Genomic DNA, 57,671 nt, shown 5'->3' with positions numbered 1-57,671 from the left:
TCCTTGTAATAGGCGATGGTTTGGTCCCGTTGTTCAAGCAGGACAAGCTGACTTGCCTCGAGTTGTTCAAGCTCGTGCACCCGGTCTTTCAGTTCGGCCACCACGCGGTTCAATTCGTCTGCCCTGCGCTGTTGCTCTGTCAGTGATCGTTTTACCTGTTCCAGGTGCTGGTTGTGCCATTCTTCCCGGTCCCGCAGTTCCTTCAGTTTTTTGCTGGCAAGCTGTAGTTCTTCGTAGTACTGGTTCGCTTTCGCTTCAAAAAACTGCGCTTGCCGCTTCAGCAGGAGAAGCTTTTCCTTCTCCGGCTTCGCTTTGCTGGAGGTCTTTTTTTTCAGCACCGTACGTTCCTCCTTTGCAGTGTGTGTTCCCCTATAGACATATGTAAGGGAGCGGGAAGTGTGAAAAAGCGGAGAAGAGTTAGGCTGTTACGGCCGAGTATATGTTTCACTTAAAACAGAAACGGGAGAAGAGCAACTCTTCTCCCGTCGTACTGAAGACAAACCGGTTGTACCGAGGAGAAGCACGTTTCCAGGCAGAGCGACTTGTGAGCCCTACCGAGCGGAGCTGCGATTTGCGGGTAAAAGGATCGCCACCGTTGAACAGGCTGCGTAGCTATGCGGCTTTGGCGATCCCCCGCAAATCGATGCGGAGCGAGCAGTTTGTGCTTCCTTGCTGGGCGAGCACGGAGCGGATGACGGAAACGTGTTCTCCTTGCAACGGCCACTTTGTCAACACACAAACGGGAGAAGAGCAACTCTTCTCCCGTTTTGTATCGATTCTGGCGAATTACGGAATGGACGGCGTCGGGATTACATCCGGGAACGTTACGCAGTCTTGGACCAGCAGCTGCTCGTCGGGGACAATCGTAAGTGCTGCGGAGAAGATGGGGAGTCCGGCTCCGTTGGTCAGCAGCAGGAGCACGACGTCCGGCAGCCCCAGACCGGTTTCGGCCAAGACGAGCGTGTAGTTCACCGTTTCTTGCGTGCCTGTTGCCGTGAACGTTCTCACGCCGGTACCGGTAACGACAAGACCGAGGAGGATGGTCGGCAGAACGATTCCCAGACCAAGGTCCGGCAGAACCGTGATGCACGTCGGCGAGCTGATCGTCGTTGGCGTGAGGCTGAAGCTTTGGTCGCCGGGGATGACGTCAGGCAGCGGTGTCGGACCAGGCGTATCGAAGAAGTTGAAAGTGAACGTGCTGGCCGACGGATTGCAGCTCGGGCAGATGTCGGCGATCAACTGTACGGTACCGATTTCTACCGGTGCCAGCGGCGGCAGGCCGAGGCTTACTGTTACGCCGGTAAGCAGCGTATTGACTGTAGCCTGGCAGTCGCAGTTCGCACGCGGGAAGATCGTCGGGCACTGCGGCGGGAAGACGATCGGCGGGCAGCGGAAACCAGGACCGGGGGACGGTGTCGGTACCGGGATGTCGTTCGGACGCGGTGCGCAGAACTTGGCCAGTACCTCCAGTTTTACTTCCGCTTCCACCTGGATTTCCTTGCAGATCGTGATCTCCAATTCTACCATGCCGCCGAGCAGAACGCTGCCGATCGGCGTGCACTCGATTGCGGTAATCCGGCAGAGAATGTTGTTTTCGTCCAGCGGCTCCGGCAGGCAGAGCACCACTTCGTCATCAAACTGGATGGTCGCCGGGAATTCGCACAGGAACGTACCATCAGCAAAAATGCGAAGCAACACAGTAGCACCGAACAGGAACCGGACAACGCCTACGCGGACGGTAGCACCGCCAACCGTGATCGTCTCACGGCGAATGCCGATGACACGGCAGGAAAATTCGGGCGAAATCGTGGGTTGCGGTTTCGGAATCAGCGGGAACGGCGGCGGTACGATCGGTTCCACGCACTGAATCGTAATGTCCTGTCCCGCACGGATGGCTTCGTCAACCAACGGCCGGCAGTCGTCTGGAATGGGAACCTTGTTGCGGTCCCTGTTGGCAAATACAACCCAGTCGTACACCTTTTGAACGCGGATGCACTCTTCCTGCAGATTGTTGGGAATCGGCGGAGGTGCGGTTGGCGTCGGTGTAGGTGTCGGCACTTGGTAACCCCTGATGGGCTTCACTTTATGCACCAGTACAACCCTTCCTTTCTATAGGGTATTTGATTTTGCATTACATACTATGGAGGCAGCGGGAGATTTGCTTGTCAACGAATGCCCATTTTTCGCGCAGCCTTCGCTTCGTGCCCTTCTGTTTAGAAAGGAATGGCGAACTGGCGCATGAACCAGTCGTCGTCGTATTTGCGACGGGCGAAATACCGCAGACGCTGGGCCACGGCCCCGCATTGCAGCACCTCGCGCTCAATCCGGTTGGGATCGGCGTGGATGATCAGTTTCTTGCAAGCTGCAATCCGCGATTCGTTAAAGTGGCTGTACGCCATTCGCAGCATGTTGTAGTACACATGCTCAAACTCCACTTTGTACGGATGGGCTTTTCGGAACAGGTGGAGGATTTTGACCGAGGGTTGTACATGGCAGCGGTAACCAAACAACCATAATTTTATGGAAATTTCGATGTCTTCAAAGCCCCAGACGCGAAACCCTCTGTCAAAACCGCCGATGTCCATAAAGACGTGTTTCGGCATGGCCAGACAGCCGCCGGGGAGGATGGCGGATGGTTCCGGTCGGTTTACATGCCGGGTCCAGACTACGCCCAATCGCTGGTCAAGCGTCTGGCCGTAGCCGACCTTGTGGGGCTCCTGCATCGACGCGATGGCGGGAGATACCGCATCGGTGCGCCCGGACTTGATCAGATCGACGAGACCGTCGATCCAGTAATTCGGAAACGTCAGATGGGCGTCACAGAAAATCAGATAGGTGCCTTTGGCGTGTTCCGCTCCCAGATTTCTCGCAGCAGCTGCGCCGATTCCAGGCGTGGTGATCAGCTTGACCCGGCCATTCTGTTCTTCTGTTTGCAAAAAGGCGCAGCAGTTGTCTGAAGAACCGTCATCCACCACGATGATCTCATACGGATAGCGCGTTTTCGCGGCGCGAAGCGATTCAAGCGTGGTGCGCACGTTGTTTCCCTCATTTTTGGCCGGAAAAATGACGGAAACCAACGGCAGGTGTTCGTCCGACATGGGATCACTCCTTTCTCCTGACATGGTATGGCAGAACGAAGAAGGGGGTACCCGTCTTCTCGGAAAATGACCGCTTCACGTCTCACGCATGGTGCCGGCTGTTCATACACTAGACAGCGGATGGGGAAATACCCATTGGAGGAGTGAATCGCATGGACGTCGAGGTATATTACGCGGGACAGCGCAGCGGGACCATACCGTACATGTCGGTTCCCGCCTTTCGCCTGTTCTGCAAACAGAATGGCTTTCAGCTCAGATGGGATGCCGAACAGAAGCGGATTGAGCTCGATTCCGGGCTAAAGGGGAGAGTCTGTGTCCTGGCGGTGGGAAAAGCCGGAAAAGACGCCTCCTACGAATGTGAGATTTTGAACAGGGTGCAGGCGTTTCTGTCCGAGTACGGGGCAGAGGTCGTGATCGGAGAACCGGCGAAGATTCTCAAAAAAGATGTGGCGATCCGCTTTAGCGTCAAGGAGATCCGCGCATCCGTCTCCCCCAAGTTGATCGTGTTTCGCAGCGAAAACGAGTCACGCAGGACGCTGGTTGACTGCCTCCACCATGAACTGAAGCAAACAGGGATCAACTGCGTGGTAAAACTGCTGCGGGAAGCCCGCTCTGCTTCCTCCGGTATCGCGGTTCAATTTCAACTCCCTCAGGGAACGGATGAACAGCAGCGCAAGGCGTACGCAGAATGCATCGCCTTTTTTCTCGCTTCCGGAATCCTTCATTACTTTCTCACCGGTCTGCGTATCTCACCGCTGTCATACCTGTCGCGCCATCTGCTGAAAGCGTTTGGGGGCAGCGCTGCTGCGGAAGAGGCGGATTCGGCAGATGCAGCAAAGAATGCGGGGGAGGAAACGGACGCATACAGCGCCGCCGGGGTGAACGAACAGCAGGAAGCGGCTCCAACGGAACCTCTGGAGACAGAGGCGGCCTTGGGCGCACAGACAATCGATGTGCAGCCTGATCCTGACACGGCTGAAGCCAGGACGGACGAGGCGGAGCCGCAAGTTACTGTGCAGGAAGCTGTCCCTTTGGCGGAAACGTTCCGGCAGGCGGAAGCAAGGCGGCTGGAAGCAGAGGTGTTTTTCGACTACACCGTGCTGCGGTCCGATGTCGAAAACCGGCCGTTTTTGCTCATCGGCAATATTTGCGTAAAAAATACGGGAACAGAAGCGCTGTACAATCCGGTTGTCTGCCTTCGCGCCGATCCGCCTGACAGCATCAAGATGGGGGGACAAATCCTGCCGCCCAATTTGGTGGAAACGCTCGCCGTGCAAAGTTCTGCAGGGATCAAAGGGTGGCGGTATCTGGAGAATGACTGGTTTACGCAGGCGAAAGAACGAGGGGAGTACTGGATGGCACCGATTCATCCCGTGAGGATTGAGCCGAACACAACCGAGATGTTTCAGAATTTCCAGTTCTCCGTCACCAAACCGGAAACCGGAAACACCGTGACGGTCGAGGGCTATGTATTCTTTCAGGAACAGGGGCTGCAGTTTGCGGCCAATAACCGGATCGCCCTTTCCTTGTAAGCGTAAGAGGTAAAGAACCAAGAACGTATCAGGAAAAGGAGTGGGATGTATGGAAGGCGTCTCGTGGCTGGATTTGGCGATTCTGGTGCTGGCCAGTTTTCGCCTGACCCACTTGATCGTGTTTGACGAAATCACTGCGTTTCTGAGAGCGCCTTTCTTTACGGAGAAGTATGAGACCGACGCTGTCGGTCAACTGATCCGGCATATCGAATTTCACGGGGAAGGCTTGCGCCGCTGGCTCGGCATGCTGCTCAGCTGCCATTGGTGCGTAGGCATTTGGGCGGCAGCGGCAGTCGTCGCGCTTTACGTCTATGTACCGGCCGCCTTTCCTCTGCTGCTGCTTCTCGCTGTCGCAGGTGCAGCGGCCGTAATCGAGACCAAGTTGTACACGGGGTGACGGTTGCGGCTATGGCGTGCGGGACGCATGCTGAATAGTTTGATAGAGCCGTGCTTCGTCCTGGGATAGAGGAAGCACATCCTCCGCGATGAAGCTGACCTGCCGCTTCATCGGGTACACCTGATTTTCAAGAGAGATAAACCGCGACGAAAAGATGGCCACGTCGTTTTTCAACCGGCTTTTGTCAAGCGGTATCTCCAATGAAAACGATGGTTTTGTGATCTGGTGCACAGCCATCAGCCGTCCGTTGACCACGACGGAACACTGGAAATGGACCCCCTGCTCGTATGGGGACGGGATGTGCTGGGATGATCTTCCCTTGACCAGCAAGAGGTGGGCCGGACTGCTCGGATCTGCTTCCACCGTTGCCGTGAACATGGGGGGGACCCACAAATCCTTGTACCGGTTCATGTGCGTGACCTTGGGAGTCTGTTTGCGGGCGGCGTTGGCCTTGATTTGGCGCAGCAGGGAGTAGGTGCCCATGCGCAGGTAGGGAGCCGCGTACCTCATCCACGTATTTGAGATCGAGCCGAAGTGCTTGACGACGGTTTGCAGGACTTCCGGAATCCCGACCGAGTGCCATTGGGTTGCAGTTTTGGAGCTTTCGTGAACGCGGGTATTTGCCAGATGCTCGGGGATGTAGCCGATGGTGTAGTGTTTGGCTATGCGAATCCACAAGTCGTAATCCATGCAAAAATGAAGGGATTCGTCCACACCCCCCAGCTGTTGAAACACGTGCTTGCGGAAAAACGCGGCAGGCTGGCAGACACAGCAGCTCTCATACAGGCGTTGGAGCGTGGCGGTGCTGACCGTGAGCGAAGAAGAGGCACGACTGTTTTTGTTGATGACGAAGCAATTGCCATGCACCATTGCCCATTCCGGATGCTGCCGCAATGCCTGCACGGCTTTCCTGACCGCTCCCGCCACGTACGTATCGTCGGAGTTCAACCAACCGATAATCTCCCCTTTTGCCATGGCTACTCCTTTGTTGACCGCGTGGGACTGGCCCCGGTCAGGCTCGGACACGAAGCGAAACCGCTCCCCCAGAGTGCTGCTGTACTGCTGCAGGAGGGCAACTGTGCCGTCCGTTGATCCTCCGTCCACCACGATGTGCTCGATGTTCGGGTAGTCCTGGGATAAAACGCTCTGGATCGTTTCCGCGATAAAGCCCGCCTGATTGTAGGAGGGGGTGATGATGCTGACGAGAGGAAGATCCTGTTGGGACATACGTCTCACTCCCTTCCAAAATGAAATGCGGCAAAAAGGGGGCCCGGGTCAATGCACTCGGCCTCCCTTTTTGCGCTATTTCCCATCGTCATGCGGTGCGGTTACAAATAATCCGGCACCAATCCGGGATTGCGGAAATTTGGCTTCCAGCGGGACGTTAAAGAGCATGAACGACTCGGTCCATGTTCCTCCCATGTAAGAAAGCCTCCTTTCACTTTCTCAGACAGATGTCGTAGAAGCCTTTGTACTGGGCGTAGTAGTCGTCGTAAATCGCCAACAGCTGCTGGACGGTAGCAGGCTGCTCCCGGCTCAGCGAGATCCGCGAAAAATGCTTGAGCACCCGCGCGGCGTCTTCCCTCGTGGTGCCGTACCGGTACAGGTGATACGGGGAGTACTCCGCGATGATCGTCGTGTCCTTGCTCACCAGCGGCAGGCACGCTTCGATAATGGCGAAGTCGGCCCCTTGCGTGTCAATCACGATCAGATCCATCAGCGGGGGAACGGTGAAGCCGTAACAATTGCTGAACATCTCCACGGGGTTCACCATCTGGATTTTGTAAGGCAGACTGCGGAAGATCGATACTTCCATGTCGCTGCTTTTCGGCATCGCACAGCGGTGATCGGACGAGTCCCAGGCGCTCTTGAAAAACGAGATGTACTGCCCGCTTTTTCCCAGCGCGTAGGGAAACGCATGAATGTTCTGAACCTGGTTGAGGTGAAGGTTCACCGTCAACAGAGCGAAATTGAGCGGGTCAGGCTCAAAGCAGTAGATGGTCGCCGACGGCTCAGCCTTTGCCAGATAGATGGCCGCCGAGCCAAGATGGCCCCCGGCATAGAGAACACGGCATTTCGGCTTTAACAGGCTCCGCGCATGCTCCAGCGAATCGCTCCAGAGGCGGTTTCCGCTGCGAAAACCGGCTCCCGCCACTTTGTCGTCGAGATGGGTGATCAGCTGCATGGTGAGATTGTTCAACGTCACGTGTGCGATCGAAAAAGGATACAAACCCGTTCCTCTCCTTTCATGACCCCGTCAGGTCATGCAGAGTTTGGTGGAAGAGACTCGTGTCACTGTGCCATTGAATATGATATGTGCAACACAGTCGTTTTGAAACGGGACAGCTTCATCATGCGGCCGTTCATCCCGGCGGAAGAGAGAATACCTATTTTTGTCCGTTTCAATATCACCCCTCTTTCCTTGTTCATAAAATAGTGCAGGCCAAGACAAAAATCGGACAGAGGTGCAGTGGATGAAACTCATATTGCTATCAGGAGGGTCCGGAAAGCGACTGTGGCCGTTATCAAACGATGTACGGTCCAAACAGTTTTTGAAAATGCTGCGCAATCCGAACGGCGAGTTGGAATCCATGGTGCAACGGCTGTGGAGGCAGTTGGCTGCCAACGGCTTGCTCGATTCTCTGTACATTTCCACCAGCAAAACGCAGGCGGACATGATCGTGAACCAGTTGGGGACGGCGGTGCCGCTCATCCTTGAACCCAAGCAGCGGGACACGTTTCCTGCGATCGCACTGGCCGCCAGCTTTTTGTATTCCAGAGAGGGCGTGGGCCTTCAGGAAACGGTTGCGGTCATGCCCGTCGATCCCTACGTCGGGGAAGATTTTTTCGCGCTGATCAAGCAGTTGGAGCACGTGCTCGACCAATCGGGAGCCGATCTTGCGCTGATCGGGGTTACGCCAACGTATCCGTCCAGCAAATACGGCTACATCGTCCCTGCTGAATCAAAAGCAGACAAGATACAGCCGCAGATGTACCGCGTCCTTTCGTTTACGGAAAAACCGTCTGAGGAGCAGGCAAAGTGGCTGCTGAAGCGGCGCGCGCTCTGGAACTGCGGCGTGTTTGCGTTTCGCCTGGAAACGATGATCAAGGAATTGGAGAAAAGAGGATACCCCGTTGAGTACGACGCGCTGATTCAGCAGTACGACCGGCTGCCCGCGATCAGTTTTGACTACGAAGTGGTGGAGAAAGCGGAACGAGTCGTCGTCGTTCCCTACGACGGAGAGTGGAAGGATCTGGGCACCTGGAACACGATCACGGAGGAAATGACCGTGAATCTCGTCGGAAAAGGGCACCTGGACAACGGATGTACCAATACCCACGTGATCAATGAATTGGACCTGCCGATTGTCGTCATTGGAACGTCCGACGTGGTGGTGGCGGCCAGTCCTGACGGCATCCTGGTATCGGATAAAGCGAAAAGTCACCGCATCAAAGATATTGCGAAAGAGTGGAACCACCGTCCGATGTTTGAAGAACGGCGCTGGGGGTGGTATCAAGCGATCGGTTACCAGACCACGGACAGCGGGGCCGAGGTATTGACAAAGCGGCTTCACATCCATGCTGAGCGGAATTTGAGCTACCAGTATCACCGTCATCGCTCAGAAGTGTGGGTAATTGTCGCCGGCGAGGGTGAATTTGTGTTGGACGATCGCCTGCGGCATGTTCAGGCCGGGGATGTGCTGGAAATTCCGGTCGGGGCCAAGCACGCGATCAAGGCCACTGCCGATCTGGATATCATCGAAGTGCAGATGGGAGACAGCCTGGTGGAAGACGACATCGTCCGCCTGTGTCTCTCGTGGGAAGAGATCATGGAGCGGGTAAACCGTGACCAGCTGGAGGGAGGAGCATGAAACGCTGGATTGACAAGACCATCATGGTGACCGGAGGCTCGGGCTTTCTCGGTTCCCATGTGGTGGAACGGCTGAGGGCGGCAGGCTGCAGCCGGATCATTGTACCGCGAAGCCGCGATTACGATTTGCGCAATCAGCAAACAGCCATGTCGCTTATTGAGCAGACAAAGCCTGATTTGATCATTCACCTGGCGGCTTCGGTTGGAGGAATAGAAGCAAACCGCAAAAATCCGGGGGCTTTTTTTTACGACAACTTGTCCATGGGCATTCATCTGATGGAAGCGGCCAGGCGCGGCGGTGTGGAAAAATTCGTGGCCTGCGGAACGATCTGTTCCTATCCCAAGCACGCTCCTGTACCGTTTCGGGAGGAAACATTGTGGGACGGCTATCCGGAAGAAACAAACGCTCCCTACGGGTTGGCCAAAAAGATGCTCCTGGTGCAAAGTCAAGCCTACCGGCAGCAATACGGGTTCAATTCGATTTTTTTGCTTCCCGTCAACCTGTACGGGCCGCGCGACAACTTTGATCTGGAGACGTCTCATGTGATTCCGGCGTTGATCCGCAAATGCGTGGAGGCCAAAGAGCGTAACGAGAATCACATCGTGGTCTGGGGGACAGGACAGGTCACGCGCGAATTTCTCTATGTCGAGGATGCTGCGGAAGCCATCGTGCTGGCAGCGGAGCATTACGACGGCGATCAGCCGGTCAACATCGGCACGGGGGAGGAAATCTCCATCAAAGATTTGGCGGAGCTGATCGCCAGGGAAACGGGTTTTACGGGCGAGATACGCTGGGATACCGGAAAGCCGGACGGACAGCCGCGCAGATGTCTCGATGTCCGGAAGGCCAGGGAGTACTTCGGATTTCAGGCCCGGGTGTCGCTGCGCGAGGGATTGCGCAGGACGATTGCGTGGTACGTCGCGCAGCGGGCGCAAAGAGGCTAGCAGCTCTGCACGTTTACGACTGATCGGAGGGGAACATATGGAACGATGGGATGAAGGTATCGGTCCTCCCCGTGATTTTTACAACTCCACGGAGGATTGGGCGGCCGCAGCGTATCCGGATCAGAAAAGTGCGGCGGGCGTGTATCGGAAATGTCCGGTCGAACCGTTTCGCTATGATCCCGGCCGTTTCCAGCAGCCGATTGACCCTTCGATGTGGACGATGTATGGCGAACAGCTGCCCTACTACATTGCCTTCATGCCGAACGGAAGAGTGTGGGGGGAGAACGGCGCGGTAATCAGTCCGGACAACAAACTGGTATGGGATGTCTCCCATGAGATGTACCGGCTGCCGCAGGAGCATTCCGTCTTTGAACAGGAATATCTGCCGCCCGTCACACGTCTGCCCGGGACCGCTGCGCTGTTGACATATGTGGGCAATTCCAACTATTTTTTTTGGATGTTCGACGTATTGGCGCGGATGGAACTTTTGCGGCGAGAAGGGATCGCCGTCGACAAATACCTGATCAATCAAAAGCGCCAGCCGTTTCAGGATGAGACGCTTGCGGCACTCGGGGTAACACCCGATCGGCTGATTGAATGCAAAAGCGATACCCACATCTGCGCATCCAATCTGGTCATTACTCCGCCGGTGGCATACTCCGGCCACGTGCAAAAATGGGTGTGCGACTTTCTGCGCGAACGGTTCGCCGGGTGGCGTGCAGCCGCGTCCGGCGGGAAAGGGGAACGCCTCTACATCAGCCGCTCAGGGGCCCGTTACCGACACGTGCGCAATGAAGAGGAAGTGGTTGCTCTACTGGAACGGCACGGATTTACCCGCATCCATTGTGAGGAGTATTCGGTCGCCGAGCAGGTGCGCCTGTTTGCGTCAGCACAGGTGATTGTCGCACCGCATGGGGCGGGCCTTGCCAATATTGTCTTCTGCCGGCCGGGAACAAAAGTAATCGAATTCTTCTCTCCTCACTGGGTTCGCCAAACATACTGGATGATCAGCTGCCACTGCGATCTGGATTACTATTACCTGATCGGCAGGAAGCGGAAGCTGGTCTACGATGTGTGGTCCATTCGCTACCACATCGAAGACGATATCGTCGTCGATCTGAAGAGACTGGCCGGACTGCTGAAACTGGCCGGCTGCGCATAGCAACAGGGGCGGAAAAGGAAAAAACGGGGTGCTTGCCATTGGGCCAAGCACCCCGTGTCTATTATTCCTTCCAAAACGGTTTGAATGACGCGGCATGCGCGAGTCGCGCCGCTTGCCGCATGCGGCCGACTGCAGCTTACAGCCGGGGAACCGGGCGGCGATGATCCCTGATCCACTGCGCGATGCCGGCGGGATTTGTCAGATATGCACGGTAAAACTGCAGCTCCTGATACGAGAGAGGAAGCACCTGATCGGCCAAAAAGCTGACGACGCGCGGCTGCGCCGGGGAGCCAAGCTTTATGTTCCACGATGCGAAAATGTCCAGTTCATGGTTCGTCCGATCCGGCGGGAGCGGAAATTCCACGGTAAATGACGTCCCGTTCACGGCGATTGTTCCCGTCATGCTGCCGTTTATGACGTAATGCAGGAAAGCTGATTGGGACGCGGACGGCCCGGCCGGTCTTGCGCCCCTGATCAGCAGCGTGTGTGCGGGAGATTGCGGATCGGATTGAATCGAGACGTGAAAATTGGGCGGGACCCACATGTCCGGGTGGCGGTTCATCGCTGTGATTCGCGGTGCGTTGCCAAAAACCGCGTGCGCCCGAAAAAAGTTCAGCAGCGGAAACACGCCTTTGTTGTGGTGGAAGTACAGGTATTCCATCACCCAGTCGTTTGACACGGTACCGTAGTGTTTAGCGCTCGTCCGGAACACTTCCTGAAGTCCTACCGTCGGCCACTGGGTGACCGATTTGGATGCGGAATGATACCTGGCTTTTGCCCAGAATTCGGGCACATAGCCGATGCGGTGGCGCTTTGCGATGCGGATCCACAAATCGTAGTCCATACAGAAGCTGAGGGTTTCATCCAACCCTCCCACATCGTACAAGACCTGTTTGCGGACGAAGGCGGCAGGCTGCAGGATGTTGCACCGTTCAAACAGTTTCAGCCGATCCTGCGGCTTGACGGGAAACGGCCTGACCGGCAGGTTTCGCTCGTTGGCAACGTAGCCGTTTCCGTGTACCATCCCCCAGTGAGGGTTTGCCATCAGGGCTTGAACCGCTCGGCGGATGGCGCCGGGCATATACGTGTCGTCCGAGTTCAACCATCCGATTATCTCTCCCCGCGCGACAGACAGGCCTTTGTTGATCGCGTGGGACTGACCGCGGTCCGGTTCGGATACGAAGGTGAATTTTTCGCTTAGCTGGTTGTATTGGGACAGGATCGCAAACGTGTTGTCCGTGGATCCGCCGTCAATCACGATGTGTTCCACATGCGGGTAATCCTGCTTCAGCACGCTTTCGATCGTTTCTTGGATGTACTTTCCGTGGTTATAGGAGGGGGTGATGACGCTCACAAGCGGAAGCGATTGGGTGTCCATGGGCCTCACTCTCCTATTTGTGTGTTGGGTCCTGGCGTGCAGTCAACCAGATGTCCACATAGCCTTTGTACTGTTCGCAGTGTTCGTCATAAAACGAAAGCAGTTGGTCAACGGTAACGGGGGCGGGCATGACATTTTCCACCCGCGAGTTTACGATTTCCGCCCGGGAAAAGAGGCGAAGCAGGCGTTCTACATCCTGCCTGGAAGTGCCGTGGCGGTACAGGTGATAGGGCGAATACTCCGCAATCACGCCGGTATGCGGGCCAATCATCGGCAAACACGCTTCCAAAATGTCAAAATCGGCCCCCTGGGTGTCGGTCACGATCAAGTCAAACGAGCGAGGAGCCTTGCTGCGATAGCACGCTTTGAGAAATTCCGGGGGCTGCACGATCGGGATGCGGTAGGGGAGGTCGTGAAAAATGGTAACGTCCGGATCGTCCATTCGGGGCATGGCGCAGCGGTGGTCGGATGAATCCCAATCGCTTTTGTAAAAAGGAATAAATCCTTGTGTTTTTCCTGCTGCAAACGGAAACGCATGGACGTTGCGCACCTGATTGATCTCCAGGTTCACCGTCAACAGCGCGAAATTGATCGGGTCAGGTTCAAAACAGTAGATCAGCGCGGTTGGCTCCACCTTGGCCAGAAAAATCACCGCTGAGCCGACATGGCCGCCGGCGTAGAGAATCCGGCCATGGGGTTTGAGATTTTTTCGCGCGTGATCCAGGGCGTCCGACCACAGCTTCTTCCCGCTCCGTAATTCGGCGCCGGAAATCAGATCTTCCAGGTTTGTCACAAGCGTCATGGTGACGTCATTCAATGATACTTCCGAATGCGTAAAAGGGTGCATGGCTGTCTACCTCCGTACAAAGATGCCATTAACCTGAAGCACTTCCCCTGTGGTGTAGTCTGCAAAATCCCTTTCCAGATAGAGCAGATCAAAACCCAGGCGATCCACGTAGTCAATCATGGCCGGATACAGCAATTGGTGCTGGTACAAAGGGACAAGCGACAGTTCCATTTCCAAGATGTCTACGTGGGGCAGCGTCCGTTGGGCCCCCTTGAGAACCTCCAATTCGTATCCCTGGACGTCCAGCTTGAGGTAGACGCGTTCGTGCGCGTGTATCAGTGACGGCAGCAGCGTATCCAAACGTGTGATGACGATGGTTTCCCTGCCGACGTAGCGCGAATCGGGAGCGCCGATCACGTGCCGGTCCAGCATCGGCAAAAGGGAACTGCTGTAGGAGTTGCCGGCGATGTTGATGATGGCCTGGCCTTCCGTACTGCCGAGCGCCACCTGCTTGCAGTCCCAGTGGGGATCGCTGGAGGCCAATTGCTGCAATTGGGCAAATTCCTTGGACAATGGTTCAAAGGAGACGATTCTGCCGCGATACCCTTGCTGTCTCAATTTGCTGGCGAATTGTCCGGTATTGGCACCGACATCCAGCACAAGGGCAATTCGTTTATGAGCAATCAATTGTGATCTGTTGGGAAACTGGCGGAAGACCCAGTCAAAATTGCGCGTATCCAAGGCAGTGCGGACGGCGTGTTTCAGGAATTGACGATTGTCCATTACAGGTTCTCCCCTCATCGTAAATGGCTGGCATCCGGATTTTGCCTTATAGAGTAGGATATGATCGCTTCACCCGAATGGTTTGGACAGCAGTGTCTTCGTGTTTCAGTTTTTTTTTCAAAACGCTGTGCGTTCTCCCGCGGTCGGTCAGCCGCAGATGAAGGCCGCCTCACGTCCTGCTTTCCGGAAACATCGCCCGGTCTCGCCGCGGATTCGCTTTGCATAAGTTATCGTATCGTGCCGGGAAACATAACTTCTTACAACGAAGGAGGGATATGTGGTGGCTGTGGAAGATCTACCCTTGGTGAGCATCATTACGCCGTCGTTCAATCAGGGGCATTTTATCCGCCAAACGATTGAGAGTGTGCTGCAGCAGGATTATCCCAATCTGGAGCACATCGTGATTGACGGCGGATCGACAGATGAAACGCTGGCGATATTGGAGCATTTCAGCCAGGTTGACACGCGCTTTCGTTTCGTGTCCGAGCCTGACCGGGGTCAGTCCCACGCGATCAACAAGGGACTGGCGTTGGCCAGGGGAGCGATCATCGGCTGGCTGAATTCGGACGATACGTATGAGGCGGGGGCGGTCATGAAAGCCGTGAAGGCGCTATTAGCGCATCCCGAATGGGGGATGGTTCACGGCAAAGCCTATGTCATCAACGAATACAATCAAAAAGTTACCGTCTTTCCGTTTCCCCCAAAACTGCCGGTCGACGCCCGCGAACTGTTTGAATGCTGTCACATCTGCCAGCCGTCCGCTTTCATCCGGAAAGAGGTGATAGAAGAGGTAGGCGGAGTGGATGAGAAGCTGAATTTCTGCATGGATTACGACCTGTGGATTCGGATTGCCAAAACGCATCGCATCGGCACCATTGATGACTTTTTGGCCAACGCCAGATATCACGGCTCCAGCAAATCGGGCACGCAGTGGGAATCCATCGGAATACCGGAGGTGCTAAAAACCAGTCTGAAACACTTCGGGGCCATTTCCAACACGTGGCTTGCCGACCATTACGTCCCCCATTACCGAAAATACGGAATCTACCGGATCCTGCGCGATGTGAAAGCATACCAGATGTTCGGCAATACTCCGAAGCTGGTGGACATGAACCGATACCCGGACAGGATGGTGCCGATTCAGCTCGTCCTGTCCATCGAGGTCAATCCCGAGCATCCGCTTGACACGCTCTTGATCAAGGGACAAATTCCCCATCATATTCCCGCCCAGCCGCAGAACATTCAGCAGTTGACCGTAATGCTCAACGGTCAGCATGCCGGCAGCGTTCGCATACCCGCAAACCTGTTTGAGCTGGAGATTCCGCTTCATTCCGATCAAGCGGAGAACCGGGTAGAAATCTATTCTTCGTGGCATGTCATTCTTCCTGACAGTCAGGCAAACAGGCGAGTGTGCAGTTTTATGGCCTACGAGATTATGCCCCTGTCCCGGGAAGAAGCGGCGTTTTACCGTGTGTTTACAAAAGAGCAGCACAGGCTGAGAGAGTGGATTCGCGAAAACAGGCAGCCTGTTCCCCGACTCTGATCCCGCTCACCTATTTTTCACGCCCGTCCGCCAACGAACACGCCGCATTGAACATGCATGCATATCATAGCAGCATCGGAAAACAAGGCAGCACGTGCCAAAACTTGCGTGAGGGGGTGGCGGGCAATGAGCGGACACTTCATGCAATCGCCCACACTGCATGCCCGGTTTCTGGAAATACAGGCAAAAGTGGCGCCCATCCAGGGATGGGTGTGCGATCAAGCGGGCATGGTGCTATACCAGCTCGTGCGGTTTTATGCGCCTACCGGCACGGTCGTGGAATTGGGATCGTGGAAAGGACGGTCTACCGTTTGGCTGGCCCATGCTGTCAAAGACCGGGGCGCAGGCCGCGTATTTGCGGTTGACACCTGGGAGGGCACGAAAAACGGGGGACCTGATGAACAGACGTGCAAGACGTTATTGAAAGGGTATAAGGAAAACCAGCTGTTCGAAGAGTTTTTGCAAAATCTCACCAACGCCGGCGTGGCCGATTGTGTGCAGCCGCTGCGAGGAGATACGGGGGCTACTTCCTGGCATTTTCCCAGGAATAATCCGATCGGTCTGTTGTTTATCGATGCTGACCACAATTACGAGGCGGTGAAGCGCGACTTTTGGTCGTGGAGTCCGATGGTGCCGGCCGGAGGCTATGTCGTGTTTGACGACGTTCCGTCCTGGCCGGGACCCACCCGCCTCGCTTCGGAACTGCCTGCCTCGTACAGGCGGATCTACATGGGATGGAACATTTGCGTCTTTCAGAAGATGCAAGGCTGAGCTGTTACTGGAGAAGGGAGGGAATCGTCCGCATGAACCCTGCCGATTTTTTGGCCGGAATCTCGTTTCGCAGGATTCGGCCGACCGACCAACTGCCGGAGAACATGTATTTTGCCGACGATTTCGCGCTGCAGTCAACCAATACCGTGCTGCCGGCAGACGGATTAAGGTTGACGGAAAACATCCGCAGCGTGTGGGACATTCCCAAAATGTCCACCTTTGCGATCGGAGCCATCCTGAACCGCCTCGTTTCGCAGATGGCTCCCGGACACGCATACGTGAATGTCGGCGTGTGGCACGGATACACGTTTTTGGCGGGACTGGTCAACCACCCCGACAAAATCTGCATCGGGATTGACAACTTTTCGGCATTCGGCGGACCGCGTGACCGTTTCCACTATTACTTTCAACGGCATAAAAGCGGGAACCACAAGTTTTACGAGATGGATTACGTCGAGTATTTCCAACGCGTGCACAAGGAGCAGATCGGCTGCTACATGTTTGACGGGCCGCACGACTACCACAATCAGCTGCTGGCGCTGCAGCTCGCCGAACCTTATTTCGCCGATGGCTGCGTCATCCTCGTCGACGATACAAACTGGGCCGATCCGCGCCGAGCCACCCTCGACTTCATCGCATCCAGGCCCGGTCGTTACCGAATCCTGATGGATGTCCAGACGGCCGGCAACGGTCACCCGACATACTGGAACGGCTTGATCGTGTTTCAAAAATGGCAGGAATCCTAGGTTGTGCCCCCGTTGCACAGACGGATAATGCAACGCCTCTAAAGGTGGGTTACCGCTTTAGAGGCGTTGTCGTTTTGATCCGCACAAAGCGGGCTATGGGGTCTGAAACAGGTGTCCGACCGCTTGCTTGAGCGTCGCCAGTTTGGTGTCTGCCTCTTTCAGAGAGTCACCCTTGACGCCGACATACAGCTTGATTTTTGGCTCTGTGCCCGACGGCCGGACGCAGAACCAGGATGCGTCATCCAGCACGTATTTGAGCGCGTCGGTTTTCGGCAGGGTCAAGAGATCGGTTATGCCCAGGGCGATATTGTGGCGTTCGCCCGTCAAGTAGTCTTCCACGACAGCCACCTTTTTTCCGGCGATCTCCGTCAGCGGCCGGCTGCGCAGGCGGGACAGAGTGGATACCATTGCGGCCATGGTGTCTTTGCCCCTGCAGGTGATCGCATGCAGGTCTTCCCTGTAGTAGCCGTACCTGTCGTACAACTGGAGCAATGCGTCGTACAAGCTTCGCCCTTCAGCCTTGTGGCAGGCGCAGGCGTCGGCGATGAACAAGGCCGCCTGCACGGCGTCTTTGTCACGGACGATGTCAGCCATCAGGTAGCCGCAGCTCTCCTCATAGCCAAACTGGAAGGTGTACGCGCCTGTTTTTTCAAACTCGCCCAGTTTCTCGCCGATGTATTTGAATCCGGTCAGCGTGTCGACGGTGGTCAGCCCGAAATCAGACGCGATCGCCCGTCCCATCTCTGACGTGACAATCGTTTTCAACACGACGCCGTTTGCCGGAAGAGCGCCGCTTCGCTGTTTTTGCGACAACAGGTAATGCAGCAGGAGCGCTCCGGTCTGGTTGCCGGTCAGCACGACGTAGTCTCCCTGGGGGTGCTTCACGGCCACCCCGAGGCGGTCACCGTCCGGGTCGGTTGCCAGAACCAGGTCGGCCCCGACTGTTTTCGCATACTGAATGGCCAGGTCAAACGCGTGATGTTCCTCCGGGTTGGGGGAGGAGACGGTGGAAAAGGAGGGGTCCGGATCGGCCTGCTCCCTCACGACTGTGACGTGGCGGTAGCCAAAGGCGTCAAGTCCTTTTGTGATCGCTTCGTACGTGGTGCCGTGGAGCGGCGTGAACACGATGCGGACGGGATCGCCTGCCGGTTGGACGGCGGGCGGGATGCGGCGGCGGTGCAATTGTTCCAGATACGCCTTAAGCAGCTCGTCGCCAAGCGAACGCAACAAGCCGCTCGCCCGAAGCGACGATTCTTCAGCCGTCTCAATCCGCAGCTCGTCGCCTGCCTCTTCCATGTGTCTAAGCAGCATGTCGGCAGTCGCCGGCGTAATCTGTCCGCCGTCCGCGCCGTATACCTTGAACCCGTTGTATTCCGGCGGATTGTGGCTCGCCGTGATGACAATGCCGGCAAACGCTCCCAGATGGCGAACGGCAAACGACAGCAGAGGCGTCGGGCACAAGCGGTCAAACAAATGGACGCGAATGCCGTACCATCCCAGCACGTTGGCCGACTCCACGGCAAACGTCCGGGATTTGTGCCGGCTGTCGTAGGCGATCGCCACGCCCGCTTCCATCGCTGCTTTCCCGTGTGCGGTCACATAGCGGGCCAGACCCGCCGCCGCTTTGCGCACGGTGTACAGATTGATCCGGTTGATCCCGGGACCGAGCTCCCCGCGCATGCCGCCGGTTCCGAATGCGATCGGTCTGGCAAAACAGTCTTCCAGGGTGTGGGGGTCATCCCGCAGGCTGTCCAACTGGGCGCGCAGTTCAGGATCAAGGTGGGCGAACGTCATCCAGCGCTGATAGTGGTCCTGCCAATGTTGGGTCATCGTTGTTTTCACTCCCGCTTGATAGTACCAGTTGTTGTTAGGGTATTACCGGGTGTCGGTCCTGGTGAACGATGCAGTCAAAGGAAAACCGGAACCGGCCTTGCCCCGGTGCCATATATTGAGGAAGAATGTCATTTTGGCAGTCCGGGGGTGAGCCGTTGAACGAGCGAATCAGGGTCAACTGGGTCGGGCCGCAATTTGCCGGCCACAGCATCGCTGTTGTCAACCGGAATCTCTGCAGGCAGCTGGAGCGAGATCCTCGCCTTCTCCTGAGAATGGAAGTGCCGCCGGACGAAATCGGACGGGTGCCGTCCAGCCGCGCCGCTTCGTTTGTACCATTTTCCGATGCAGACGCTGCGGTTGTCCACGAGTGGACGCCCAGGTGGGTGAAGCCGGCCGGGAAGCGCCGGATCTGCATGCAGGCCTGGGAGTACGGAGCCATTCCGCGCGACTGGTTCATCCCGTTACAGGAAGACGTCGATGAAATTTGGGTGTACAGCACCTACAACAAGGAATGCTACGTGCGCTGCGGCATTCCGGAAGAAAAAATCCAGGTGATTCCGCTGGGCGTCGACGAAACGGTCTTTCGCCCGGAGGCTGCGCCGCTACGCGTGGGGACGGCAAGTTTTTGCTTTTTGTTCGTCGGCGGCACCATCACTCGCAAGGGGATCGACCTCTTGCTAGAGGCATATGTGGACGAATTTACGGCGGATGACGATGTATGTCTGGTGATCAAGGACAACGGGGCAGGCAGCTTTTACAAAGGACAGACGTTTCACGAAGCAATCCGTCAAGCAGCTTCCCGGCCGCGCAGCCCGCGCATTGTCTATCTGGACCTGCATCTCTCCGATGAGGAAATGGCGGGTTTGTATGCGGGATGCGACTGCCTGGTTCACCCGTACAGGGGAGAGGGATTTGGACTGCCGCTTGCGGAGGCGATGGCATGCGGCCTTCCCGTCATCGCGCCGGACCAGGGCCCCAGCCGCGATCTTTGTGACGGGCGGACGGCTTTTTTGCTCCCGGCCAGGGAGGTTGAGCTCCCCGCGCAGGGTACAGGTCTTCCGGAGACGGTGGCGCCGCCCTGGTGGCTGTCCGTCGACAAGCACGTCCTGCAAAAAACCATGCGCGCGGCCAGCGAAAACCGCTTGCTCGTCAAGCAAATGGGGCGCGCGGCCAGCGAGCGGGTGCGATCCGCCTTTACGTGGAAACACAGCGCAAAGGCCGTCTTCCGCAGACTGCAATCACTTGTGGAAAAGGAGTAGCGAGACCGTGACGAAAACAGCCTTCATCACAGGCATCACCGGCCAGGATGGGGCTTATCTGGCCAAGTTTCTGCTGGAAAAAGGATATCGGGTGGCTGGATTGCTTCCGCGGCGAAGCACCAGCAACCTGTGGAGACTGGAATACCTGAACATCGCGGACGAGGTGGAATACAGGGACGGAGACGTGTTGGATCTCTCGTCGCTGATCCGGGCTGTCAAGGCGGTCAAACCGGATGAGGTATACCACCTGGCGGCACAGAGCTTTGTCGGCTCCTCTTGGGAGCAGCCCATTTTGACCGCCGAGGTGACCGGTATGGGCGTGCTGCACATGCTGGAAGCCATTCGCGAGGTGGACCCGGGGATCAAAATGTATCAGGCGTCGTCCAGCGAACTGTACGGGCTGATCCAGGAACCGATGCAGTCGGAGCAAACCCCGTTCTACCCGCGCAGCCCGTATGCGGTTTCGAAGCTGTTTGGGTACTGGATGACGAAAAACTACAGGGAGAGCTTTGGCATGTTTGCCAGCAACGGCATCCTGTTTAACCACGAGTCTCCGCTGAGAGGGCTTGAATTCGTGACGCGGAAGGTGACCTACACCGTTGCGCAAATCGTGGCCGGCCGGAAAAAGGAACTTCGGCTGGGAAACATTCACGCCAAGCGGGATTGGGGGTTTGCGGGTGATTACGTGGAAGCGATGTGGCTGATGCTGCAGCAGGAAAAACCGGACGATTATGTGATCGCCACGGGAACCACCACGACGGTAGAGGAAATGTGCAAGATCGCCTTTGACTACGTGGGGCTGAATTATCAGGATTACCTCGTGATCGATCCGCAGTTGTTCCGTCCGGCGGAGGTGGACGTTCTGCTGGGGAATCCCGCCAAAGCGAAACGGGAGCTGGGCTGGATGCCCAAGACGGGATTGCAGGAACTGATTCACATGATGGTGGAGGCCGATCTGCAGAGAGTCAAACAGGCGTAGGGGATTGATTGAGGGATAAAGGGAGCATCAAGCAGCAGGCAAAAAACGTGAATCAACGCATCGGCATGTGCCGGGAAACAGTCTTGCCAAAGGCTGTTTTTTTTCGTTCCGGTTTCAAAACAATGGGGTGTCCGACTCAGAGGTGTTCACCTGATTGTGCTTAACCATGACCTGTTTATTCTTTAGGACAACCTGTTAAGGTTAAGAGGACATCCTAAAAAACATCAAACAATGAGCACAGTCGCGCAAACAGCAATAATGTATGGAATTTTTCCAATCTTCTTTACGTATTCGTTATGTGGCATGAAAGTTGCTTCTATCTCATGTCGAAGAGTCATATTCTAACACTTCAACACAAAAGGAGACAAATCATGAACGTAGTAGCCAAGGTATACCGAGGGGAAATCGTGGAAAGTTCTCACCTCGGCCATGTAGCTGTCGTCGATGCACAAGGAACCCTGTTGTACTGGTACGGCGATCCTCACCGTCTCACGTTTGCCCGTTCCAGCATGAAGCCGATCCAGGCGATCCCGGTGGTGGAGACGGGAGCGGCGGACCGATTCGGGCTGGAGCCAGCCGATCTGTCGTTATGCTGCGCGTCGCACAGCGGGGAGCTCCGCCACCGCGAACGGGCGCTGGCAATGCTGGTCCGCTGCGGACATACGGAAGCAGCGCTCCAATGCGGAGCCCACGTGCCGCGGGACGAGGAGAGCTACAAGCAGCTGCTTCGGGAGGACAAGCCGCTGACGCCGGTTTACAGCAACTGCTCTGGCAAGCACGCCGGGATGATTGCCACCGCCGTTCATTTGGGCGAAGATGTGGCCACCTACCATCACCCGGATCATCCGGTCCAGCAGCGCATCCTCGATGCGGTCAGCGACCTGACCAGCTATCCGCGAGAGAAGATTGCGCTGGCTGTGGACGGCTGCGGCGTGCCGGTCCACTGTCTGCCGCTGTCCCATTGCGCCTGGGCGTACGCGAAGCTGGCCAAACCGGACGTAATTGCCGCCCCGCAGCGGCGACAGGCAGTCCGCCGCATCACTGATGCGATGACTGCCCATCCGGAGATGGTCGGCGGCAATCACCGCTACTGCACCGATCTGATGCGCGCGTTTCGCGGCCGCGTCATCGGCAAGGCGGGGGCGGAAGCGGTTTACTGCCTGGGGGACCGGCAGACCGGGCTGGGCATCGCAGTCAAGATCGAAGACGGAGGAGCACGCGCCCTTTACGCCGTCGTAAACGAAGTCCTGCGGCAGTTGGGGATCGGGACGGACGGCCCGTTGGAGGAATTGGCGGCGTACACGGAGCCGGCCGTGACCACCATGAGTGGGGTGGCTGTCGGGCGCATCGCAACCAGATTTGCGCTAAACCGAGACAGCATCGACTTGCGCGCGTAATAGCGGATGGCCGCCTGGCCGCACCTGCGGTTTGATCCATACAATTTACCGAGAAAAGGGGGAATGTTCCGATGAAGTTGCGCAAAGGATGGAAAGTCTTGAGCACGTCCGCCCTCTTGCTGGCACTGATGGTCACCGGCTGCAACCAATCGGCTGCACCGAATCAGCCAGGCAAAGGGCAGACGGCGGAAGCGGGTGGAGAGGCAGACACAACAGCCAAACTCCGTCTCAATCTGCGGACGGAGCCGCCGTCGCTCGATCCGCCAAAGGGCTTCGACAGCGTCTCCAATGAAGTGCTGAATGCAATCATGGAAGGGCTCGTCCGACTGGACAAGGATCACAAGCCGCAGCCGGCCATGGCGGAGCAGTGGACGATCAGCGATGATGGAAAAACGTACACGTTTACGCTGCGCGACAGTAAGTGGTCAAACGGGGACCCGGTGACAGCTCACGACTTCGAGTACGCATGGAAACGTATCGTCGATCCCCAAAACGCTTTCCCGTCCGCTTTCCTTGCCTATTTTATTGAGGGAGCCGAGAAGTTCAACAAGGGAGAGGGAAGCGCAGACGACGTAAAAGTGAAAGCGCTCGACGACAGGACGTTGGAAGTGAAGCTAACAGCGCCGACCGGCTTTTTCCTCAACATCATCACGCAGCCGACGTTCTTCCCGGTTCACAAAAAGTCGGTGGAAAGCAATCCGAACTTCGCTGCCGAAGCGTCCACACTCATTACCAACGGACCGTTCAAACTGACGGAGTGGGTGCATGACCAGACGGTGAAAGTGGAAAAGAACGAAGGCTACTGGGACAAGGATTCGGTCAAGATTGCCGGCATCGACTGGGTGATGGTAAACGACGAAAATACCCAGTACCAAATGTACAAAACCGGACAGCTTGACATGGTCCAATCTGTGCCCAACGACTTGAAAAAGCGGTTGATCGATTCAGGGGAAGCCAAAGTGATGTCGGAAGCATCCGTCTACTACTACCGGATGAACACGTCCATGCCGCCGTTTACGAACAAGAATATCCGCAAGGCGTTTGCTCTGGCGATTGACCGGAAGGCGTTAATCGAAAACGTCACGCAGGGCAACGAACTCCCTGCTTTGGCTCACGTGCCAACCGGCTTGCTGGAACCGGACGGACGCGACTTTCGTGAAGTGGGAGGGGACTATTTTAAGGACAATGATGTCGAACAGGCAAAAGCGCTGCTGAAAAAAGGCATGGAAGAGGAAGGCTGGACGACCCTGCCGCCCGTTACCATGACCTACAACACCAGTGACGCGCACAAGGCGATAGCCCAAGTGCTGCAGGAGATGTACAAGAAAAACCTCGGTGTTGACGTGAAACTGGAAAACAAGGAATGGAACGTGTTTTTGGCGGAGCAGCGCGCACGCAAGCTTCAGTTCTCCCGTTCCACCATTCCGGCTGACTATGCTGATCCCTACAACTTTCTGGAACTCTATACCACCGATCATCCCGGCAACCGCATCAACTACAGCAATAAGGAATACGACGCACTTGTGCAGAAGATCCGCAGCACGGCTGACGAAACCGAGCGCTTCAAGCTGATGCACGAAGCGGAGAAGATCTTCATGGAGGACATGCCGATTGTGCCCATCTATTTCAGAACGGTGGCGTACATGGAACAGCCGAACGTGAATGGGATCGTTCGCCATGCTGTTGGCACGATTGATTACAAGTGGGCGGTGATTTTAAAGAAATAATACAATGAAGACAAGGGCTGAAGCTGCGCGCCCTTGTCTTCACTTTACAGCATGGAGCGGGTTGTGATGAAGAAAAAAACGGTAACATTTGTCGCCAAAATGGACGAATTTTTGCAGTCTGTGGTCAGCCAATGCCGTGATTTGGGCATCTCCGAGGATTTTCACATCGAAGGCAGGCGCGTGGATCAACTGCCTTACTGGCCGATTGCAGATGGTTCGCTCGTTGTCCTGTCCTCCAAAAGCATCTATCCGCAGGTGGCGGCGTATCTGCCGCCGGGAGCGAAGGTGATCATTGCCAAGCGGATGCTGCCGTATCACAATTTGCGGGAAATGTTGGAAGTGCCCAAAGGGGTAAAGGTGCTGCTTGTGAGCGATACGGAGGAGACGGCGAAGGAGTCGGTCAGGCTGCTGATTGACTCCGGCATGGATTTTGAGCTCTACCCGTACTATCCGGGGGCCGATTATCCGCGCGACATTGAGATTGCCGTCACGCCGGGTGAGGCCGAACACGTGCCGGGCACCATCCGCAAAGTGGTGGACATCGGCTTCCGGCTTATCGACCTGTCCACTTGGCTGGAGATTTACGCCCATTTCGACAGCGATAATTTTCAGCGGGTGACCGCCCGCGCGATGCAGTCGCTGATCGATATCACGAAACAGTTGAGCAACGAGATTCATCACGCCCACCTGCTGCACAAATACCTGGAGGCAATCGTCAACCGAATCGAGGATGCTGTGATTGCCATGGACGAAAAGGATACCATCCGGTTTATCAACCAGAAGGCGGTGGACACCCTTCACCTGCAGGGTGTGCCGATTCAGGGGGAAAAAGCGGTCCATTGTCTGCCGCCAGACTTTTACGAAATGATTCGGCAGTGCGACGAGAACGACGACGTACTGGTGGATTGGGGCGGCCGGACGTATTTTTTCCGCAAAATGCACATCGTCATGGAGGGGCGGTTTTTCGGCAGCCTGCTCTTGTTCCGCAAGGCTGCGGAAATCGAACAGATGGAACACGACTACCGTATGCGCCTGTACAGCAAAGGGCTGGTGGCCAAGTATCACTTTGACGACATCTGTGGAAAAAGCCTCTCTTTTCAACAGGTGCTGCGAATCGCCCGCAAGATTGCCCGCAGCAACTCAACAGTGCTCTTGCTGGGTGAAACGGGAACGGGTAAAGAACTGTTCGCGCAGGCCATTCACAACGCCTCTCCCCGCAGGCGGGAGCCGTTCGTCGGTGTGAATTTTGCCGCCATCTCCGAATCACTGTTGGAGAGTGAGCTGTTCGGCTACGAGGAGGGGGCGTTCACCGGTGCGCGCAAGGGAGGACACATCGGCTGGTTTGAATTGGCCCACAAGGGAACGATTTTTCTCGACGAGATCGGCGATGCCAGCGGTGCGATCCAAAACCGGCTGCTGCGGGTGCTGCAGGAGCGGCAAATCATGCGGGTGGGAGGCAACAAAGTCATCCCGATCGACATTCGCGTCATCGCCGCGACCAACCAGGATTTGCAGCGCATGGTGCGTGAAGGACGCTTCCGCGCTGATTTGTACTATCGGTTAAACATCCTGCCCATCCACCTGCCGCCCCTCAGACAGCGGCCGGAAGACATCCCCTTGTTGGCGGAGGAATTTATTCGCAAATACTGCCAAGAGATGCGCCGCCCACCGTTTACACTTACGCAGGAGGCACTGAAGGCGATGCAGGAGTACGATTGGCCCGGTAACATCCGGGAATTGGAAAACGTGATGGAATACCTGGCCCACGTAGTAGAGGAGGAAGTGTATGCCATCCACCTGCCGTTTATGCAGGAGTCTTTTGCCGTTCCGGCCGATGATGTGCTTGCGGACGAATGCCGGACGCTGTGCGAGGCATACGAACAGCGCGGCTTTTTGGACGATGTCGTCGCGATCCTGCATGTTTTGAAACAGCAGGGGAGCGGGAGGTACGCGTTGGGCGAGCAGCTCAGCCGGCAGGGAATCGAGCTGAGCGGCCAACAAGTGCGGTACCGTTTAAAGCTGCTGCAGCAGGACGGGCTGATACACGTCGGCAAAGGACGGCAGGGCAGCCGCCTGTCCACTAAAGGGGCGGTGTTTCTCGCCTGCTGTGAGAAAAGCCGGGGATAAACGGAGGAGGGAGTAAGATGAGCGGTCACTTCGAATATTGGAAGCAGAAGGCTTTGGCACAGCGCGAAGCCTATTTGGAAACGCTGCAGTCTTTTCTGAGGATTAACAGCATCGAGGATATGTCGACCGCCGGTCCGGGCAAACCGTTCGGCGACGGAGTGGCGCAGGCCCTGAACTTCATGCTGGAGTTGGGGCGATCAGACGGCTTTGCGGTGAAAAACCTGGAGGGTTACGCCGGATACGTGGAACACGGAGAGGGCGAAGAGGAAGTGGGAGTGCTCGTCCACGTCGACGTAGTCACTGTTGGTGAAGGATGGACGACACCGCCGTTCGAGCCGCACATCCGCGACGGTAAAATCTACGCCCGCGGCGCCATCGACAACAAGGGGCCGGCGCTGGCCGCCTTTTTCGCGCTGAGGCTGCTCAAGCAGTCGGGTCTGCCGCTCACCAAACGCGTGCGCCTGATTATCGGCACTGACGAGGAGAGCGGCTGGTTGTGCATGAAGCACTACGCCGAACGGGAGGTGCTTCCGGAGATCGGCTTTTCACCGGACGCATCGTTTCCGATCATCCACGCCGAAAAGGGGCAGATCAATCCGACACTGATGCTGGCTGCACAGCCAGGGGCCGCGGCGGACGAAGGTTGGCAGCTGCTGTCGTTTGCCTCCGGTGATCAAGGCAACAGCGTGCCGGATAAAGCGACTGCCTCGGTGATGGTACCGGCGGGAGCGGAGGCGAAATCAGCCGCGGCTGCTGTGACCGAACGCTGGAACGCGTTTCTCCTTGCCAGTGGTGTGACGGGACGGCTGGAGCCAAGAGCGCCTGACGTGTTGGCGTTTCAACTCGACGGCAAGCCGGCTCACGGCATGGAGCCATTCAATGGAGTCAACGCCGGAACGCTGCTGGCACGTTTTTTGTACGACTACCCGTTTGCCGGTACCGATCGCCTGTTTCTCCGCTTCCTCGCAGAGGTTTTGCACGAAGACCACTACGGTGAACGGCTGAACGTAGCATGTCAGGACGAGGTGAGCGGAGCGCTGACCGTCAACGCAGGCATCCTTCGCTACACCAGGAGCGAGGGAGGGCTTGTCCGGCTGAACATCCGCTATCCCGCCACCTTGGCACCGGAGCCGTACGTGGAGCGGCTGATGGCGCGCATCCAGGAGCTAGGCTGGATGTTGTCAAGCGTGCGCACCTCCAAGTCCCACTACGTGCCAGCGGACCATCCCGTCATCCGGACGCTTTCCCGCGTGTATGAGCAGCATACCGGCGCCCCCGCTCGCCTGCTCGCTTCCGGCGGCGCCACTTATGCCAAGACGCTGAAAGCCGGCGTGGCATTTGGCCCAGTGTTCCCCGGGAAAGAGTCGACGGCCCACCTCGCGGACGAGTATGCGGAGATTGACGATCTGCTTCAGGCGATGGCGATCTACGCCCAGGCGATGTACGAGTTGGCCAAATAGAGAAGGAGGAGCACGCATGTTCCATTACTTGGCAAAGCGCGTCCTGATGATGCTCTTGACGCTGTGGATCATCGTGACGCTGACCTTTTTGCTGATGCATGCGATTCCCGGCGATCCGTTCGCTTCCGATTCGGATCAACTGCCGGAGCAGATCCGCGCTAATCTGCGAGCCAAATACCATTTGGACGAGCCGCTGCCGATTCAATACGTTATTTATCTGAAAAATCTGATGATGTTGGATTTGGGGCCTTCCATCAAATCTGATACACGTGGTGTCAACGATATGATCGCGGACGGATTTGGCGCATCGGCCTTGCTGGGCATGCAGGCGGTCGCGATTGCGCTGGTGTTCGGCATTTTCTTCGGCATTGTTGCCGCACTCAACCGCGGCAATTGGATCGATTACGGGGCGATGGCCCTGGCTGTCCTCGGCGTGGCAATCCCCAGCTTCATCATGGCCCCGCTGCTGATCAACTATTTTGCAATCAAGTGGCCAATCTTTCCCGTCGCCACCTGGGGGACCTGGCTGCATACGGTGCTGCCGTCGCTGGCGCTGGCGTTCGGTCCGTTGGCGATCATTACCCGCTACATGCGCGCCAGCATGATTGAAGTGATGAACCAAAACTACATCCGCACCGCAGAGGCGAAAGGGATTCCCACCTGGGCAGTCGTGGTCAAACACGGAATCCGCAATGCGATCCTGCCGGTAGTTACGTTCCTGGGGCCGCTGATTGCATCGCTGATCACCGGTACGTTCGTCGTGGAAAAAATCTTTGCCATTCCCGGGATTGGCAAATACTTTGTCGACGGCATCTTCAACCGCGATTATCCAGTCATTTTGGGAACGACTGTTTTTTACAGCTCCATTCTGATAGTGACCATCTTTCTGATCGACGTGGCGTACACCCTGATCGACCCGCGGATCAAATTGAGCAACAAGGAGGGATAGGAAGTGGCGATGGAACAAAAAGTCGATCCCCTGTTTCGCCCGCTGGTCAAACGTAAGCAGGCTGACGCAGCATCTGCCCGCCCGAGCCTGAGCAACGCCCAACTGGTGATTCGCAAGCTCGTGAAAAACAAGCTGGCGATGCTGGGCTTCGTCATCATCGTCGCGCTGGTCGCGATGTCGATCATCGGGCCGCATCTCGTCCCGTACAGCTATTCCGACCAAAATCTGTTAATGAAAAACAAGCCGATTTCCGATGAGCACTGGTTCGGGACAGACGATTTGGGCCGGGACATGTTTGCCCGCACCTGGTACGGCGCCCGAATCTCACTGACGATCGGGGTGGTGGCGGCGCTGATCGACCTGATCATTGGCGTGACCGTCGGCGGCATCGCCGGGTACATGGCAGGCAGGGGCAAGCGGGGGGATCGGATTGACAACGTGATCATGCGGTTGATCGAAGTACTGTACGGACTCCCTTACCTTTTGGTCGTCATCCTGCTGATGGTCGTGATGGAGCCGGGCATGTTGACGATCATCATCGCATTGTCTGCGACGGGGTGGGTGGGAATGGCCCGTCTGGTGCGGGGGCAAATCCTGCAGTTGAAAAACCAGGAGTTCATCCTCGCCGCTCAGGTGCTCGGGGCAAATTTTCCCCGCATTTTGTTCAAACATCTGATCCCCAACACGTTTGGCGTGATCATTGTCAACCTGACGTTTACCATCCCGTCGGCGATCTTTGCCGAGTCATTCCTCAGCTTTCTCGGCCTGGGCGTACAGGCACCGGTAGCCAGTTGGGGAACGATGACCAACGACGCGCTTGGGGTCATCCTCACCGGCGACTGGTGGCGGCTCTTTTTCCCGGCACTGATGATCTCGCTGACGATGTTTGCCTTCAACGTGTTTGGCGATGGTCTGCAGGATGCGCTTGATCCGCGTCTGCGCGAGTAAGAAAAAGGGGGGAACTGCGATGGCCGAACAACATTTGCTGACCATCGACAATTTGAAAGTACACTTCAAGACGTATGAAGGGGAAGTACAGGCGGTACGCGGTGTCTCCTTCCATGTGGACAAGGGAGAGACAGTGGCGGTCGTCGGTGAGAGCGGCTGCGGCAAAAGCGTCACGGCCCAGGCGATCATGGGCCTGGTCCCCGCCCCGCACGGCCGGATTGTCGATGGCCGGATCGTCTTTGAAGGAAAAGAGATTACGGCGATGAGCAAAAAAGAGCAGTTGGAGATTCGCGGCGCGCAGATCAGCATGGTCTTTCAGGACCCGATGACGGCGCTCAATCCGACAATGAAAGTGGGAAGACAGATCGCGGAGGGAATCGTCCGGCATCATCGGGTCTCGCGGGAAGAGGCGCATAAGCGGGCGATTGAGCTGCTGCGCATGGTGGGGATCCCCGACCCGGAGAAGCGGGTCGACCACTTTCCACACCAATTCAGCGGCGGGATGCGGCAGCGTGTGGTCATCGCCATCGCCCTGGCATGCCAGCCGAAGCTGGTGATCGCCGACGAACCGACCACCGCATTGGACGTGACGATTCAGGCCCAGATTCTCGATCTGCTAAAGCGGCTGCAGAAGGAACAAAGGTTGTCCGTGCTGATTATCACCCACGACCTGGGTGTGGTGGCGGCAATCGCCCACCGGATGGTGGTCATGTATGCTGGCGTGGTCGTGGAGACCGGCAGCGTGCAGGACGTCTTCTCCCATCCCCGCCATCCCTATACCTGGGGACTAATGCGCTCCCTGCCCCGGCTGGACGGGGAAAAGCAGCGGCTGGTGCCGATCGAGGGGGCGCCGCCTGATCTGCTGCATCCGCCCAAAGGCTGCCCGTTTGCGCCCCGCTGCGAATTTGCCATGGAAATCTGCGACCGGCAGATGCCGGAGCCTGCCGTGTTTGGTGGAAGTCATCAGGCTGCCTGCTGGCTGCATGACCCGCGCGCCCCGCGCATCGAGGAACTGGTCGCGGCCGGGAGGCAGACAGAATGACAGGGCGCTTTCCGGGAGCAAAGATGCTCGGCGGCGCTTTCCATCGAGGAGACTGCGCGGAGGCAAGTGCGGACAGGCCATGGGGCGACCTGCCATCTGTGCGCGGACTAGCGGTAGTGCCAAACGAGCATCGCGACGGAAAAGACAATCAGGGCGGCTCCGCTCCAAAGCAGAAGAGACGTTCCGATTCGGAAGAACGTCTCTTTTTTTTGGGCAAAAACGGTGTCAACCATGTTGTACCAGTCGCTCTCCAGCACGCGAGGACGGCGGAAGAAAAACGTTTTCAACCGTTTAAAGCCGGCGCCAAACACGGTAAAGAATCCAGAGCGGACAACCAAGGAGATACAGCCGAGGACAAGCAGGGAGAGTCCGGCCAGGAAACTCCGGTTAATGATCGTCAGAAGCGCTTCGCCGGCTGGGGACAGACCTGCTGCCAGAGCGGCTGCTGACACAATGATCAGGAAAAGGATGACGACTGCGAGCATTACATTCACGTCCTTTTGCCGGAAGATGAGCAACTCATTTACGATTGAGTTAATTCGCTCATAAAACACGCCGCCCCTTCCGGCAGAGGAGGGATGGATTGTTGTGTCTCGGTACGGTTTGTGCCTCAATACGGTTGCCAGCGCAGACGTCTCGCCTGCTGAAAGCGCTCCTCGACAGCCCGCCAGTTGACGACATTCCACCAGTTGTTGACATACTTGTCCCGTTGATTTTGGTATTGCAGGAAGTAGCTGTGTTCCCAGACGTCCAGCACCAGCAGGGGTACGACGTCCCACTGAGAGAGGTTCTGGTGCTTTTCCGCCTGGAGGATTTCCAGGTGCTGTGCTCGCGGCGACCAGACGAGGATTGCCCAGCCTGGCCCCTCCACTTGTATGGCGGCTTGCGTGAACTGGGCCTTGAAGGCGTCAAACGAGCCGAAGTAGCGCTGGATGTACTCGGCCAGATCGCCTTGCGGTTCACCGCCGCCATCCGGGTGCATGACCTGCCAGAAGATCGTGTGCAGGTAGTGGCCGGCGCCGTTAAAGGCCAGTTCCCGCTCCCAGTGGCGGATCAGGGCAAAGTCGTTTTTAGCTCGCGCCTCCGCCAGCTTCAGTTCGGCCTTGTTCAGGTCTTCCACGTATTTGCGGTGCAGTTTGTCATGGTGGATGCGCATGGTCGTCTCGTCAATGTACGGCTCCAGGGCGTCGTAGGCGTACGGCAGGGGAGGCAGCGTATGGCGTCCGACGGGTACGGGGCGGGCGACGGGAACCGGTTGACGGGATGAGGAAAAGGCTGCTTTCATGGTCTCCGGCTGTTCCTGTTCGTTGTATTGGATCAGGCGGAGGAACTGGTGAAACTGCTTTTGCACCTCTTCCGCCTTGGCAACGAGCGCGGGAACGGCCTCGTGGTGAGAGGATTTCTTTATCTGTGCCGCTTTGCGGCCGATCAGCGTAAACGCTTCGTCAAACTTGTGCAGGTGGCGCTCAAGCTCCCGGCCGAGCTGCATTGATTTTCGCAGGTGCTCAATCCACTGAGTGCCCCACTGGCTCCAGTGGACGAGGTGTTTGATCTGTTCTTCCAACGCGATTCCTCCTTTTCTCGCTTATCTATTTCAGCGTATGAAAAGCGCCCAGGGATGGTGCGGCATGTGCGGAGTACGTGGCACCGGCGGATCGCATATGGTTATACCACGAACGCAAAAAGTGGTATGCTGGGAGATGGACATTACAACAGGGGAGACACACAGATGAGCGACCAACGAGCAATTGCCATTATCGACTCAGGAGTGGGAGGCCTGACGGTAGCGAAAGAAGTAATGCGGCAGCTGCCCGACGAACGGATTCTGTACTTCGGCGACAATGCCCGATGCCCGTACGGCTCCAAGTCGCCGGAAGAGATACGCGCCTGCAGTTTTCAACTGATTGAGTTTGTCACCCGATATCCCGTAAAGGCTCTGGTTGTGGCCTGCAACACCGCGACAGCAGTCGTCCTCAAGGAGGCGCAGCAGCTCCTGCCGCTGCCGGTCATCGGTGTGATTGAGCCGGGAGCGCGAGCGGCGGTGCGGGCCACGAAAAACGGCCGGATTGGTGTGATTGGGACAGAGACGACGATCCGCACCCGCGCGTACGAGCAAGTCCTGCTGCGGCTGCGGCCGGAGACGTATGTGGCTGGGCTCGCCTGTCCAGCGTTTGTTCCGCTGGTGGAACACCATCAGCAGCATACAGCGGAAGCGCGCCAGGTAGTGGCCCGTACGCTGGAGCCATTGATCCGGGAAGAATTGGACACACTGATTCTGGGCTGCACCCATTACCCGCTGCTGGCCCCTGTCATTCAGGACGTGATGGGCCCGTCCGTCACCTTGATCAGTTCTGCGGAAGAAACCGCGCGGGAATTGACCTGGCATGCCTCGATTGCGAGAGCGGACAAAACGTCTGCGGCTCCCGACCATCTGTTCTTCACCAGCGGCGGCGCCGACAATTTCCGCTCCATCGCGGAGGAGTGGCTGGGCCGTCGGGTGAAGGTGGAGCATAGATCGTTGGAGGAGTCGTATCAACCATAAGAAAGAGGCAAGAAAGCGGCGCCAATCATGGCGCCGCTTCAGACTGAAGACAAACGGTTCATTGAGTTAGCGTCCACAAAAAATGATTTCCAGGCCGGAAGGCCTGCCCATTCATCAACCGAAGCGGAAGACAATGGGCATCGCATGGAGGGATGGGCCAAGCGAGCTCCTTTGACGACCGGCTCAGCGGAAAAACGAAGACGCGGGGACCAACAGGGGACACAAGTCTCACTTCCTCGAAATACCCAGATGTTTGTCCCCTGCCCGCGTCTCGTTTTGGAGCGGACTTCATCCGCTTCTTTGCTGGGCGTCAAGCGAGCGAGCGGGGCCGATCTCCCATGCGCCGCGGACTTTGTCTACACGCTGAAGCGGCGCCAATCATGGCGCCGCTTTTCGCTTTGGTTCTGTTTCGGACAATTCAACGCATAAACACAAGCCCTGCTCGTATACATGATAGTACAAAGTGTCTGGAGGAGGCTGGGTAATGATGAAGATACATCGCATCGGCACAATCACCGCCGTGCTTGGGGTCAGCGCACTGCTGCTGTCGGGGTGCGGACTGTTCGGACCGGAAAAGAAAGCCACCAGCATTGATGCACCTCCGCCGCAGTCGGAAGCCGCCCAGAATACACCCAACGGTCTGCCGGCGGCGGAAGGCTCAGCCGATGGGACGGAGGCCGCGGTCACAGAGTCAGTCGACCGCACCGTCTACTTGCTGGATGCCAACGGGTATGTAGTGCCGTTTACGCTGACCCTGCCAAAAACAGAAGGGGTGGCGAAACAGGTGCTGACCTACATGGTCAAAGGCGGGCCGGTGGAAAACATGCTCCCCAACGGCTTTTCCGCGGTGCTTCCTGAAGGGACGGAGGTAAAAGGACTGGTTATCAAGGACGGTTTGGCGACAGTGGACTTTTCCCCGGAGTTCCAAAAGTACGACAGCAAGAACGAAAAGCAGATTCTGGACGCAGTGACCCGGGCACTAACCGAGTTTCCCAACGTCAAAAGGGTGCAGATCTGGGTAAACGGCACGCCGCTTACCGAAATGCCGGTGGGCAGCACACCGATCTCGTCCACCCTGGACCGCAACCTCGGGATCAACCTGGAGCTGGCGGAAGGGGCCGTTCCCGGTCGAACCACGGCGGTTACGGTCTATTTCCAGGGACAATTGGATGACAAGCGCTCCTATTTCGTACCGGTCACCCGGCTGATACCGGAGACGCAGAACGTGGCCAAAGCGGCGGTAGAGGAGCTGATCAAAGGACCGAGTGACAATTCGCCGCTGTTCAGTTCGCTCCTGCGCACCACCCGGGTGCTGGATGTAAAGCAGGAGAATGACCTCGTTACCGTCGATCTGAGCAGCGACATCCTCAGATACGACAGCGGCAGGGAAGCCAATCCGGATGCGCTGGAGTCGCTGGTTCTCTCGCTGACCGAGAGCACAGGGGCCAAACAGGTTCAACTGCTGGTGGAAGGCAAGCCGCTCACCAGCGGAACGTACGATTTCACCAAGCCGGTCGCCCGCCCCGTCCACATCAACACGATGCAGTTTTGACAGCGCGCACGAATCCACGCCCGAATCGGCAGGCGTGGTTTTTTGCTTGCGGCAGTTCTGTCAGTCCGGTTGAGCCGGGGCGGCGCTATCGGCTGCCCGGGAGGCCTGCAAGATCAAGACGCCGAGGATCAGCGAGCAGAGGGTGATCAGCAGCCCGGCGGCAAAACCGAGCAGCCGCGGTTCAAAGACGGTGAGCAGCCATCCGCCGACGAGCATCGAGAGGCCGATGAGCACGCTGGAGATGGTCGATTCGAGAGCGAACACACGGCCGTGGTACGCTTTGTCGAGATGCCGCATCAGGAGCGTGCGCAGACTGGCGTTGCCCATCCCCCCGGCGACGGTGGAGAGGGCGTAGCAGGCAGCCGCCAGGTAAATGGTGGGAGCGAAGCTGGTCAGCACGTGGGCGAAGCCTTCGACGGCGAAACTGCAGGAAGCCATGTGGTAAGGCCGCCGTTTCAGCAGATCGGCCGCAACCCCGCCGACGATGAAACCGAGTCCGATCGCGCCGTAGAGGAGACCGACTCCGCTTTTGCCGGCCGCAAACACCTGGTAGGCGTAGACGCTGATCAGCACGTTGAGAATGCCTCCCCCGACCAGCCACAAGGTCGTCATCAGCAGGGTGTACAGGACCAGGGGAGTTTGGCGGATCAGCGAAAACAGGTCACGGTAGGACGGTTCGTTCGCTTTGCGCTCCTCCTTGTCCGCTTCGCGTCGGACACCGCTTGATCGCGGGGGGAGGGAAATCCGCAGAATCAGCGCCGCGGACAGCACAAAGGAAAGCGAGTTGCAGACGAACGCTGCATCCGTCCCCCAATAGGCGGCAAAGACGCCGCCGACCAGCGATCCGGCCGCCATCACGATCCCGAACACGCTTTCCTCCAGCGCATTGGCCGAGAGGAGCTGATCGCGTTCGACGACGTCCGGGATCAGGGAGATCCTCGCCGGGTTGTACAGCGCGGAGAAGGCGACGAGGGCAAACGTTCCGGCGTAGACGATCCAGACGTCGTCAGCAGAGGAGACGAACAGGAAGCAGAGGGCGATCACCGCCCGCACCAGGTCGCAGGCGATCATGACGGCTTTGCGGTTGAAGCGGTCGGCCAGCAACCCGCCGAGCGGCCCGAACACCAGGTAGGGCAAGGTGCGGAGCGCCAGTGTAATGCCTACGGCCATGGCCGTGCCGGTGATCTCCAACAGCAGGCTCAGGACGGCGACGCTGTTGAACCAATCCCCGACTCCGCTGAGAAAGTTGGCAAGCAGCAGCCTGCGAAAATTGGCTTGACGCAAAAGCAGGGAGGACGTCATAAGAATCACCATTAATTAGTTAATTATCTAATTAGATGTTAGTCAAATTTGTGTGTGTGCGCAAGACCCCTCTTTGCCGGAGTTTCGTTCCCGCCGAACGGATGGATTTTTCTTTGGGCTTTCGGCAGCGGATTTTTCCGCAGCTTCGGAAATGCGTTGCAGGGGGTTGCGGAGTGGCAGAGGGTTTCTTCAGTCTGGTATAATGAGCGGAGTTGACGATAGCAAGCTAGGAGGAAACATGGAATGAGACTTGATGGCCGTGACCGTGACCAATTGCGCCCAGTCAAGATTACGCGCAATTACATCAAACACGCGGAAGGTTCTTGTCTAATCGAAGTAGGAGACACCAAGGTAATTTGTACGGCGACATTGGAGGATCGCGTGCCGCCGTTCATGCGCGGAGGCGGAAAAGGGTGGATTACAGCCGAATACTCCATGCTTCCTCGGGCCACGGAGTCACGCAATCCACGGGAATCGTCCAAAGGCAAAGTGGGCGGACGAACCATGGAAATTCAGCGGCTGATCGGACGTGCGCTGCGCTCGGTCGTTCAGTTGGAAGCGATGGGGGAGCGCACCATCTGGCTGGATTGCGACGTGATCCAGGCCGACGGCGGTACCCGGACGGCAGCAATCACTGGCGCGTTTGTGGCGATGGTGGATGCGATGCAGAAGCTGGTGGAAGCCGGCACCTTGAAGCAGCTGCCGCTGCGCGATTTTCTGGCGGCGACCTCGGTCGGTATCATCGACGGCGAACCGATGCTCGACCTCAATTACAAGGAAGATTCGACGGCGACGGTGGACATGAACATCGTCATGACCGGTCAGGGCAAATTTGTCGAACTGCAGGGCACGGGCGAAGAAGCGCCGTTTACCGGCGAACAGCTTCATGAACTGCTTGACCTGGCAAAAAAAGGCATCGACGGCCTGATTGCCGCGCAGAAGGAAGCGTTGGCCGACGTACCGCTGAGGTTTGCAGACGACAACGAAAACGATCAGGAAACGGTGGCGGAGAAGAGTCATGTCTGAGCGAAAAAAAGTGGTGCTGGCAACGCGAAACAAGGGAAAGGTAAAGGAATTCAACAGCCTGTTTGCCGAATTGGGCTGGGAAGGCATCAGCCTGGACGCGTTTGAAGGCGTGCCGGAAGTGGTGGAGGACGGCGATACGTTTGAAGCCAACGCCTTGAAAAAAGCGACGACCATTGCTACATACCTGAACATGCCGGCTGTGGGCGACGACTCCGGCCTGGAGGTGGACGCTCTGGGGGGACGTCCCGGCGTCTATTCCGCCCGCTACGCCGGTGAACACGCCAGCGATGAGCAAAATTGGCGAAAGCTGCTGGATGAACTGCGCGGCGTGCCGGCACAGCAGCGGACGGCACGTTTCCGCTGCGTGCTCGTCCTGGCGGAACCGGGCAAAGAGCCTGTGGTGGCCCAAGGCACATGTGAGGGCGTCATCGCCGAAGCCCCAGAGGGCACCAACGGGTTCGGATACGACCCGGTTTTTTACCTGCCGGACAAGGGCGTGACCATGGCGCAGTTGCCGCCGGAAGAGAAAAACCGCATCAGCCACCGGGCCATGGCGATGGGCAATCTGCTGGCGGCAATCAAGCGGCAGGGTTAGCGGCTTGCGGCAGACTACAGGCAGAAGGGAGTGCGGTACAGTGGGCATCCTGATCCTCAGCGACACGCACGGCTTGGTACGCGAAGTGAAAGAGACGGTGGAACGCCACGCGGCGGAGAAGGTCTTTCACTGCGGCGATTTTTGCGTCGACCGGAAGCGGGACCCCTTCGCCGACATGATTTTGGTCAGGGGCAACTGCGATGTGGACAGGGACGTTCCCGAGGAACAGCTTACCGAGTGGAAGGACCTGAAAATCCTGCAGACACACGGCCACCTGTTCGGGGTGAAAAGCTCGCTGATGCGGCTGCACTACCGGGCGGAGGAGACGGGGGCCAACGTCGTGCTGTTCGGCCATTCCCACGTTCCGGTCTGCGGCGTCGAACGGGGCATCCTGTTTCTCAACCCGGGTAGTCTGCAGCTCCCCCGCAGCTTTGACGTTCCCACCTACGCATACCTGGAACAGCTTGAGACGAGAAAGCGGGAAGTGCGCGTCCAGGTTACCTATTTCGACCACCACGGCAATCCGGTGGAGCGGCTGGGGGGGAAGTTTTCCCTGCGCCGCTGACTTCTTGAAAAATGGTGAATATGTGCTATACTTAAATGGTTATAATGGCTAGAATTGCATCGCTCGTACCGACTGCATGCTGCGGGCGGTGTTCTGTGGATTCAATCTAGGAGGGGAAGTTTACGTGGCAGCAAAATGGGAAAAGTTAGAGAATAACCAGGGGGTCCTGACGGTTGAAGTAGATGCTGCGCAAGTAGATGCGGCATTGGACCAAGCGTTTAAAAAGGTCGTAAAGAAAGTAAGCGTTCCGGGCTTCCGCAAAGGAAAAGTGCCGCGCAAGCTGTTCGAAGCGCGTTTTGGCGTGGAAGCGCTCTACCAGGATGCTCTGGACATCCTGCTCCCTGCCGCTTACGGACAAGCTGTGCGCGAAACCGGCATCGAACCGGTTGATCGCCCCGAAGTGGATGTTGAGCAGATGGAAAAGGGCAAGCCGCTCATCTTCAAGGCGACCGTAACGGTGAAGCCGGAAGTGAAACTGGGCGACTACAAAAACCTGACGATCGAGTCGAAAGAGTTCAACGTTACTGACGAGGACGTGGAAGCCGAACTGAAGCGCATGCAAGAGCGCCACGCCGAGCTGGTTGTCGTGGAAGAAGGCCCGGCACAAAACGGCGATCTGGCTGTGATTGACTTCGAAGGCTTCCAGGACGGCGTTGCCTTTGAGGGCGGAAAAGCGGAAAACTACACGCTCGAGCTGGGTTCCGGCACGTTCATCGCCGGCTTTGAAGAGCAGATCGTGGGCATGAAGGTAGGCGAGGAGAAGGAGATCAACGTCACCTTCCCGGAACAGTACCACTCTCCGAGCCTGGCAGGCAAAGACGCAGTCTTCAAGGTGAAACTGAACGGCCTCAAGCGCAAAAACCTCCCGGCGCTGGACGACGAATTTGCCAAAGACGTGAGCGAGTTCGACACACTGGAAGAGCTGAAGGCTGACACCAAGAAAAAGCTGGAAGAAAAAGCGGCTCAGGAGAAAGAGCAGTACACCCGCGAGCAGCTCGTGCTGAAGGCGGCTGAAAACGCCGAAATCGACATTCCGGACGTCATGATCGAACACGAACTGGACCAAATGGTGAACGAATTTGCTCAGCGCCTGCAGTTCCAAGGCATGAACCTGGACCTGTACTACCAGTTCTCCGGCACCGATGAAAGCCAGCTGCGCGAACAGCTTCGTCCTGACGCGACCACCCGCGTGCGCACCGCGCTGACCCTGGAAGCGATCGCTAAAGCCGAGAACATCACTGCGACCGAAGAAGATGTAAACGAAGAGCTGAACAGACTGGCGGGCGTATACGGTCGTCCTGCCGACGAACTGCGCAAAATCTTCACCGCTCAAGACGGTATGGCTGCCCTGTACCGCGACGTGCAAACGCGGAAAACGGTCGATTTCCTGGTTGCAGAAAACAAAGTCAGTGCATAAGCTTAGGAAGAACGCATGAAACGACCGGCAGACAGGTTCCCGATTGACCCGACTGCCAAGCGATACAAGGCACGATAATGTTCGTGCCTTGTTTTTCACCATCTTGCGTTTTTTCCGACACAGCCGTCGGACCGGCGGCTGCACGCTACCTCTTTGACGGCAGAGGAGGAGATACATATGCTAATCCCCATGGTCATTGAACAGACGAACCGCGGCGAGCGCGCGTATGACATTTATTCGCGCCTGTTGAAGGACCGGATTGTCTTTCTCGGCAGCGAGATCGACGATGAAGTGGCCAACCTGGTGGTCGCCCAACTGCTGTTCCTGCAAGCGGAAGACCCGGACAAGGACATTCAACTCTACATAAACTCTCCGGGCGGTTCCGTAACGGCTGGCATGGCCATCTTCGACACGATGCAGCACATCAAGCCGGACGTGTCTACCATCTGCATCGGCATGGCGGCCAGCATGGCAGCCGTTCTGCTGGCTGCGGGAGCAAAAGGGAAGCGGTTTGCCCTGCCGAACAGTGAAGTGATGATTCACCAGCCGCTCGGCGGCGTACGCGGCCAGGCAGAGGATATCCGCATCCACGCGGACTGGATTTTGAAAACGAAGCGCCAGCTCAACCAAATCCTGGCGGAACGGACGGGTCAGCCATACGAACGTGTGGAAAAGGACACCGATCGTGATCACTTCATGAGCGCAGAAGAAGCCAAAGCGTACGGTTTGATTGACGCCATTATTGAACGGAAAAACTGACCCGTTGTGAGGTGAAGCGCATGTTTAAGTTTAACGACGATAAAGGCCAGCTGAAATGCTCCTTCTGCGGCAAGTCGCAGGAGCAGGTGCGCAAGCTGGTGGCCGGGCCCGGCGTGTACATCTGCGACGAGTGCATCGAACTGTGCAACGAAATCGTCCAGGAAGAGCTGGGAACGGAAGAAGAAATCGACATGAAGGAAATTCCCAAACCGATGGAGATTCGCAAAATCCTGGACGATTACGTGATCGGCCAGGATCTGGCGAAAAAATCCCTCTCGGTGGCGGTGTACAACCACTACAAGCGGATCAACTCCGGCGCCAAGATCGAGGATGTGGAACTGCAAAAGTCAAACATCCTGCTGATCGGTCCGACCGGAAGCGGGAAGACGCTCTTGGCCCAGACGTTGGCACGGATTCTCAACGTGCCGTTTGCCATCGCCGACGCCACTTCCCTCACGGAAGCGGGGTACGTGGGCGAAGACGTGGAAAACATCCTGCTCAAGCTGATCCAGGCAGCCGATTACGACGTGGAAAAGGCGGAGAAGGGCATCATCTACATCGACGAGATCGACAAGGTGGCCCGCAAGTCGGAAAATCCGTCGATCACCCGCGACGTATCCGGCGAAGGCGTACAGCAGGCGCTGCTGAAAATTCTCGAGGGGACGGTTGCCAGCGTGCCGCCGCAGGGCGGCCGGAAGCATCCGCACCAGGAGTTCATCCAGATCGACACGTCCAACATTCTGTTCATCTGCGGCGGTGCGTTTGACGGCATCGAGCAGATCATCAAGCGTCGTCTGGGCAAAAAGGTGATCGGCTTCGGCACCGACCTGAGCGACGGTATCAAAGGCGACCTGAAGCCGGGCGAGTACCTGAAGTACGTGCTGCCGGAAGACCTGCTGAAATTCGGCCTGATTCCGGAATTTGTCGGCCGTCTCCCCGTACTGGCCACGCTGGAACCGCTGGATGAGGAGACGCTGGTCCGCATCCTTACCGAACCGAAAAACTCGCTGGTGAAGCAGTACCAAAAACTGCTGAGCTTAGACGGCGTAGAACTGGAGTTCGAACCGGGAGCGCTGACGCAGATCGCCAAGGAAGCGATCAAGCGGAACACCGGCGCCCGGGGACTGCGTGCCATCATCGAGCAGATCATGCTCGACATGATGTACGAACTGCCGTCCCGCGAAGACATCAGCAAGTGCGTGATCACCGAGGAAGCTGTGCGTGACAAGGTGAAGCCGCAGCTGCTGACCAAGGAAGGCCGCGAACTGAAAAACGAAAGCGCGTAACCGGCACCGCCGGAAACGCCATCCCAACCACCCCGATTGTCGGGGTGGTTTTTCCATGGCTCTCCCGTTTGTTCGCCCGGCCGGCAGTGCCCGCCAAAGTGCAAGGGAATGCCGGAGCGGTTTGTTTACGCCCGTGATTGCGAGGCAATACTACTCAATATAGTTCACGAGACGCTTTTTGATTGGATCACGACTGTATCAGGAAGGACTTCTCGCGATCGCGGGCTGATACACGGGCTGATACAAAAAACAAGCATCCCCGAGAGGAAGAACCGGCTTTTGCGCATGTGTCCGCAACAGACGCGTTTTCTTCTCGATGTGGTGCGAAGTGAGCGTGGGAGGGTTAACGGATGGACTATACGACATTGGTGATTGCCTGTATCGAAGTAGTCGTCGGGATCATCATAGGAACCTATTTCTGGAATCTGCTCCGCACCCAGCGGTCAGCGAAAACATCGAGTGACCGGGAGTCGCGCAAAGATCTGGACCAACTGCGGCGGATGCGGATGATCGCCTTGACGGAACCGCTCTCGGAGAAGACCAGGCCGACCAAACTGGAAGAGATCGTCGGACAGGAGGATGGGCTGCGCGCGCTGCGTGCCGCCTTGTGCGGGCCAAACCCACAGCATGTCATCATCTACGGTCCGCCGGGCGTCGGCAAGACGGCAGCCGCCCGCGTCGTGCTGGAAGAAGCGAAGCAGAATCCGCTGTCTCCGTTTTCCAGCGACGCCAAGTTTGTGGAGGTAGACGCGACCATTGCCCGCTTTGACGAAAGGGGCATCGCCGATCCGCTGATCGGTTCCGTACACGATCCGATTTACCAGGGTGCTGGCGCCTTGGGCCAGTCGGGCGTTCCGCAGCCGAAGCCGGGGGCGGTGACCAAGGCCCACGGCGGAATCCTGTTTCTGGATGAAATCGGCGAGCTGCATCCGATCCAGATGAACAAGCTCCTGAAAGTGCTGGAAGACCGCAAAGTGATGCTGGAGAGCGCCTACTACAGCGAAGAGAACACGCAAATACCGTCACACATCCACGAGATATTCAAGTACGGACTGCCGGCCGATTTTCGCCTCGTGGGTGCGACGACGAGGATGCCGGAAGAACTGCCGGCAGCGCTCCGCTCCCGGTGCCTGGAGATTTTTTTCCGGCCGCTCAAGCCGGCGGAGATCGGGAGCATCGTCCGCACCGCCGTCTCCAAAATGGACATGTCGATGGAGGACGACGCGGTCGGCGTCATCGAACGGTACGCCACCAACGGCCGGGAGGCGATCAACACGCTGCAGATCGCGGCAGGGATCGCAATGACCGAGGGGCGCTCGACGATCCGCGCCGCCGATGTGGAATGGGTCGTGCACAGCAGCCAAAAATCGCCGCGCCAGGAAAAGCAGGTGCATGACACGCCGCAGGTGGGGCTGGTCAACGGCCTGGCTGTGTACGGCCCCAACATGGGCAGCGTGATGGAGCTGGAGGTGACCGCCAGCCGGGCGTCGACACCCGGAGCCGGCCGCGTCACCATGACCGGCCTGGTCGAAGAAGAGGAAATAGGCGGCCGCAGCCGCACGGTCCGGCGCAAGTCGATGGCCAAAGGCTCGATCGAAAACGTGTTGACCGTGCTGAATCGGCTGGGGGTCCAGCCGTACGATTACGACCTGCACATCAACTTTCCCGGCGGTGTGCCGGTAGACGGTCCCTCGGCAGGCATCACGATTGCCGTCGCCATTTATTCGGCGATCAAGGAGAGGCCGGTAGACAACCTGGTTGCCATGACAGGGGAAGTGAGCATCCACGGCAAGGTAAAACCGGTCGGCGGCGTAGTGGCCAAGGTGGAAGCCGCCCGACAGGCAGGGGCAAAACGCGTGCTGATTCCCGAGGAGAACTGGCAGTCGCTGTTTGCCGACATGCAGGACATCGAAGTGATACCCGTCTCCACCGTGCAGCAGGCAATCGATCTGGCCCTTCTGGCAGAACCGGAGACGGAGAGCGCCGGTTTCACCCTGCAGCTTCCGGCGGAAGATCTCGCCTCTTCGTCTCTGTCGTTGTAATGGCGCGCTGTAACGGCGGTGCGCCCGGAAATTAGACATCGGATTCCGTTTGCGCTACAATGATAAAAAGCTTCACTGCGAAGCTTACGCGATGTTCAAAAACGGCTGTCTGAGCCGTTTTTGCATGTTAAGCAGGCAATTCGTACAGATCAAGGAGAGGTGCATAAGCTTGGGCGAACGTTCCGGTAAACGAGAGATACCGCTTCTCCCGTTGCGCGGACTGCTTGTGTATCCATCCATGGTACTCCATTTGGATGTGGGACGGGAAAAATCAGTCCGCGCCCTGGAGCAGGCCATGGTGGATGACAACCAGATCCTGTTGGCGACGCAGGAAGAAGTCCACATAGAAGAACCCAGCGCCGAGCAAATCTTCAGCGTCGGCACTGTCGCACGGGTCAAACAGATGCTGAAGCTGCCGAACGGCACGATTCGCGTCCTCGTGGAAGGCCTGCAGCGGGCCCGAATCGATGAATATATACGGCAGGATGATTTCTTCCAGGTCTCGATCACGTACCTGGAAGAGGAAAAGGCTGACGAGAACGAAGTGGAAGCGCTGATGCGCGCCGTGCTTAGCCATTTTGAACAGTACATCAAGCTGTCCAAAAAGATTTCACCGGAGGCGCTTACATCCGTAAGCGACATCGAGGAACCGGGTCGGCTGGCCGACGTGATCGCCTCCCATCTGCCGCTGAAAATGAAGGACAAACAGGAGATTTTGGAGACGACCAACATCAAGGAGCGGCTCAACATTCTCCTCGACATCCTCAACAACGAGCGCGAGGTGCTGGAACTGGAGCGCAAGATCAGCAACCGCGTCAAGAAGCAGATGGAGCGGACGCAGAAGGAATACTACCTGCGTGAGCAAATGAAAGCGATCCAAAAAGAGCTGGGCGAAAAAGACGGGCGGCAGAGTGAAGTGGATGAACTGCGCGCCCAGCTGGAGAAATCCGACGCTCCCGAGCGGATCAAGAACAAGATCGAGAAAGAACTGGAGCGCCTGGAGAAAATGCCGACCACGTCCGCCGAAGGAGCGGTGATCCGGACCTACATCGACACGCTGCTGTCCCTGCCGTGGACGCGCAGGACCGTCGACAATCTGGACATCCATCACGCGGAACAGGTGCTGAACGAAGACCACTACGGGCTGGAAAAACCGAAGGAACGGGTATTGGAGTATCTGGCGGTGCAAAAGCTGGTCAATTCCATGCGCGGTCCCATCCTCTGCCTGGTCGGGCCTCCCGGCGTGGGGAAAACGTCGCTCGCCCGTTCCATTGCGCGTGCCCTGGAGCGGGAGTTTGTCCGCATCTCGCTGGGCGGGGTGCGTGACGAGGCGGAGATTCGCGGCCACCGCCGCACCTATGTGGGTGCGCTGCCGGGCCGGATCATCCAGGGGATGAAACAGGCAGGCACGATCAACCCCGTCTTTCTCCTGGATGAAATCGACAAGCTGGCCTCCGACTTTCGCGGCGATCCCGCTTCCGCGCTGCTGGAAGTGCTGGACCCCAACCAGAATGACAAGTTCAGCGACCATTACATCGAGGAGACCTACGATTTGACCAACGTGATGTTTATCACGACGGCCAACAGCACGCATACGATTCCCCGCCCGCTGTTGGACCGGATGGAGGTCATCTCCATCGCCGGCTACACCGAGCTGGAAAAGCTGCACATCATGCGCGACTACCTGCTGCCCAAGCAGATGGAAGAGCACGGGCTGGGCAGGGATAAGCTGCAGATGAACGAAGAGGCGATGCTGAAGGTAATTCGTCAGTACACCAGAGAAGCGGGCGTGCGCAACCTGAATCGGGAAGCGGCCAACATCTGCCGAAAAGCAGCCAGGCTGATCGTCAGCGGCGAGAAAAAGCGGGTCGTGGTGACGCCCAAAACGGTGGAGAGCCTGCTGGGCAAACCGCGCTATCGCTACGGCCTGGCTGAGCGGGAAGACCAGGTGGGTGCCGTAACCGGCCTGGCCTGGACGCAGGCGGGCGGCGACACGCTGAACGTAGAAGTGAGCATTCTGCCTGGCAAGGGCAAACTGACGCTGACCGGTCAGCTCGGTGACGTCATGAAGGAGTCGGCTCAGGCGGCATTCAGCTACATCCGTTCCCGCGCCGCCGCGTGGAACATCGACCCCGAGTTCCACGAGAAAAACGACATCCACATTCACGTGCCGGAAGGAGCGATCCCCAAAGACGGTCCGTCTGCCGGCATCACCATCGCCACGGCGCTCGTCTCTGCCCTGACCGGCATCCCGGTGCGCAAAGAGGTGGGCATGACCGGTGAGATCACCCTGCGCGGCCGTGTGCTGCCGATCGGCGGACTGAAAGAAAAGGCGCTGTCCGCTCATCGGGCCGGACTGACGACGGTGATCCTGCCCAAGGAAAACGAAAAAGACATCGAAGACATCCCGGAAAGCGTGCGCAAGGAATTGAAACTGATCACGGTGGAACACATGGACGAGGTCCTGCGCAACGCGCTTACCCGGCAAGCGGTTGGTGAAACGCGATGAAGATCACATCGGCTGAGTTTGTCATCAGCGCCGTCGGACCCAAACAGTACCCGACAGATGGCTTGCCGGAGATCGCCCTGGTGGGCCGCTCCAACGTAGGCAAGTCCTCGCTGTTAAACAAAATGATGAATCGCAAGGGGCTGGCCCGTACCAGTTCCAAGCCGGGAAAAACACAGACGCTGAACTACTTTCGTGTCAACAACATGCTCTATTTTGTCGACTTCCCCGGTTACGGCTACGCCAAAGTGGCAAAATCGCTGAAACAGCAATGGGGCAAAATGATTGAAAATTATCTGAAGCAGCGCAAGGAGCTGCGGTTTGTGATTCAGTTGGTGGACATCCGCCACGCGCCCAGCAAGGATGATGTGGCGATGTACGACTGGTGCAAGGAAATCGGCATTCCCACCGTGGTCGTGGCCACCAAGGGGGACAAGATCGCTCGCGGCCGCTGGCTTCAGCATACGAAAGTAATCCGCGAACAACTCAAGATGCGCGGTGACGATGCACTCATTATCTTTTCTTCGGAAACGGGCCAGGGACGGGACGAACTGTGGGGTGAAATCGTTCGCCGCTTGCAGCGTCAGGAAGAAACTGCCCCTGAAGTTGAGCAGGATCTCGCAGGCGGGACGCCGGAAACGGTGGAATCGGGCAACGCCCCGTCGTAACACCTGCGGGAAAAGAGGGGTGTCCATGCACAACCGTGAGTTTTTTCCCGTACGCGGTGTAATCGAAGGTTACTACGGCACTCCGTGGACGAATGCGGAGCGGCTGGACATGATTCGCTTTTTGGGGCGGCATGGGTTTAATACGTACTATTACTCGCCCAAGGACGATCCCTATTTGCGGGAACGCTGGCAGGAGCCGCATCCGCCCGAGGCTTTGGAGCAGATGGAGGGCTGGATGGCGTGCGCTCGGGAGTCCGGGGTGCGGTTTGTCTACTGCTTGAGCCCCGGCTTGAATATGGAGTACTCCGATGACAGCCATGTTTCCCGCCTGTTGGCAAAGTACCGGTCCATGTACGAACGGGGCGTGCGTCACTTCGCCCTGCTGTTTGACGACATCCCGCTGGCCTTGATGCATCCGGCGGACGTAAGCCGCTACCGCACGCTGGCGCAAGCGCACGCGGAAGTAGTGCTGAAGCTGCACGAGGTGATCGATGGCTGGGAGGAGCGAGTGGAGCTGACCGTTTGTCCCACCCAGTATCACGGCATGGGCGACGAACCGTACATCACGGAACTGGGACAGCGCCTGCCGGAGTCAATCGACCTGTTTTGGACCGGCCGCTTTGTCTGCTCGCCGTTTTTGCCCGAGGCGGACGCCCGCTTTTTTGCAGAACGGACGGGGCACAAACCGCTGATTTGGGACAATTATCCGGTAAACGACCTGGCGATGGCCGATGAGCTGCACATTGGCCCGCTGCGCCACCGCGATCCCGGTCTGTGGCGGCACGTAGCCGGATACGTGGCCAATCCGATGGCGCGGGCGGAGAGCTCAAAGATACCGCTCCTGACGGCAGCGGCTTACCTGCGCGATCCGGAAGGGTACGATCCAGCCTTGGCATGGGCCAAGGCCGTGGAAGAAGTGGCCGGTCCGGAAGACGCCGCCGCCGTACTCCGCTTCGCAGACAATGTGCAGGGTTCGTTTCTCAACGAGACCGAGTCGCCGGCGCTGCTGGAGGCGTTTCTGCAGTTTCGCTTTCAGTTTTTGTACGGGGACAGGCAGGCGGGACTGCGCATGCTCGGACGTCTGTTTGCCGATATGGAAGAGACGGCGCTGCACTTAATGGAGCGGATGCGCAACCGCAAACTGGCCGCCGAAATTGGCGGCTGGGTGGAAAAGTACCGGCATTGGGCCAAGGTCGGGCAGTCGGTTACCGCCATGATCGAGGCGGGCACAAGCGGCCGGACGCTCACGGCGGCGTATCACCTGTTTCGGCTGAAGCGCTGGATGAAGCGGACCGAACGGTTGCCGCAAAAGGTGTGCGGCAACGTGATGAAAATGTTTGTGGAAGCGGTGCTGCTGGAGTTGAAACAGACGAGGTAACCAAGCGCGTATCTGCGTGGGGCAAGCGGGCAAACCGCACCCGTCTGTGTGCTGTGAAAATGTGAAAATGTGAAAAAACGGGACTGGCACAAAAGCCAGCCCCGTTTTTTTATCTGTCACTGTTCATTACGCCGACTCTCGGCTGCCATCATCCTGATTGAGCCTGATGCGCCGATTTTTCCACCATTCCTGGATCGGCAGCTCCGCCAGGATCATTCCGGTAAAGATCAGGGCGCATCCCGCCAATTGCCGCGCTGTCAGCACTTCGTGAATCCACAGGTACGAAGTGAGCGCGGCAAACACCGGCTCCAGGGAGAAGATCAGCGCCACACGGGTGGAACTCGTCTTCTTTTGCAGCGCCGTCTGGGCCAAAAAGGCGAGCGCGGTGGCAAAGATCGAGGTCACGATCAGACCGCGCGCCACTTCCGGCGCCAGCAGCACCGCCGGGTCGAAGGCAAGGCGCCAGTCCTCGAACAACAGCGCATACCCCCAGCTCAGCGCGGCCACCGTCCCCAACTGGACGATCGCCAGCGGGAGGGCAGGAAATCGAGGAGCGTATTTGCCGGTGGCGACGATCTGCAGCGCAAAGCAGATGGCGCAGCCGAAGACCAGCACGTCGCCGAGGTTGAACGCAAGCGACGAGGTTTTCGTCAGCAGGTAGAGCCCGCAGGCGGCGATCAGCGTGCCGGTGATGGCGGCAGGTTTGATCTTCTCGCGCAGGATCAGAAAGGAAAACAGCGGGACCAGCACTACCGACAGACCGGTAATAAAGCCCGCTTTGGACGGTGTGGTGTACATCAATCCAACCGTCTGCAGGGCGTAGCCCAGACAGAGCCAAAATCCGATCAGACATCCGGCCTTGATCAGCGGGAAGTTCCAGCTCCTCAGCTGCTCGCGATCGATCAGACAATGGATGGCGAGCAGAAAGAGAGTGGCGATGGAAAAGCGCACCGCATTGAAGGCGTTGGGCGGCAGAGCGGCGATGGCCTGCTGGACGACGAGGAACGTGGCTCCCCAGACAAACGCGATCAGAAACAGGGTCACGTCAGCCATCCATTGTTTTTTCAACGGTTGTTTCTCTCCTTCCGAATGATTCAGACGATTGCAAACGTTTCGGTTCCATGCCTGCATGATACGGCATGCCAGAGGGGAAATCAAGCACAGGTGGAGTTCAGCTTGGCAATTGCATGTAAATATCGGAAAATAAAGAAAAGTCAAAAGGGGGATTCACATGAATCAGTCCGTACTTCGGTCGCGGCGGGCCCGCCGGGCGGAAACCAAAGTGACCCGCACCGCCCAGCGGTTGGCCGAGCTGTTGGCAGGCAGCAGCGGGTTGGAGGAGAAACGGGAAGCTGTCCGAAGGATTCTGGACGAGCAGTTGGGGAATCGCGAATACTTCGTCATTGTCGACGAGACGGGATACGGACACATCCATACCAACCGGCTGCGGGAGGGCATCGTGTTTGACGACGAGGTGGGACGGCGTGCAGCCGCGGCGCGCGAAGTCCTCTCCCAGCTTTACCTGCGCAACACGGGCGAGCGGCTGATCGACACCGCCGCTCCGATCGGCACATTTGGCGGCAGACGGTACGTCCTCCGGATGGGCACGATTCTGCACCGGCCGTTTTTGGGACCGGCGCTGATCGGTCTCGGCTGTATCCCGCCGCTGTGCGGATGGGCGGCCTTGCTTGGGAGGGGGCTGCCGCTTGCCGAAACGGCGGTATGGGCGTTCGTTTCGCTCGGCGCGGGGTTGATCGGCAGCCTGTGGATATACCGGATCATGCGCACCAGCCTGCAGGAATGGCGCGAGCTGACCCGGGCCGTCTCGTCCGGCGATCTGACCCGGAAAGTGGTCACCCGCTCGCGCAATGAATTTCATCAGACGGGGCTGGAACTAAACAAGATGGCGATCGGCATCCAGAACATCGTAAGCGAGATCGCGGGTGCGGCGGACAGCACGGGGGAGATCAGCCGCAAGCAGGCGCTGCGGTCACGGGAACTGCGGGACACCTTTGACGAACTGAGCGGCATGATGCAGCAGTTTCAGTCGGGGACCGAGGAACAGGCCCACGTGGCCGCCGAAGCGGTCGAGCACCTGCAGGAAATGACAGCCATGCTGACGGAGATGCAGACGGCCCTGAACAAGACGAGAGAGATGAGCGAGAGCGCCACGATGACCACGGAGCGGGGCAACCATGCGGTGAAGACAGCTTCCCGCCAGGTGGGACAAGCGGAGTCCGGCATGGCCGAAACGGCGGAAGCGATCCGCCAACTGGCACAGGCTGCGGAACAGATTCGGCAGCAGGTGGCGGCGATCACCAAGATTGCCCGGCAGACCAATATGCTGGCGCTCAACGCATCCATTGAGGCGGCTCGAGCCGGGGAACACGGCCGGGGCTTTGCCGTGGTGGCGGCAGAGATTCGTGAGCTGGCGGAGGAGACCGCGCAGTTTGCGGACAGCATCCTGTCCACCGCAGCCGCCATTCATGCGGACGTGACCGAGACGGCGGCAGAAGTGGAGCGCCAGTTGGACGACCTGCGACGCTCCAGCCGTCACGTGCGGGAAGCGGGTGAGGCGATCCGCAGCCTGCAGGTGGTGGTGGACGCCAACCAGGCACTGTCGGCCCAAAACGCCGCGTGGGCCGAGCGGCTTGCCCAGCACTGCGGGGCGATCGGCCAGACGCTGACCCAGGTAAAGACGATCGCAGGCCAGATTGCGGAGAGCGTCTCGGCGGCGGCCAGCGCCGTAGAGCAGCAGGCAGGCGGCGTGCATCTGCTGGCAGAGGAAGCAGAGACACTGGCCGAGAAGACGATGTCGCTGCAGCGAATCACGAAGCGGTTTCGCCTGTAGGATCAAGACCCAGCTGCACCCGTTAATAAACTTTTCACATTTACAAGTGGTCGTTTGGGGACATAATGTTATAATAATAGTGCATTTTACACAGAGCCGACTGGCATGTAATACCGGGAGGACATTATGGATATCCTTTTGCTGGGTCTTAATTACAAAACAGCACCAGTCGAAATTCGGGAAAAATTCACGTTCAGCGATGACGGGACAGCACGCGCTCTTCATCTCCTCTCCCAGACGAAGAGCATAGCGGAATGCGTCATTCTCGGAACGTGCAACCGCACGGAAATCTACGTGGTCTGCGATCAGTTGAACGTGGGGCGGGACTACGTGCTGAGATTTCTGGCGGAGTGGTTTGGCGTCGACAAAGAGTCGTTCAAGCAACATCTTTATATAAAAGGAAACGAAGAAGCGATTGAACACCTGTTCCGTGTCGTTTGCGGCCTTGACTCCATGGTGGTGGGCGAGACGCAAATCCTCGGACAGGTACGGGACGCTTTCCTGCTCGCCCAGCAGCTCAAGACGACCGGAACGGTGTTCAACATGCTGTTCAAGCAGGCGGTCACGTTTGCCAAGCGGGCCCACACGGAAACGGGGATCGGCCAAAACGCTGTCTCCGTCAGCTACGCCGCGGTGGAACTGGGGAAAAAGATTTTTGGCTCCTTCGCGGGCAAGGAAGTGCTGATCGTCGGCGCGGGCAAAATGAGCGAGCTGACCGCCAAACACCTGCACGCCAACGGTTCACAGCACGTGCGGGTCGCTAATCGGACGCTGGAGCGTGCCCGGATGTTGGCGGAGAAATTCAAAGGGGACGCCTGTACGATGGAGCAGTTGCCTGAGGCACTGCTCACCGCCGACATCGTCATCAGCTCCACAGGAGCTGCAGGCTATGTGATCACCAAGGAACAGCTCATGCCGATCATGAAGCGTCGCAAACACCGCCCGTTGTTTATGATCGACATCGCTGTGCCGCGGGATCTGGACCCCGGCCTGCACGAACTGGATAACGTCTACCTTTACGATATTGATGATCTGGAAGGTATTGTCGCCAGCAACCTGGCGGAGCGTTCCCGCGAGGCGGAGCGGCTGGAGGGGATGATTGCCGATGAAATCGTCGCCTTCACCACCTGGTACCAGACGCTGGGCGTTTCACCGCTGATTGCCGCGCTGCGTGAAAAGGCGGAGGCGATCCACAGCGAAGGAATGCGCAAAATGGAGAACAAGCTGTCCAACCTGACCGAACGCGAGCTGCACATCATTCGCAAGACGACCAAGGGCATGATTAATCAGTTATTGCACGATCCGGTCGTCCGTCTGAAAGAGATGGCGGCCAAGTCGAACGGGGACGACGTGTTGGACATGTTCTCAACCATCTTTGCATTGGAAGAGACCCTGGAGCGGTTTGAGCGGGAAGCCGACTGGGAAAAAGAGAAAAAAAAACACTTGTCCTCTCGTGAGCAGGTCGTTGCGTCCGGCTTCCGCGAGTAGGGACCGAAATGGAAAGAGAGGAGAGCGTACATGGCCGACGCGAGATGGATCTACGACCTGACGATCTTTCTCTACGCTGCAAGTGTTCTCTTCTATTTCAACGACTTCTTGCAAAGCAACCGGAAAGTCAATCGCCTGGCTTTCGGGTTGCTTGCTGTCGTTTGGGCCTTGCAATCCGCTTTTTTCGTCTCACAGGTGGCGGCGAAATCGTACTTTCCCGTCATCACACTGTTTGAGACGCTCTTTTTTTATTCCTGGGTGCTGGTCTCCCTGTCACTTCTGATTAATTATTTTTTTCGCATCGATTTGCTGGTATTCTTTACCAATGTGATCGGCTTTGTCGTGCTGGTGCTCTCCATGTTTTTGCCGGAGACGCCGTTGACGGCCATATCGGAAACGCTCACGTCGGACCTGCTCTTGATCCACATCACGCTGGCGTTGTTCAGCTACGGGGCGTTTTCCCTGTCGATGATCTTTTCGGCGATGTACCTGCTGCAGCACAAGATGCTGAAAGAAAAACGCTGGACGCCGCTGCTGCGGCGGCTGCCCAGCCTCGACATGCTGGAAGCGTACGCGTACCGGATGAACATGGTCGGGGTGCCGATGCTGCTCTTGGCAATCATTCTCGGGATCATCTGGGGCAGGGTGGTCCTGCCCGAGAAGTTTTGGCTCGATGCCAAGGTGCTGCTGTCGACCCTGGTGCTGGGGGCGTATTCGTACTGGCTGTACAAGCGTTTCAGCGACACCTGGCAGATGCGGCGGCTGGCCCAGTTTAACCTGACGGCGTTTCTGCTGCTCTTGGTCAACTTTCTGGCCACCGACATCTCCACATTTCACAGATGGCTGTAACCGCCACGCAAGGAGGCTACCATGAGAAACTGGAAGGTAGGAACGCGCCGCAGCATGCTGGCGCTCACCCAGACCAATTGGGTCGTGGACCAATTGAAACGGCTTGCGCCCGAGGCGTCGTTTGAACTGCACGAAATCGTCACGAAAGGAGACCGCATCCTGGACGTCACCCTGTCCAAGGTGGGCGGCAAGGGACTGTTCGTCAAGGAAATCGAGCAGTCGCTGCTGGACAAGGAGACGGACCTGGCCGTGCACAGTCTGAAGGACATGCCGGCAGAGCTGCCGGAGGGACTGGTGATCGGGGCAATTCCCAAGCGGGTGGACCCCCGCGACGTGCTCTTGTCCAAGGACGGCAAGACGCTGGATGAGCTGCCGCACGGGGCGCTGGTGGGCACGAGCAGCCTGCGCCGCTCCGCACAGCTGTTGGCCTACCGGCCGGACATCCAGATCGAATCGCTGCGCGGCAATATCGATACGCGCATCCGCAAACTGAACGAAGGCAATTTCGACGCCATCATCCTGGCGGCGGCCGGACTGGAGCGGGTCAAGTGGGACGGAACGATCAGCCAGTATCTGCCGGTAGAGATCAGCGTGCCGGCGGTTGGGCAGGGGGCATTGGCCATCGAGTGCCGGGCGGACGACGAGGAGACGCTCGCGCTGCTGCGCCGCCTGGACGACCCGCCGACCCGCCTGGCGGTGACGGCAGAGCGCAGCTTCCTGCACCGTTTGCAGGGCGGCTGCCAGGTGCCGATCGGGGCTTACGCCACCGTGGCGGAAGCGCCGGGCGATGCCGCGCCGACCGTGACACTGACCGGTCTGGTCGCGTCGCCTGACGGAAAACGGGTGTTCAAGCGGACAGTCTCCGGCACCGATCCGGACGCACTCGGCCGGGAACTGGCTGACACCCTGCTGGCGGAAGGAGCCGGCGAGGTGCTGGCAGAGGTGCAGAAGGAGAATCTGGGATGAACCGGCTGACGCCGATTGGCGAGGATCGCCTGCCGCTTTCCGGCGTCCGGGTGATGGTGACGCGAGCCCGCAGCCAGGCCCGCGAGCTGGTGGAAAAGATTGAGGCGCTGGGCGGCGAGGCATACGAGTTTCCGCTGCTGAAAATGGTGCCGCCGACCGACACGGGACCGCTTGACGACGCAATTGGCCGCCTGGATTCGTTTGACTGGGTGATGTTCACCAGCGTCAACGGCGTCCGCTTTTTTCTGGAGCGAATGCGGCAGTTGGGCGTGAGTCCGGATCGGATGACCGGCCTCGTGGCGGCGGTCGGACCCAAGACAGCTGCCGAACTGGCAAAACACGGCTGGACGGCGGATGTGATTCCGTCCGACTACGTGGCGGAGGGCATGCTCACCGCGCTCCAGGGGCGTCTGACACCGGGCCAGCGGGTGCTGCTGCCGCGGGCAGACATCGCCCGCAAGACGCTGCCGGATGAACTGCGCCGCATGGGGCTGCAGGTGACCGAGGTGGACGCCTATGAAACGGTTATCGACGGCGCGAATGCCCCGGAAGCGGCGGAGCGGCTGCGCCGGGGGGAAATCGACGCGATTGCGTTTACCAGTTCATCCACGGTGCAGCACTTCACGCAGGTGATGGCCCCGTACGGGTTGGACGGCTTGCTGGCCTCCGTGCGGATTGCCTGCATCGGGCCGGTTACGGCTGAGACGGCCAAGCGCCTCGGCCTGCCGGTTCACGCCGTGGCCAGGGAGTACACGGTGGACGGCTTGTTGCAAGCGTTAACAGCAAATCTGGGAGGGGATGTACATGGCACTCACATTTGACCGTCATCGCCGGCTTCGTTCCAGCGCGGCGATGCGCAGCTTGGTACGCGAAAACCACGTTCGTGTGGAGGATCTGATCTACCCGATCTTTGTGGTGGAAGGTTCGAATATCAAGGAGGAAATTCCCTCCATGCCGGGCGTCTATCACTTCTCGCTGGACCGCCTGAACGAGGAAATTGACGAGGTGGCAGCGTTGGGCATCCAGTCCGTGCTGGTCTTCGGTGTGCCGGAGCACAAGGACGCCTGCGGTTCGGAAGCCTACAACGACGACGCCGTGACGCAGCGAGCCATCCGTCAGATCAAGGAAAGACATCCTGAACTGGTCGTGATCGCCGACACCTGTCTGTGCCAATACACCGACCACGGCCACTGCGGCGTGCTGCGCGACGGCGACGTAGTCAATGACGAATCGCTGACGCTGCTGGCAAAGACGGCAGTCTCGCAGGCGAAAGCGGGAGCAGACATCATCGCACCGTCCAACATGATGGACGGCTTTGTGGCGGCAATTCGTGCGGCGCTGGACGAAGCCGGCTTTACTCACGTGCCGATCATGTCCTACGCGGTCAAATACGCCTCGTCGTTCTACGGCCCATTCCGGGATGCGGCTCATTCCGCGCCCAAGTCGGGCGACCGCAAGGCGTACCAGATGGACCCGGCCAACGCCCGTGAAGGGCTGCGCGAAGCAGCTTCCGACGTGGCGGAGGGGGCTGACTTCCTGATGGTCAAACCGGGGCTGGCGTTCATGGACATGGTGCTGCGCCTGCGTGAGTCCTTTCATCTGCCGATCGTCGTCTACAACGTGAGCGCCGAGTACTCCATGGTCAAAGCGGCGGCGGCCAACGGCTGGATCGACGAAGAGCGGATTGTCATGGAAACGATGGTCGGCTTCAAGCGGGCCGGTGCCGACCTGATCATTACCTATCATGCCAAAGACGTGGCAAAATGGCTGGCGAGGTGAGCAGGCGATGAAGATGGAAAAATCGATCCGGCTGTTTGCGGAAGCACAGCAGTACATACCGGGCGGAGTAAACAGCCCGGTACGGGCGTTTAAAAGCGTGGGCGGCAATCCCGTCTACATTGCCAAAGGAGAGGGAGCGCGCGTCGTCGATGTGGACGGCAACACCTACATCGACTACATCGGTTCCTGGGGGCCGCTGATTCTGGGCCATGCCCACCCGAAAGTACTGGCCGCGATCCAGGAAGCGGCTGCGCTTGGCACCAGCTTTGGCGCTCCGACCGAACGGGAGACGGACATGGCCAAGCTGGTCTGCGAGATCGTCCCGTCGGTCGAAGTGGTGCGGATGGTCAACTCCGGCACGGAGGCGACGATGAGCGCACTCCGGCTGGCGCGCGGCTATACCAAGCGGAACAAAATCATGAAGTTTGAGGGCTGTTACCACGGACATGCCGACAGCCTGCTGATCAAGGCGGGCTCTGGCGTGGCCACGCTTGGACTGCCCGACAGCCCAGGTGTGCCGGAAGCGACGGCCATTCATACGATCACCGTACCGTACAACGATCTGGAAAGCGTGAAAATGGCGTTTGAAGCGTACGGCGAAGATTTGGCTGCGGTAATTGTGGAACCCGTCGCCGGCAACATGGGGGTCGTACCGCCGCAGCCAGGCTTTTTGGAGGGCTTGCGGGAGATTACGCAGCGCTACGGAACACTGCTGATCTTTGACGAAGTGATGACCGGCTTCCGCGTTGCCCGCGGCGGTGCGCAGGAGCTGTACGGCATCACCCCTGACTTGACGACAATGGGCAAGGTGATCGGCGGCGGCCTGCCGGTCGGCGCATACGGCGGCCGGCGGGACATCATGCAGCACGTAGCACCGGCGGGACCGATCTACCAGGCAGGCACACTGTCCGGCAACCCGCTGGCGATGGCAGCGGGATTGACCACGCTGCAGATACTGGGTGAGGACGGGGTCTACGAGCGGTTGGATGCACTCTCTTCCCGCCTGGCAGAAGGACTGGCGGACAACGCACGGAAGCTGGGCATCCCGCATACGGTAAACCGCGTCGGCTCCATGGTGTGCCTGTTCTTTACGGAGACGCCGGTCGTCAACTACGAGACAGCCAAGACATCCGATCTGGAGCGCTTCTCCCGCTACTTCCGCTACCTGCTGGAAGAAGGCGTCATGATTCCGCCGTCCCAGTTTGAGGGCATGTTCGTCTCACTGGCCCATACGGAAGCGGATATTGAGCGCACCATCGAAGCCAGCTACCAGGCGATGAAAAAGCTGTAAACCGGCACACGGCGAAGAGCAGCAGCAGGCGCCCGCGCTGTCGGGAGTGTTGAGACAACAAAAGTCCCTGTCCGA

Annotated in this window: 50 protein-coding genes (1 of these 50 running past the window's edge); 36 read left to right on the top strand and 14 right to left on the bottom strand. The window is 58.0% G+C overall.

Annotated elements, in window-relative coordinates; translation table 11 throughout:
- The 4 genes from KDN35_RS14530 to KDN35_RS14520 form a co-directional block, all read right to left on the bottom strand.
- On the bottom strand, positions 1–338 hold the start of the coding sequence (locus KDN35_RS14530) for a coiled-coil domain-containing protein (RefSeq protein ID WP_212133067.1). The gene continues 1,006 nt to the left of window position 1, outside the view; only the first 338 of its 1,344 coding nucleotides appear in the window; it begins with the start codon at positions 336–338; its stop codon lies off the left edge, out of view.
- Positions 339–612: 274 nt separating this feature from the next.
- Entirely contained in the window at positions 613–735 is a 123-nt protein-coding gene (locus KDN35_RS20125) for a hypothetical protein (protein WP_283092147.1), read from the bottom strand.
- 51 nt (positions 736–786) lie between these two features.
- On the bottom strand, positions 787–2,058 hold the full coding sequence (locus tag KDN35_RS14525) for a BMQ_0737 family morphogenetic spore coat protein (RefSeq protein WP_230076676.1): 1,272 nt from the start codon (positions 2,056–2,058) through the stop codon (positions 787–789).
- A gap of 155 nt (positions 2,059–2,213) precedes the next feature.
- On the bottom strand, positions 2,214–3,098 hold the full coding sequence (locus KDN35_RS14520; RefSeq protein ID WP_171566393.1) for a glycosyltransferase: 885 nt from the start codon (positions 3,096–3,098) through the stop codon (positions 2,214–2,216).
- Positions 3,099–3,250: 152 nt separating this feature from the next.
- On the opposite strand from KDN35_RS14520, the gene KDN35_RS14515 reads away from it, so the two are divergent.
- Entirely contained in the window at positions 3,251–4,630 is a 1,380-nt protein-coding gene (locus tag KDN35_RS14515) for a hypothetical protein (RefSeq protein ID WP_212133066.1), read from the top strand.
- A gap of 49 nt (positions 4,631–4,679) precedes the next feature.
- A complete protein-coding gene (locus tag KDN35_RS14510; RefSeq protein WP_171566391.1) occupies positions 4,680–5,027 on the top strand; it encodes a DUF1360 domain-containing protein in 348 nt (115 codons plus the stop codon).
- A gap of 9 nt (positions 5,028–5,036) precedes the next feature.
- On the opposite strand, the gene KDN35_RS14505 is transcribed toward KDN35_RS14510, so the two are convergent.
- Both KDN35_RS14505 and KDN35_RS14500 read right to left on the bottom strand, forming a co-directional pair.
- Positions 5,037–6,254 carry a glycosyltransferase family 2 protein gene (locus KDN35_RS14505; RefSeq protein WP_171566390.1) on the bottom strand — a complete coding sequence of 406 codons (1,218 nt, stop codon included), beginning with the start codon at positions 6,252–6,254 and terminating at the stop codon, positions 5,037–5,039.
- Positions 6,255–6,465: 211 nt separating this feature from the next.
- The gene (locus tag KDN35_RS14500; RefSeq protein WP_212133065.1) at positions 6,466–7,257 is read right to left on the bottom strand and encodes an FkbM family methyltransferase; all 792 of its coding nucleotides are present in this window, start codon (positions 7,255–7,257) and stop codon (positions 6,466–6,468) included.
- A 244-nt stretch (positions 7,258–7,501) separates the two neighbouring features.
- Between KDN35_RS14500 and KDN35_RS14495 the strand changes: the two genes are divergently transcribed.
- The 3 genes from KDN35_RS14495 to KDN35_RS14485 are packed head-to-tail and all read left to right on the top strand — an operon-like array spanning position 7,502 to position 11,005.
- A complete protein-coding gene (locus KDN35_RS14495) occupies positions 7,502–8,899 on the top strand; it encodes a sugar phosphate nucleotidyltransferase (RefSeq protein WP_212133064.1) in 1,398 nt (465 codons plus the stop codon).
- Entirely contained in the window at positions 8,896–9,843 is a 948-nt protein-coding gene (locus KDN35_RS14490; protein ID WP_212133063.1) for a GDP-L-fucose synthase family protein, read from the top strand. The genes KDN35_RS14495 and KDN35_RS14490 overlap by 4 nt, the downstream gene beginning before the upstream one ends.
- Positions 9,844–9,880: 37 nt before the next feature.
- Positions 9,881–11,005, top strand: coding sequence for a glycosyltransferase family 61 protein (locus KDN35_RS14485; RefSeq protein WP_212133062.1), 1,125 nt, complete (start codon positions 9,881–9,883; stop codon positions 11,003–11,005).
- A gap of 136 nt (positions 11,006–11,141) precedes the next feature.
- Here the strand turns inward: KDN35_RS14485 and KDN35_RS14480 are convergent, their stop codons facing one another.
- Genes KDN35_RS14480 through KDN35_RS14470 form a run of 3 tightly spaced genes read right to left on the bottom strand, consistent with a single transcriptional unit; the run spans position 11,142 to position 13,953 of the window.
- Positions 11,142–12,383, bottom strand: a complete 1,242-nt coding sequence (locus tag KDN35_RS14480; RefSeq protein WP_171566385.1) for a glycosyltransferase family 2 protein — start codon at positions 12,381–12,383, stop codon at positions 11,142–11,144.
- Positions 12,384–12,396: 13 nt separating this feature from the next.
- Entirely contained in the window at positions 12,397–13,230 is an 834-nt protein-coding gene (locus KDN35_RS14475) for an FkbM family methyltransferase (RefSeq protein WP_212133061.1), read from the bottom strand.
- A gap of 6 nt (positions 13,231–13,236) precedes the next feature.
- A complete protein-coding gene (locus KDN35_RS14470; RefSeq protein WP_171566383.1) occupies positions 13,237–13,953 on the bottom strand; it encodes an FkbM family methyltransferase in 717 nt (238 codons plus the stop codon).
- Between the two features lie 280 nt (positions 13,954–14,233).
- Here KDN35_RS14470 and KDN35_RS14465 point away from each other — a divergent pair, with 280 nt between their 5' ends.
- The 3 genes from KDN35_RS14465 to KDN35_RS14455 all read left to right on the top strand — a co-directional run bounded on the left by KDN35_RS14465 (position 14,234) and on the right by KDN35_RS14455 (position 17,013).
- A complete protein-coding gene (locus KDN35_RS14465; protein ID WP_171566382.1) occupies positions 14,234–15,496 on the top strand; it encodes a glycosyltransferase family 2 protein in 1,263 nt (420 codons plus the stop codon).
- A gap of 126 nt (positions 15,497–15,622) precedes the next feature.
- Positions 15,623–16,267, top strand: coding sequence for a class I SAM-dependent methyltransferase (locus KDN35_RS14460; RefSeq protein WP_171566381.1), 645 nt, complete (start codon positions 15,623–15,625; stop codon positions 16,265–16,267).
- Positions 16,268–16,299: 32 nt separating this feature from the next.
- Positions 16,300–17,013, top strand: a complete 714-nt coding sequence (locus tag KDN35_RS14455) for a class I SAM-dependent methyltransferase (protein WP_212133060.1) — start codon at positions 16,300–16,302, stop codon at positions 17,011–17,013.
- 93 nt (positions 17,014–17,106) lie between these two features.
- Here KDN35_RS14455 and KDN35_RS14450 read toward each other — a convergent pair whose 3' ends face one another.
- Complete coding sequence (locus KDN35_RS14450) at positions 17,107–18,843, bottom strand: phospho-sugar mutase (protein WP_212133059.1); 1,737 nt, start codon at positions 18,841–18,843, stop codon at positions 17,107–17,109.
- Positions 18,844–19,001: 158 nt separating this feature from the next.
- Here KDN35_RS14450 and KDN35_RS14445 point away from each other — a divergent pair, with 158 nt between their 5' ends.
- The 9 genes from KDN35_RS14445 (at position 19,002) to KDN35_RS14405 (ending at position 30,734) form a co-directional block, all read left to right on the top strand.
- Complete coding sequence (locus KDN35_RS14445) at positions 19,002–20,105, top strand: glycosyltransferase (RefSeq protein ID WP_212133058.1); 1,104 nt, start codon at positions 19,002–19,004, stop codon at positions 20,103–20,105.
- A 7-nt stretch (positions 20,106–20,112) separates the two neighbouring features.
- The gene (gmd, locus tag KDN35_RS14440; protein ID WP_171566377.1) at positions 20,113–21,084 is read left to right on the top strand and encodes a GDP-mannose 4,6-dehydratase; all 972 of its coding nucleotides are present in this window, start codon (positions 20,113–20,115) and stop codon (positions 21,082–21,084) included.
- 371 nt (positions 21,085–21,455) lie between these two features.
- The gene (locus KDN35_RS14435) at positions 21,456–22,481 is read left to right on the top strand and encodes an asparaginase (RefSeq protein WP_171566376.1); all 1,026 of its coding nucleotides are present in this window, start codon (positions 21,456–21,458) and stop codon (positions 22,479–22,481) included.
- A gap of 71 nt (positions 22,482–22,552) precedes the next feature.
- On the top strand, positions 22,553–24,208 hold the full coding sequence (locus KDN35_RS14430; RefSeq protein ID WP_171566375.1) for a peptide ABC transporter substrate-binding protein: 1,656 nt from the start codon (positions 22,553–22,555) through the stop codon (positions 24,206–24,208).
- 66 nt (positions 24,209–24,274) lie between these two features.
- A complete protein-coding gene (locus KDN35_RS14425; RefSeq protein ID WP_171566374.1) occupies positions 24,275–26,335 on the top strand; it encodes a sigma-54 interaction domain-containing protein in 2,061 nt (686 codons plus the stop codon).
- A gap of 17 nt (positions 26,336–26,352) precedes the next feature.
- Positions 26,353–27,795, top strand: coding sequence for a dipeptidase PepV (gene pepV / locus KDN35_RS14420; protein WP_171566373.1), 1,443 nt, complete (start codon positions 26,353–26,355; stop codon positions 27,793–27,795).
- Positions 27,796–27,811: 16 nt separating this feature from the next.
- Positions 27,812–28,744: an ABC transporter permease gene (locus KDN35_RS14415; RefSeq protein ID WP_171566372.1), complete on the top strand. Its 933-nt coding sequence runs from the start codon at positions 27,812–27,814 to the stop codon at positions 28,742–28,744.
- A gap of 9 nt (positions 28,745–28,753) precedes the next feature.
- Positions 28,754–29,692, top strand: coding sequence for an ABC transporter permease (locus tag KDN35_RS14410; RefSeq protein ID WP_171566451.1), 939 nt, complete (start codon positions 28,754–28,756; stop codon positions 29,690–29,692).
- Positions 29,693–29,711: 19 nt separating this feature from the next.
- Positions 29,712–30,734 carry an ABC transporter ATP-binding protein gene (locus tag KDN35_RS14405; RefSeq protein ID WP_212133057.1) on the top strand — a complete coding sequence of 341 codons (1,023 nt, stop codon included), beginning with the start codon at positions 29,712–29,714 and terminating at the stop codon, positions 30,732–30,734.
- Positions 30,735–30,841: 107 nt separating this feature from the next.
- Here the strand turns inward: KDN35_RS14405 and KDN35_RS14400 are convergent, their stop codons facing one another.
- Entirely contained in the window at positions 30,842–31,219 is a 378-nt protein-coding gene (locus KDN35_RS14400) for a DUF3899 domain-containing protein (protein ID WP_212133075.1), read from the bottom strand.
- A gap of 125 nt (positions 31,220–31,344) precedes the next feature.
- Positions 31,345–32,298 carry a superoxide dismutase gene (locus tag KDN35_RS14395; protein WP_171566369.1) on the bottom strand — a complete coding sequence of 318 codons (954 nt, stop codon included), beginning with the start codon at positions 32,296–32,298 and terminating at the stop codon, positions 31,345–31,347.
- Between the two features lie 165 nt (positions 32,299–32,463).
- On the opposite strand from KDN35_RS14395, the gene racE reads away from it, so the two are divergent.
- Together racE and KDN35_RS14385 are read left to right on the top strand one after the other, a co-directional pair.
- The gene (gene racE / locus KDN35_RS14390) at positions 32,464–33,276 is read left to right on the top strand and encodes a glutamate racemase (protein ID WP_212133056.1); all 813 of its coding nucleotides are present in this window, start codon (positions 32,464–32,466) and stop codon (positions 33,274–33,276) included.
- A 487-nt stretch (positions 33,277–33,763) separates the two neighbouring features.
- On the top strand, positions 33,764–34,828 hold the full coding sequence (locus KDN35_RS14385) for a GerMN domain-containing protein (protein WP_212133074.1): 1,065 nt from the start codon (positions 33,764–33,766) through the stop codon (positions 34,826–34,828).
- Between the two features lie 60 nt (positions 34,829–34,888).
- Here the strand turns inward: KDN35_RS14385 and KDN35_RS14380 are convergent, their stop codons facing one another.
- Positions 34,889–36,142: an MFS transporter gene (locus KDN35_RS14380; protein WP_249179119.1), complete on the bottom strand. Its 1,254-nt coding sequence runs from the start codon at positions 36,140–36,142 to the stop codon at positions 34,889–34,891.
- A 231-nt stretch (positions 36,143–36,373) separates the two neighbouring features.
- Between KDN35_RS14380 and rph the strand changes: the two genes are divergently transcribed.
- The 10 genes from rph (at position 36,374) to KDN35_RS14330 (ending at position 48,372) form a co-directional block, all read left to right on the top strand.
- Complete coding sequence (rph, locus tag KDN35_RS14375; RefSeq protein WP_171566366.1) at positions 36,374–37,156, top strand: ribonuclease PH; 783 nt, start codon at positions 36,374–36,376, stop codon at positions 37,154–37,156.
- The gene (locus KDN35_RS14370) at positions 37,149–37,751 is read left to right on the top strand and encodes an XTP/dITP diphosphatase (RefSeq protein ID WP_171566365.1); all 603 of its coding nucleotides are present in this window, start codon (positions 37,149–37,151) and stop codon (positions 37,749–37,751) included. Before rph ends, KDN35_RS14370 begins: the two co-directional genes overlap by 8 nt.
- A gap of 40 nt (positions 37,752–37,791) precedes the next feature.
- The gene (locus tag KDN35_RS14365; protein WP_171566364.1) at positions 37,792–38,316 is read left to right on the top strand and encodes a metallophosphoesterase family protein; all 525 of its coding nucleotides are present in this window, start codon (positions 37,792–37,794) and stop codon (positions 38,314–38,316) included.
- A gap of 124 nt (positions 38,317–38,440) precedes the next feature.
- Positions 38,441–39,733: a trigger factor gene (gene tig, locus KDN35_RS14360; RefSeq protein ID WP_171566363.1), complete on the top strand. Its 1,293-nt coding sequence runs from the start codon at positions 38,441–38,443 to the stop codon at positions 39,731–39,733.
- A gap of 171 nt (positions 39,734–39,904) precedes the next feature.
- Positions 39,905–40,492 carry an ATP-dependent Clp endopeptidase proteolytic subunit ClpP gene (gene clpP / locus KDN35_RS14355; RefSeq protein ID WP_268255227.1) on the top strand — a complete coding sequence of 196 codons (588 nt, stop codon included), beginning with the start codon at positions 39,905–39,907 and terminating at the stop codon, positions 40,490–40,492.
- Between the two features lie 20 nt (positions 40,493–40,512).
- Positions 40,513–41,778: an ATP-dependent protease ATP-binding subunit ClpX gene (clpX, locus tag KDN35_RS14350; protein ID WP_171566361.1), complete on the top strand. Its 1,266-nt coding sequence runs from the start codon at positions 40,513–40,515 to the stop codon at positions 41,776–41,778.
- Between the two features lie 350 nt (positions 41,779–42,128).
- Complete coding sequence (lonB, locus tag KDN35_RS14345) at positions 42,129–43,820, top strand: ATP-dependent protease LonB (protein ID WP_171566360.1); 1,692 nt, start codon at positions 42,129–42,131, stop codon at positions 43,818–43,820.
- Positions 43,821–43,989: 169 nt separating this feature from the next.
- Positions 43,990–46,329 (top strand): endopeptidase La, encoded by a 2,340-nt coding sequence (lon, locus tag KDN35_RS14340; RefSeq protein ID WP_171566359.1) that lies wholly within the window; start codon positions 43,990–43,992, stop codon positions 46,327–46,329.
- Positions 46,326–46,994: a ribosome biogenesis GTP-binding protein YihA/YsxC gene (gene yihA, locus KDN35_RS14335; protein WP_171566358.1), complete on the top strand. Its 669-nt coding sequence runs from the start codon at positions 46,326–46,328 to the stop codon at positions 46,992–46,994. Before lon ends, yihA begins: the two co-directional genes overlap by 4 nt.
- A 25-nt stretch (positions 46,995–47,019) precedes the next feature.
- Entirely contained in the window at positions 47,020–48,372 is a 1,353-nt protein-coding gene (locus KDN35_RS14330) for a protein O-GlcNAcase (protein WP_212133055.1), read from the top strand.
- Between the two features lie 126 nt (positions 48,373–48,498).
- Here the strand turns inward: KDN35_RS14330 and KDN35_RS14325 are convergent, their stop codons facing one another.
- A complete protein-coding gene (locus KDN35_RS14325; protein WP_305792674.1) occupies positions 48,499–49,440 on the bottom strand; it encodes a DMT family transporter in 942 nt (313 codons plus the stop codon).
- Positions 49,441–49,603: 163 nt separating this feature from the next.
- On the opposite strand from KDN35_RS14325, the gene KDN35_RS14320 reads away from it, so the two are divergent.
- The 7 genes from KDN35_RS14320 (at position 49,604) to hemL (ending at position 57,596) form a co-directional block, all read left to right on the top strand.
- On the top strand, positions 49,604–51,223 hold the full coding sequence (locus KDN35_RS14320; RefSeq protein ID WP_171566356.1) for a methyl-accepting chemotaxis protein: 1,620 nt from the start codon (positions 49,604–49,606) through the stop codon (positions 51,221–51,223).
- Positions 51,224–51,349: 126 nt separating this feature from the next.
- Complete coding sequence (gene hemA / locus KDN35_RS14315; RefSeq protein WP_171566355.1) at positions 51,350–52,711, top strand: glutamyl-tRNA reductase; 1,362 nt, start codon at positions 51,350–51,352, stop codon at positions 52,709–52,711.
- Between the two features lie 30 nt (positions 52,712–52,741).
- Positions 52,742–53,560, top strand: coding sequence for a cytochrome C assembly family protein (locus KDN35_RS14310; protein WP_171566354.1), 819 nt, complete (start codon positions 52,742–52,744; stop codon positions 53,558–53,560).
- A 21-nt stretch (positions 53,561–53,581) separates the two neighbouring features.
- Positions 53,582–54,526 carry a hydroxymethylbilane synthase gene (gene hemC, locus KDN35_RS14305; protein ID WP_171566353.1) on the top strand — a complete coding sequence of 315 codons (945 nt, stop codon included), beginning with the start codon at positions 53,582–53,584 and terminating at the stop codon, positions 54,524–54,526.
- On the top strand, positions 54,523–55,347 hold the full coding sequence (locus KDN35_RS14300; protein WP_171566352.1) for a uroporphyrinogen-III synthase: 825 nt from the start codon (positions 54,523–54,525) through the stop codon (positions 55,345–55,347). Before hemC ends, KDN35_RS14300 begins: the two co-directional genes overlap by 4 nt.
- Positions 55,331–56,305: a porphobilinogen synthase gene (gene hemB, locus KDN35_RS14295; protein ID WP_171566351.1), complete on the top strand. Its 975-nt coding sequence runs from the start codon at positions 55,331–55,333 to the stop codon at positions 56,303–56,305. The genes KDN35_RS14300 and hemB overlap by 17 nt, the downstream gene beginning before the upstream one ends.
- Positions 56,306–56,312: 7 nt before the next feature.
- The gene (hemL, locus tag KDN35_RS14290) at positions 56,313–57,596 is read left to right on the top strand and encodes a glutamate-1-semialdehyde 2,1-aminomutase (protein WP_171566350.1); all 1,284 of its coding nucleotides are present in this window, start codon (positions 56,313–56,315) and stop codon (positions 57,594–57,596) included.
- Positions 57,597–57,671 lie beyond the last annotated feature (75 nt).

The sequence above is a fragment of the Brevibacillus sp. NL20B1 genome (genome assembly GCF_018195675.1).
Taxonomy (GTDB): Bacteria; Bacillota; Bacilli; order Brevibacillales; family Brevibacillaceae; genus Brevibacillus; species Brevibacillus aydinogluensis.
Note: the sequence above shows the minus strand (reverse complement) of the source record. Positions and strands in the feature narration are given on the sequence as shown.

What these genes read in the sequence shown, in the direction of transcription:
- KDN35_RS14425 (WP_171566374.1), top strand. Translation starts at nt 24,275, where the DNA reads ATGAAGAAAAAAACGGTAACATTTGTCGCCAAAATGGACGAATTTTTG.
- KDN35_RS14480 (WP_171566385.1), bottom strand. Translation starts at nt 12,383, where the DNA reads ATGGACACCCAATCGCTTCCGCTTGTGAGCGTCATCACCCCCTCCTAT.
- KDN35_RS14455 (WP_212133060.1), top strand. Translation starts at nt 16,300, where the DNA reads ATGAACCCTGCCGATTTTTTGGCCGGAATCTCGTTTCGCAGGATTCGG.
- KDN35_RS14430 (WP_171566375.1), top strand. Translation starts at nt 22,553, where the DNA reads ATGAAGTTGCGCAAAGGATGGAAAGTCTTGAGCACGTCCGCCCTCTTG.
- KDN35_RS14370 (WP_171566365.1), top strand. Translation starts at nt 37,149, where the DNA reads ATGTCTGAGCGAAAAAAAGTGGTGCTGGCAACGCGAAACAAGGGAAAG.
- KDN35_RS14460 (WP_171566381.1), top strand. Translation starts at nt 15,623, where the DNA reads ATGAGCGGACACTTCATGCAATCGCCCACACTGCATGCCCGGTTTCTG.
- yihA (WP_171566358.1), top strand. Translation starts at nt 46,326, where the DNA reads ATGAAGATCACATCGGCTGAGTTTGTCATCAGCGCCGTCGGACCCAAA.
- KDN35_RS14320 (WP_171566356.1), top strand. Translation starts at nt 49,604, where the DNA reads ATGAATCAGTCCGTACTTCGGTCGCGGCGGGCCCGCCGGGCGGAAACC.
- KDN35_RS14495 (WP_212133064.1), top strand. Translation starts at nt 7,502, where the DNA reads ATGAAACTCATATTGCTATCAGGAGGGTCCGGAAAGCGACTGTGGCCG.
- KDN35_RS14380 (WP_249179119.1), bottom strand. Translation starts at nt 36,142, where the DNA reads ATGGTGATTCTTATGACGTCCTCCCTGCTTTTGCGTCAAGCCAATTTT.
- rph (WP_171566366.1), top strand. Translation starts at nt 36,374, where the DNA reads ATGAGACTTGATGGCCGTGACCGTGACCAATTGCGCCCAGTCAAGATT.
- KDN35_RS14510 (WP_171566391.1), top strand. Translation starts at nt 4,680, where the DNA reads ATGGAAGGCGTCTCGTGGCTGGATTTGGCGATTCTGGTGCTGGCCAGT.
- racE (WP_212133056.1), top strand. Translation starts at nt 32,464, where the DNA reads ATGAGCGACCAACGAGCAATTGCCATTATCGACTCAGGAGTGGGAGGC.
- KDN35_RS14470 (WP_171566383.1), bottom strand. Translation starts at nt 13,953, where the DNA reads ATGGACAATCGTCAATTCCTGAAACACGCCGTCCGCACTGCCTTGGAT.
- KDN35_RS14490 (WP_212133063.1), top strand. Translation starts at nt 8,896, where the DNA reads ATGAAACGCTGGATTGACAAGACCATCATGGTGACCGGAGGCTCGGGC.
- KDN35_RS14310 (WP_171566354.1), top strand. Translation starts at nt 52,742, where the DNA reads ATGGCCGACGCGAGATGGATCTACGACCTGACGATCTTTCTCTACGCT.
- KDN35_RS14515 (WP_212133066.1), top strand. Translation starts at nt 3,251, where the DNA reads ATGGACGTCGAGGTATATTACGCGGGACAGCGCAGCGGGACCATACCG.
- pepV (WP_171566373.1), top strand. Translation starts at nt 26,353, where the DNA reads ATGAGCGGTCACTTCGAATATTGGAAGCAGAAGGCTTTGGCACAGCGC.
- KDN35_RS14475 (WP_212133061.1), bottom strand. Translation starts at nt 13,230, where the DNA reads ATGCACCCTTTTACGCATTCGGAAGTATCATTGAATGACGTCACCATG.
- hemB (WP_171566351.1), top strand. Translation starts at nt 55,331, where the DNA reads ATGGCACTCACATTTGACCGTCATCGCCGGCTTCGTTCCAGCGCGGCG.
- KDN35_RS14415 (WP_171566372.1), top strand. Translation starts at nt 27,812, where the DNA reads ATGTTCCATTACTTGGCAAAGCGCGTCCTGATGATGCTCTTGACGCTG.
- KDN35_RS14520 (WP_171566393.1), bottom strand. Translation starts at nt 3,098, where the DNA reads ATGTCGGACGAACACCTGCCGTTGGTTTCCGTCATTTTTCCGGCCAAA.
- KDN35_RS14505 (WP_171566390.1), bottom strand. Translation starts at nt 6,254, where the DNA reads ATGTCCCAACAGGATCTTCCTCTCGTCAGCATCATCACCCCCTCCTAC.
- KDN35_RS14485 (WP_212133062.1), top strand. Translation starts at nt 9,881, where the DNA reads ATGGAACGATGGGATGAAGGTATCGGTCCTCCCCGTGATTTTTACAAC.
- hemC (WP_171566353.1), top strand. Translation starts at nt 53,582, where the DNA reads ATGAGAAACTGGAAGGTAGGAACGCGCCGCAGCATGCTGGCGCTCACC.
- KDN35_RS14405 (WP_212133057.1), top strand. Translation starts at nt 29,712, where the DNA reads ATGGCCGAACAACATTTGCTGACCATCGACAATTTGAAAGTACACTTC.
- lonB (WP_171566360.1), top strand. Translation starts at nt 42,129, where the DNA reads ATGGACTATACGACATTGGTGATTGCCTGTATCGAAGTAGTCGTCGGG.
- KDN35_RS14410 (WP_171566451.1), top strand. Translation starts at nt 28,754, where the DNA reads ATGGAACAAAAAGTCGATCCCCTGTTTCGCCCGCTGGTCAAACGTAAG.
- hemL (WP_171566350.1), top strand. Translation starts at nt 56,313, where the DNA reads ATGAAGATGGAAAAATCGATCCGGCTGTTTGCGGAAGCACAGCAGTAC.
- clpX (WP_171566361.1), top strand. Translation starts at nt 40,513, where the DNA reads ATGTTTAAGTTTAACGACGATAAAGGCCAGCTGAAATGCTCCTTCTGC.
- KDN35_RS14435 (WP_171566376.1), top strand. Translation starts at nt 21,456, where the DNA reads ATGAACGTAGTAGCCAAGGTATACCGAGGGGAAATCGTGGAAAGTTCT.
- KDN35_RS14300 (WP_171566352.1), top strand. Translation starts at nt 54,523, where the DNA reads ATGAACCGGCTGACGCCGATTGGCGAGGATCGCCTGCCGCTTTCCGGC.
- KDN35_RS14400 (WP_212133075.1), bottom strand. Translation starts at nt 31,219, where the DNA reads ATGCTCGCAGTCGTCATCCTTTTCCTGATCATTGTGTCAGCAGCCGCT.
- KDN35_RS14385 (WP_212133074.1), top strand. Translation starts at nt 33,764, where the DNA reads ATGAAGATACATCGCATCGGCACAATCACCGCCGTGCTTGGGGTCAGC.
- KDN35_RS14450 (WP_212133059.1), bottom strand. Translation starts at nt 18,843, where the DNA reads ATGACCCAACATTGGCAGGACCACTATCAGCGCTGGATGACGTTCGCC.
- KDN35_RS14330 (WP_212133055.1), top strand. Translation starts at nt 47,020, where the DNA reads ATGCACAACCGTGAGTTTTTTCCCGTACGCGGTGTAATCGAAGGTTAC.
- hemA (WP_171566355.1), top strand. Translation starts at nt 51,350, where the DNA reads ATGGATATCCTTTTGCTGGGTCTTAATTACAAAACAGCACCAGTCGAA.